This window comes from Streptomyces sp. VNUA24 (assembly GCF_029167005.1).
Classification (GTDB): domain Bacteria; phylum Actinomycetota; class Actinomycetes; order Streptomycetales; family Streptomycetaceae; genus Streptomyces; species Streptomyces scabiei.
In genome coordinates this window covers 3,504,467-3,562,137 of sequence record NZ_CP119143.1, presented here as the reverse complement: position 1 = coordinate 3,562,137, position 57,671 = coordinate 3,504,467, and the positions used below count along the sequence as shown (strand labels likewise).

Genomic DNA, 57,671 nt, shown 5'->3' with positions numbered 1-57,671 from the left:
GCGCGAGATGGACCTGCGCTACGACGATCTGGCCGCGTTCGGCTACCGGCACATCGACGACTTCAACGAGGCCATCCGCAACGGCAAGGTCAAGCTGCCCGAGGGCAGCGAGCGCGAGCTGTCGCCGTACCCGTATCTGCTGGTGATCGTGGACGAGCTGGCCGACCTGATGATGGTCGCGCCGCGCGACGTCGAGGACGCGATCGTGCGGATCACGCAGCTGGCGCGTGCGGCCGGCATCCATCTGGTGCTCGCCACACAGCGGCCGTCGGTGGACGTCGTCACCGGTCTGATCAAGGCGAACGTGCCCTCCCGGCTCGCCTTCGCCACCTCCTCGCTCGCCGACTCCCGCGTCATCCTCGACCAGCCCGGCGCCGAGAAGCTGATCGGCAAGGGCGACGGGCTGTTCCTGCCGATGGGGGCGAACAAGCCGACCCGTATGCAGGGCGCGTTCGTGACCGAGGACGAGGTCGCGGCGATCGTGCAGCACTGCAAGGACCAGATGGCGCCGGTCTTCCGGGACGACGTCACCGTGGGCACCAAGCAGAAGAAGGAGATCGACGAGGAGATCGGCGACGACCTCGACCTGCTGTGCCAGGCGGCCGAACTGGTCGTCTCCACCCAGTTCGGCTCGACCTCGATGCTCCAGCGCAAGCTGCGCGTCGGCTTCGCCAAGGCCGGGCGGCTCATGGACCTGATGGAGTCGCGGGGCATCGTGGGGCCGAGCGAGGGCTCCAAGGCACGTGACGTTCTTGTGAAACCCGACGAGCTGGACGGCGTGCTGGCCGTGATCCGGGGGGAGACTGAGTCGTAAGGGCCGCGGGCGGGATCGCGGAGGGGCGCGAGAAGGGCGCACGGCAGGGAGAATCGGTTGTCCGGCGGGCGGAACGCGGATGCGATTACGGCATCCGGGTATTCGAACGTGACTCACCCGTAAGGAAATGGTGAGCAACCGTTTCCCTTCGGCGTACGTCAAGTTGGACGAGGGGACAGCCCTGTGCCCCACCCTCACCACCAGCAGGATGACCGGCCATTCTGATGGCGTACAAAGTCCCACCGCCCGGTTGCCCCACCCTTTCGTACCCCCCCTAGACTGAACCTCCAGCACAGGTGGCTACACGCTCGAAAGGCGCCCCCGTGTCCATCGGCAACTCCCCTGACGGCAACTTCCCCGAAGACGAGCGTCCGTTCGAAGACGACCGTGACGAACGCTCGGCGGAACGCCCCTCGATCGGTCGTGCCCTCCAGCAGGCACGCATCGCGGCCGGGCTGACCGTCGACGACGTCAGCAACGCCACCCGGGTCCGCATCGCCATCGTGCACGCGATCGAACAGGACGACTTCGCCCCCTGCGGCGGCGACGTCTACGCGCGCGGTCACATCCGCAGTCTCGCGCGTGCGGTGCGCATCGACCCCGCCCCGCTCCTCGAACAGTTCGCGGAGACGCACGGCGGACGGCCCGCGCCGACGCCCGCAGCCCCGTTGTTCGAGGCGGAACGGATCCGGCCCGAGCGTCGCGGCCCCAACTGGACCGCCGCCATGGTCGCCGCGATCGTCGCGGTGATCGGCTTCGTCGGCTTCACCGCCTTCGACCGCGGGGACGACGACGGCTCCTCCGCCCAGGTCGCCGAGGGCTCCACTCCCACGACCAGCAAGCCCGCCCCGTCCAAGCCCAAGACCGACAAGCCCGACGCCGACCCCAAGGCCGACCCGACCGACAGCGCCATCGCGGCCGCGCCCCGCGACAAGGTGACCGTGCGGGTCAGCGCCTCCGACGGGCGCAGCTGGATCTCCGCCAAGGACCACAACGGCCGGCTCCTGTGGGACGGCCTCCTCAAGCAGGGCGAGTCCAAGACCTTCCAGGACGGCTCCAAGATCGACCTCGTTCTCGGCGACGCCGGGGCCGTCCAGCTCTACGTCAACGGCAAGAAGATCCAGGACGACTTCCAGCCCGGCCAGGTCGAACGACTGACGTACACGAAGGGCGACCCCGAGGTCGGCTGAACCCCCGCCGGGTCCGGGCCCACGGGGGTCCGGACGCCGCGAAGAACGTGAGGGACGGGGTTGGCCAAGATCGGCCAACCCCGTCGACGTGGGCTGTCACTGGGACGAAGTAGTCTTGAGCCCATGCCTGAACGCCGTACCGTCGCACTCGTCACTCTTGGCTGCGCCCGTAACGAGGTGGACTCGGAGGAGCTCGCAGGCCGCTTGGAGGCGGACGGCTGGGAGCTCGTCGAGGACGCCGAGGAAGCGGACGTCGCGGTCGTCAACACCTGTGGCTTCGTCGAGGCCGCCAAGAAGGACTCCGTCGACGCGCTCCTGGAGGCCAACGACCTCAAGGGTCACGGCAGAACCCAGGCCGTCGTGGCGGTCGGCTGCATGGCCGAGCGGTACGGCAAGGAGCTGGCCGAGGCACTGCCCGAGGCCGACGGCGTGCTCGGCTTCGACGACTACGCGGACATCTCCGACCGGCTCCAGACCATCCTGAACGGCGGCATCCACGCCTCTCACACCCCGCGCGACCGCCGCAAGCTGCTGCCGATCAGCCCCGCCCAGCGCCAGGAGTCGGCGGCCGAGGTCGCGCTCCCGGGCCACGCCCCGGCCGACCTTCCGGAAGGGCTCGCCCCGGCTTCCGGGCCGCGTTCGCCGCTGCGCCGCCGCCTGGACGGCTCGCCCGTGGCCTCCGTGAAGCTCGCCTCCGGCTGCGACCGCCGCTGCTCCTTCTGCGCCATCCCCTCCTTCCGCGGCTCCTTCATCTCCCGCCGCCCCTCGGACGTCCTGAACGAGACCCGCTGGCTGGCCGAGCAGGGTGTGAAGGAGGTCATGCTGGTCTCCGAGAACAACACCTCGTACGGCAAGGACCTGGGCGACATCCGGCTGCTGGAGTCCCTGCTGCCCGAGCTGGCCGAGGTCGACGGCATCGAGCGGGTGCGCGTCAGCTACCTCCAGCCCGCCGAGATGCGGCCCGGCCTCATCGACGTGCTCACCTCCACACCCAAGGTCGTGCCCTACTTCGACCTCTCCTTCCAGCACTCCGCCCCCGCCGTGCTGCGCTCCATGCGCCGCTTCGGCGACACCGACCGCTTCCTGGAACTGCTCGACACCATCCGCGGCAAGGCACCCGAAGCCGGCGTGCGGTCCAACTTCATCGTCGGCTTCCCCGGCGAGAGCGAGGACGACCTCGCCGAGCTGGAGCGCTTCCTGAACGGTGCGAGACTGGACGCGATCGGTGTCTTCGGCTATTCCGACGAGGACGGCACGGAAGCGGCGACGTACGAGAACAAGCTGCCCGAGGACGTCGTCGCCGAGCGGCTCGCACGGGTCTCGCGGCTGGCCGAGGAACTGGTCTCGCAGCGTGCCGAGGAGCGCGTCGGGCAGACCGTGCGCGTGCTGGTCGAGTCGGTCGACGGCGAGGAGGGCGCGTACGGCCGGGCCGCCCACCAGGCACCCGAGACCGACGGACAGGTGCTCTTCACGAGCGGCGAGGAACTGAGCGTCGGCCTTATGGTCGAGGCGAAGGTGGTCGGCACGGAAGGCGTCGATCTGGTGGCCGAGGTGCTTCCGGGCTCGCACGGCTCCCACGTGTGTACTGAGGAGGCGGCCAGATGACGGGAGTCCCGGCATCCGCGGCGGGCGGCACCTCCGGCGCCAAGGGCGCGACGAGCGCCCCGGGCGTTCCCGGCGCCCCGGGCGCCGCCGCCTCCAGTGATGCCGGGGAGGCGCGGGCCGTGCGGGGCGGGAAGCTGGGAGCCGCCGCCGTCAACCAGGCCAGCCTCTGGAACATCGCCAACATCCTGACCATGGTCCGCCTGGTCCTCGTGCCGGGCTTCGTCGTGCTGATGCTCATGGACGGCGGGTACGACCCCGTCTGGCGGGCCTGGGCCTGGGCCGCCTTCGCCGTCGCCATGATCACCGACGTCTTCGACGGCCATCTGGCCCGGACCTACGACCTCGTCACCGACTTCGGCAAGATCGCCGACCCCATCGCCGACAAGGCGATCATGGGTGCCGCGCTGATCTGCCTGTCCTACCTCGGTGATCTGCCGTGGTGGGTGACCGGTGTCATCCTCGGCCGTGAGCTCGGGATCACACTGCTGCGCTTCGTCGTCATCCGGTACGGAGTCATCCCGGCGAGCCGCGGCGGCAAGCTCAAGACCCTGACCCAGGGCATCGCCGTCGGAATGTACGTCCTGGTCCTGGAGGGTCCGCTGGCCACTCTGCGGTGGTGGGTGATGGCCGCGGCCGTCATTCTGACAGTGGTCACCGGAATCGACTATGTGAGACAGGCCATTGTGCTGCGCCGACGGGGAACCGCCGATCGCCAAGCCTCGGCGGAGGGGGCGGAACATTGACGTCCACGGCCGCCGAAGTGCTGCGACTACTGACGGTGAGGGGTGAGACGCTCGCCGTCGCCGAGTCGCTGACCGGCGGTCTGGTCGCGGCCGCGCTCACCGCGGCCCCCGGCTCCTCCCAGGCGTTCCGCGGCTCCGTCACCGCCTACGCCACGCAGCTCAAGCACCAGTTGCTCGATGTCGACGCCACCCTCCTGGAGCAGCGGGGGGCGGTGGATCCGCAGGTCGCGGCCCAGATGGCCGAGGGTGTCCGCAAGGCGCTCGGCGCCGACTGGGGAATTTCGACCACCGGAGTCGCGGGTCCCGAACCCCAGGACGGCCAAGCCGTCGGCACGGTCTACGTGGCCGTCATCGGGCCGTCCGCCTCCGATTCCGGCGTATCACGTGGCGGGAAAGTGTCGTCGTTGCGGTTGAACGGCGGCCGGGCGGAAATCCGTATGGAGAGTGTACGGAGCGTACTCGCACTGCTTCTTGAGGAGCTTGCGGGCGAACAGACCGGAAATGAGCGGGCACAGGATACGGAACAGAACGGGGGGACCTGATGTTTGCAGCCCTGAGTGAACACAACAGCGCTCCCCGCACGGCCGCAGCGCAAGGCGGTACGGTGGGGCGTGAAGGATGCGGCTACGCGGTCCGAGGAGGGAGCCACCGATGATTCTGCTCCGTCGCCTGCTGGGTGACGTGCTGCGTCGGCAGCGCCAGCGCCAGGGCCGTACTCTGCGCGAAGTCTCCTCGTCCGCCCGAGTCTCACTCGGCTATCTCTCCGAGGTGGAGCGGGGGCAGAAGGAGGCGTCCTCCGAACTGCTCTCCGCCATTTGCGACGCGTTGGACGTACGGATGTCCGAGCTCATGCGGGAAGTGAGTGACGAGCTCGCCCTTGCCGAGCTGGCCCAGTCCGCAGCGGCCACCGAGCCGGTGCCAGCACCAGTGCGTCGACCGATGCTCAACTCCGTCTCGGTGGCCGGTGTGCCGCCGGAGCGGGTCACGATCAAGGCACCCGCCGAAGCGGTGGACGTCGTCGCGGCCTGACCTGCCGCGAGGGTGTGCGTGCGGTGAGGCGCGTGCCGGTGAAGTAGGGAAAAAGCAGCAGCGGAGCCCCGGTCGGGGCCTTCAGGGAGACCTGGGGGCGTCGGCCGGGGCTTTCGTGTCACCCCTGCCGCGGGGCCGGGGTCGAGGTCGGTGCCCGGACCGGGGGCCGGTGCGTCCCGTTTGCCGGGCTGGTGGTGTGCGGTCATGGTGGAGGGGCGGAACGGGGACCTGCGCACGACACGTTCATAGGTGCGGGCGCACGGGGTCGTACGGTCGTCTCAAGAATCCGGAGCTGCGCTGATGTACGTGGTGAAGAGCCCGCTGTCCGAGGCCGACCTCAGGACCGTCTCCGAGGCGCTGCAGGGCGCCCTCGTCGATCTCGTCGACCTCTCCCTGGTGGCCAAGCAGATCCACTGGAACGTGGTCGGGCCGCGCTTCCGCTCGGTCCACCTCCAGCTCGACGAGGTCGTGGACACCGCACGGCTGCACTCCGACACGGTCGCCGAACGGGCCTCCACCCTGGGTGTCCCGCCGGACGGGCGGGCCCGGACGGTGGCCGGGAGCAGCGGGATCGGCGCGGTCCCGGACGGCTGGGTCAAGGACGCGGACGCGGTGGGCACCCTGGTGGAGGCGCTCGGCGCGGTGATCACCCGTATGCGGACGCGGGTGGAGAGCACCGCGGAGGCGGATCCGGTGAGCCAGGACATCTTCATCCAGATCACGGCCGATCTGGAGAAGCACCACTGGATGTTCCAGGCGGAGAACGGTTAGCGCGACGTCGTCCCACGGCGCGGACCGCTGCCGTACTTCCGCGCGCCTCCGGTCCGGCGGGCCGTGCGCCCCGGCGCCGGTGGGCGCGGCGGGGGCGTGCGGACGGCGGTGCATGGCCCCGGGGCGCTCATGTGCGCCGGGTGCGCGGTTCGCGTGAGAGGGGCGTGCGTCCCTGTGCCGGTGGTGCGCCCTCTCCGGCCGCGACGAGGGCCCTCTAGCGTCGTGTCGGGGGCCCGGAGGCCTTGGAGGTGGCGGCCATGCGGATAGTTCGCTGGGGGGCGGCTCTGGGGCTCGGTGCGCTGTGGTGGTGGGGTGTGCTGCGGCTCGCGCTGGTGCCGGACGCCGGCGCGGTGGAGGGGGCCGTCGCGGCCGGGGGGTGGGGGCTGAGCCTCCTGCCTGTGCACTGCGTACCGAAGGGACGGGCACCGGGACGGCCGGGGGGCGCGTCAGGGGGCGCGAGGGGTGGTCCGGTTCTGGAGGGCGCGGTGGGGGCCGCGGTCACCAGGGCATGGCCACCCCGCCGTTCGGGCGGAGGATCTGACCCGTCGTGAACGCCGAGGCGTCGGAGGCGAGATGCAGCACGGCGTGCGCGATGTCCTCGGGCTCGCCGACCCGGCCCAGTGGTGACAGCCGTGCCATGAAGGACTCCGTGCGCGCCTGCGCCTCACCGTCGTGGCGGTCGGTCATGGGCGTACGGACCCAGCCCGGGGCCACCGCGTTGACACGGATGCCGTGGCTGCCGACCTCGGTCGCCAGGGTCTTCGTCAGCTGGACCACCGCCGCCTTGGTCACGCCGTAGCAGAGCAGCCCCGGCCCGCCGGTGTCGACCGCGCCCGAGGCCATGGTGACGATGCTGCCGCGGGTCCCGTCGGCGATCATCCGGGCGGCCGCCGCCTGACAGGCGTGCAGGACACCCTTGAAGTTGACGCTCCACACCCGTTCCAGGTCCTCGTCCCGGGTCTCCAGAACCGGGCTGCTGTGCATGATCCCGGCGATCGCCGCCATCACGTGGAGCCGCTCGCAGGCGGCCACGGCCCGCGTGAGCTGCGCACGGTCGGTGACGTCGAGATGGTGGGTGTGGGCGGTGGCGTTCCTGGCCTTGATGAGGGTCGCCGTCTCGTGCAGGCCGGCCGCGTCGCGGTCCGCGCAGTGCACGGTCGCGCCCGCCTCGGCGAGCAGGACCGCCGACGCGCGGCCGATACCGCTGCCGGCGCCGGTGACGAACGCGGTGCGGCCGCTGAGGTCGTACGCCGGAAGGGACATGACTCGACGGTACGAGCGTTTCTGACGGTCCGTCAATTAGTTGTGCGGCGCTGAACTCGGGTGTGCGCGCGGGGCGTTCGCATGGCGCCCGGGGGCGGTGCCGGGCCCGGCTGGCAGGTGGGGCACCAGTAGGTGGGGCGTTCGCGGGAGCCGTCCCCCTGGTCGGCCGCGCGCACGGGGGTGTGGCAGCGCAGACACGGGCGGGGGGCCCGGCCGTACACGAACAGGTCATGGCGGCGGTGGCCCGTCGTGTTGCGGATCGGGCGGTCGCGGTTGGCTTCGAGCACCTTCTTGGCGAGGTCGGGCAGCCGCGCGGCGACCTCCGCCGGGAGGGCGCCCACGGGGAGCCACGGGGTGACCCGGAGCAGGAAGCACAGCTCGCTCTTGTACACGTTGCCGATACCGGCGAGGTTGCGCTGGTCCAGGAGCGCCTCCCCGAGCGCCCGGCCCGGGTCGCCGAGGAGGTTGGCGAGGGCGAGTTCGGGGTCCCAGTCCGGGCCGAGCAGGTCGGGGCCGAGGTGACCGACGGCACGGTGTTCGTCGGCGGTGCGCATCAGCTCCAGTACGGGCAGGCGGTAACCGACCGCCGTGCGCTCGGTGGTGCCGAGGATGGCGCGGATCTGGTGCGCCGGGCCCCCGCGCCAGCGCTCACCGTCGGCGTACACCTTCCAGGAACCGTCCATCCGCAGATGCGAGTGCAGCGTCAGGCCGCCTTCGACGCGGGTCAGGAGGTGTTTGCCGCGCGGGGTGACGTCCAGGACGGTACGGCCGGTGAGGTCGGCCGTGGCGTACTTCGGCACGCGGAGGTCGGAGCGGGACAGCACCTGGCCGGCGAGGGCGGTGTGCAGTCGCCTCGCCGCTTGCCAGACGGTGTCACCTTCGGGCATGGGTCAAGGGTGGCACGGGTGTGGGGGCGGGGGCGGGTGCGGGCTGGCCGGGGGCGGGGTGCCGAGCGCTGGCGCTGGCGTGGGCGGGGGCCGGCCGCGGGCCTGCTCCTGGGGCTGGGGCTGGGGCTGGGGTTCGGTGGTCATGCTCGGATGCGCAGGCCGCGCGGGGTCGCGATGAAGCCCGCCGCCTCCAAGAGGGGGCCGTGAGGTGAGGTGAGGGCGGAGGCGCCGTTCACGCGCTCCACCGTGACCGTGCCGAGGGAGCCCGCGCGGGCGGCTCCCGCCAGGGCCTCGGCGGCCGGGCGCAGGCGCGGGTCGTCCAGGGGCCTGGCCTCCGGGTCGGCGGGCCAGGCCAGGAGTGTCTTGCCGCCGCGCTCCATGTAGACGGTCAGCTCGCCGTCGACCAGGACGACCAGGGAGCCCGCCTTGCGGCCCGGCTTGTGTCCGGCATCGGTGGGCGGATCGGGCCAGGGGAGGGCGGCACCGTAGGCGTTCGCGGGGTCGGCCGCGGCCAGGACGACGGCTCGGGGGGAGGGTGCGCTGCGGGTGCGGTGCGGGTCCCGGCCGGCGCGGGCGTGGGGGCCGGCGTCGAAGGCTGCCGGTGCGGGGAAGGAGGCAGCTGCGTACGGCTCGTCCGGGCCGGGGGCGCGGAGGCCGGGCACGTCGGGGAAGTCGTCCCAGGGGGCGTGGGCCGGGAGTGCGCCGGGAGCCTCGGCCGAGCCGTTCGGGCCCGAGCCGTTCGGCCCGGGGCTTCCCAGGGGCTCGCCGCGGTCGCGGGCGTTGGACACCGCGCGGAGGCGGTCCACGGCGCCGTCCATCGCGAACTGGGCGGCGCCCAGACCCTCGACGACATAGCCGCGGCGGGCCTGGCCGCTCTCCTCGAAGACGGACAGGACGCGGTACACGGCGGAGAAGCCGCCCTCGACACCCTCGGCGCCCACCGCGCCCCGGGTCACCACACCGTGGCGGTCGAGGAGGGTGCGTGCCCGGGCGTGGGCGCGGACGGTGGCGTCGGGTTCGTGGGTGGGCAGGAGGGACCAGCGGCCGGCGACCGTGGGTGGGCCCGTACGGGACTGGGGCCGGGCGGCGGCGGTCAGGGATCCGTACCGGCCGCGCGGGATCGTGCGCTTGGCGCGGTGGGCGGTGGAACCCGCGGTGCGGCCCGAGCCCAGGAGGGAGCGCATGGGGGTGAGCGTGTCGTTGGTGAGCCGTCCGGACCAGGCGAGATCCCACACGGCATCGGCCAGTTGGGGGTCGGTGACGTCGGGGTGGGTGGTCGCGCGGATCTGGTCGGCGATCTGACGGAAGAAGAGGCCGTAGCCGCCCGAGAGGCTGGTCAGGATCGACTCGTGGAGCGCGGTCTGCTCCAGGGGGTGCGGCGGGGGGAGGAGGAGCGGGGCCGCGTCCGCCAGATACAGCGAGACCCAGCCGTCCTTGCCGGGGAGGGCGCCGGCGCCCGCCCAGACGACCTCGCCGGCCGCGGTGAGTTCGTCGAGCATCGCGGGGGCGTAGCCGGCGACCCGGGAGGGCAGGATCAGCTTCTCCAACGCGGAGGCGGGCACGGAGGCCCCCTGCAACTGCTCGATCGCACGCACCAGTCCGTCGATGCCGCGCAGTCCGTGACCGCCGCCCACGTGCTGCCACTGCGGCAGGAACTGGGCGAGCGCGGCGGGCGGCACCGGCTCCAGTTCGTGCCGCAGGGCCGCCAGCGAGCGGCGGCGCAGGCGGCGCAGCACGGCCGCGTCGCACCACTCCTGACCGATGCCCGCCGGATGGAACTCGCCCTGCACGACGCGGCCGTTCGCCGCCAGGCGATGCAGCGCCCCGTCCGTGACGGCCACGCCGAGGCCGAAGCGGGCGGCGGCCGTGGCCGAGGTGAAGGGGCCGTGGGTGCGGGCGAACCGGGCGAGCAGGTCGCCGAGGGGATCCTTGACGGGCTCGGTGAAGGCTTCCGGGACACCGACCGGCAGGGCCGTACCGAGCGCGTCCCTCAGCCGGCCCGCGTCCTCGACCGCCGCCCAGTGGTCGGTGCCGGCGATGCGGACACGGATGGCGCGGCGGGCCCCGGCCAGCTCCTGCGGCCACCCCGGCTCGGCGCCGCGCTCGGCCAGCTCGGCGTCCGTGAGCGGGCCGAGGAGCCGGAGCAGGTCCGCCACGCCCTCGGCGTCCTTGACCCGCCGGTCGTCGGTGAGCCACTGAAGCTCCTGCTCCAGCTCGGTCAGGACCTCGGCGTCGAGCAGTTCACGCAGCTCCGCCTGCCCCAGCAGCTCGGCCAGCAGTCGGGAGTCCAGCGACAGGGCGGCCGCACGGCGCTCGGCGAGCGGGGAGTCGCCCTCGTACAGGAACTGGGCGACGTATCCGAAGAGGAGGGAGCGGGCGAAGGGGGAGGGCTCGGGGGTGGTCACCTCGACGAGGCGGACCTTGCGGGACTCGATGTCGCCCATCAGCTCGCTGAGACCGGGGACGTCGAACACGTCCTGCAGGCATTCGCGGACCGCCTCCAGCACGATCGGGAACGAGCCGAACTCGCTCGCCACCTGCAGCAGTTGCGCGGCACGCTGACGCTGTTGCCACAGGGGAGTGCGCCTGCCCGGGTTGCGCCGGGGCAGCAGCAGCGCACGGGCGGCGCACTCGCGGAAGCGGGACGCGAACAGCGCCGAACCGCCCACCTGGTCGGTGACGATCTGGTCGACCTCGCCCTTGTCGAAGGCGACGTCCGCCGCGCCGATCGGGGCCTGCTCCGCGTCGTATTCGGTGCCCGCCTTCATGGGCTCCATGTCGAGCAGGTCCAGGCCCATCAGGTCGGCGTCCGGCAGGCGGAGCACGATGCCGTCGTCCGCGTGCATGACCTGGGCGTCCATGCCGTACCGCTCGGAGAGCTTCGCGCCCAGGGCGAGGGCCCAGGGCGCGTGGACCTGCGCACCGAAGGGGGAGTGGACGACGACCCGCCAGTCGCCCAGCTCGTCGCGGAAGCGCTCGACGACGATCGTGCGGTCGTCGGGGACGTGGCCGCAGGCCTCGCGCTGTTCGGCCAGGTACGACAGGACGTTGTCGGCGGCCCAGGCGTCGAGTCCGGCGGCCAGCAGCCGCAGCCGGGCGTCCTCCTCGGAAAGGGAGCCGACCTCGCGCAGGAACGCGCCCACCGCGCGCCCCAGTTCGAGCGGGCGGCCGAGCTGGTCGCCCTTCCAGAACGGCAGGCGGCCCGGGACACCCGGTGCGGGGGAGACCAGCACCCGGTCGCGGGTGATGTCCTCGATCCGCCAGGAACTGGTGCCCAGGGTGAAGACGTCCCCGACCCGGGACTCGTACACCATCTCCTCGTCGAGTTCCCCGACCCGGCCGCCGCCCTTCTTGGGGTCGGAGCCGGCGAGGAAGACCCCGAAGAGGCCGCGGTCCGGGATCGTGCCCCCGGACGTCACCGCGAGCCGCTGGGCGCCGGGCCGTCCCGTGATCGTGCCCGCGACCCGGTCCCAGACCACGCGCGGGCGCAGTTCCGCGAACGCGTCGGACGGATAGCGGCCCGCCAGCATGTCCAGGACGGCCGTGAAAGCGGACTCGGGAAGAGCGGCGAAGGGTGCCGCGCGCCGGACGGTGGCCAGGAGATCGTCGAACTGCCAGGTGTCCATCGAGGTCATGGCGACGATCTGCTGCGCCAGGACGTCCAGGGGATTGCCGGGGATCCTCATGGACTCGATGGCGCCGCTGCGCATCCGTTCGGTGACGACGGCCGACTGGACGAGATCGCCGCGGTACTTGGGGAAGACCACACCCGTGGACACCGCGCCCACCTGGTGGCCCGCGCGGCCCACGCGCTGCAGTCCGGAGGCGACCGAGGGCGGTGACTCCACCTGGACGACGAGGTCCACCGCGCCCATGTCGATGCCCAGTTCGAGGCTGGAGGTGGCGACCACCGCCGGCAGCCGGCCGGCCTTCAGATCCTCCTCGACCAGGGCGCGCTGCTCCTTGGAGACCGAGCCGTGGTGGGCCCTGGCCAGCACCGGGGGCGCCCCCTGAGCCGCGCCGGAGCCGCCCATCAGCTCCGCCGGCCCGTGGTGTTCGTCCAGGGGCTCACCGGTGGCCCGCTCGTACGCGATCTCGTTGAGCCGGTTGCACAGCCGCTCGGCGAGGCGGCGGGAGTTGGCGAACACGATCGTCGAGCGGTGGGCCTGCACGAGGTCGGCGATCCGCTCCTCGACGTGCGGCCAGATCGACGGGCGCTCCGCACCCTCGTTGCCGTCGGCGACCGGGGAGCCGCCCAGCTCTCCCAGGTCCTCCACCGGGACGACCACCGACAGGTCGAACTCCTTGCCGGACGGAGGCTGGACGATCTCCACCCTGCGGCGCGGGGAGAGGTAGCGCGCGACCTCGTCGACGGGACGCACGGTGGCGGACAGGCCGATCCGGCGGGCCGGACGGGGCAGCAACTCGTCCAGGCGCTCCAGAGTGAGGGCCAGGTGGGCGCCGCGTTTGGTGCCCGCCACCGCGTGCACCTCGTCGAGGATGACCGTCTCCACGCCCGTGAGCGCGTCGCGCGTGGCCGACGTGAGCATCAGGAACAGGGACTCGGGCGTGGTGATCAGGATGTCCGGCGGCCGGGTGGCCAGGGCCCGGCGCTCGGCGGGCGGGGTGTCCCCGGACCGGATGCCCACCTTCACCTCGGGCTCGGGCAGTCCCAGCCGCACCGATTCCTGGCGGATACCGGTCAGCGGACTGCGCAGGTTCCGCTCCACGTCCACCGCGAGCGCCTTCAGCGGTGACACGTACAGGACCCGGCAGCGCTTCTTCGGGTCGGCCGGGGGCGGGCTCGACGTCAGCTGGTCCAGCGCGGCGAGGAACGCGGCCAGCGTCTTGCCGGAGCCGGTCGGGGCGACCACCAGCACGTCCGAGCCCTCGCCGATCGCCCGCCACGCCCCGGCCTGGGCCGCGGTGGGCGCGGAGAACGCCCCCGTGAACCAGCCGCGGGTCGCGGGGGAGAAGCCGTCGAGGGCTCGATCTGCGGAGCTGACCATGCCACCATCCTGCACCCGACCACTGACAATGGCCCGGACCTGCGGAAACGCGAGGGCGACGGTCCGGTTCGCCGATCGGGCCCTCACCCCTCCGTCCATGGGCGCGGCACGGCGCCGCCGTCACGCCTGCGCACCGGTGGCCGCGTGCGCGGCACCCCCGCACTTCGCCGCCGGGACCGGCCACCCCGCACACTGGGGACATGGCGGGTTCGGCGGAGCGGGCGAGGCACTGGCGGTACGAGGAGCTGCCCGGTGTCGATCTGCTGCGGGCGAGGTACGTCGAGAAGAAGTTCGTGCGGCACACCCACGAGCACTTCGTGATCGCGGCGATCACCGACGGGGTCGAGGTGTTCCACCACGGGGGCGCCGACCAGTACGCGGGACCGGGTGCCCTGGCCCTGGTCAACCCCGACACCCCGCACACCGGCCGCGCGGGCGTGCCCGAGGGCTGGAGGTACGGCGCCGTCTACCCGTCGCCGGCCGTGGTGGCCGAGATCGCCGCCGAGACCACCGCGATCCGCGGCACCCCCGGCTTCGTGAACCCCGTGCTCCAGGACCCGTACGCCGCGGGCCTCGTCCACCAGGTGCTGCGGGCCGTCGATGAGGGCAACGCGCTGGCGGCGGACACGCTGTTGCGCGTGGCCGTGACCCGGCTGCTGCGTCTGAACGGCGGGCCGCTGCCCCAGCGCACCGTCCGCACGGCGGGAGCGCCCGTCGCGGCACGGGCGCGTGCCGTGCTCGAGGAGCGGATGATCGACCCGCCGACCCTGGAGCGGCTCGCCGCAGACCTCGGCACCAGTCCCTTCGCCCTCCTGCGGGCCTTCCGCACGGCCTACGGCATGCCGCCGCACGCATGGCTGACCGACGCGCGCGTGCGCCGGGCGCGCGGCCTGCTCGACACGGGTACGTCTCCCGCCGAGGCCGCCGTCGCGGTCGGCTTCACGGACCAGCCGCACCTCAACCGCCACTTCAGTCGCATCGTGGGCGTGCCGCCGGGCGCGTACCAGCGGGAACGCGCGGGTGGCGGGATCGACGACACACCGCGGGGCCGAGTACGTCGCGCGTGAGCGTCGTGCACGTGGGGACGGCGCGGGCACGGCGGCCGACGGGCGTGCGCAGGAACGCAGGCGTGCGCAGGAACGCAGGCGTGCGCAAGAACGCGGGCGTGCGCAAGAACGTACAAGACCCGCGGACGCACCCGCGCGTACCGTCCGGCGCGTGGTGACTGAACAGACTGGTCTCGTGGAGACGCAAGAACATGCCGGCGCGAAACCCGACGGAGCCGTGGTCCGGGACGCCCTCGGCGTCGGGGTCGCCGTCGGTCTGTCCGGGTTCGCGTTCGGGGTGACCTCGGCCGGCAGCGGGCTCAGCCTGCTGCAGACCTGCGCGCTGAGCCTCCTGGTGTTCACCGGGGCCTCCCAGTTCGCCCTGGTGGGCGCGCTCGCGGCCGGGGGCAATCCGTTCACGGCGGCGGCCGGGGCCTTCTTCCTGGGCGTGCGCAACGCGTTCTACGGGCTGCGTCTGTCCCAGGTGCTGGCCCTCCCGCGCGCGGTGCGGCCGTTCGCCGCCCAGTGGGTCATCGACGAGACCACGGCCGTCACCCTCGCCCAGCCCACCCGCCGAGCCGCCCGCATCGGTTTCACGGTCACCGGGCTCAGCCTCTACGTCCTGTGGAACCTCACCACGCTGCTCGGCGCGCTCGGCGCCGAGGCCATCGGCGACACCGACACGTGGGGGCTCGACGCGGCCGGGCCCGCCGTCTTCCTGGCCCTCCTCGCGCCCATGCTGCGGACCACCGCGGAACGGGCCGTCGCCGGCATCGCCGTCGTCCTGGGACTCGGCCTGCTGCCCTTCCTGCCCGCCGGGGTCCCGGTCCTCGTCGCCGCGGTGGCCGCCCCGGCCGTCCTCTGGGCGGAGGGGCGCCGCCGGGCCGCCGACCGGGAGCGTGGAGGCCGGGAAGGCCACGACCTGGAAGGCGGCGACCGATGAACGTCTGGGTCGCGATCATCGGCACCGCCGTCGGCTGTTACGCCGTCAAGCTCATCGGTCTGCTCGTGCCCGAAGGCGTGCTCGAACGTCCGCTCGTCCAGCGGCTCGCCGCCCTGCTGCCCGTGGCGCTCCTCGCCGCCCTCACGGCCCAGCAGACCTTCGCCGACGGGCACGCCCTGGTGCTCGACGCGAGGGCCGCCGGGCTCACCGCGGCCGCCGTGGCACTGCTCCTGCGGGCCCCGTTCCTGGTCGTCGTGGCCGCGGCGGTGATCGTGACGGCGGGGGTGCGGGCGCTGGCGGGCTGACACGCCTCGTCGTGTCCCACGCGCGCGTGCCGCTGGACCGCCGACCCGCGCGTGGACCGTCCGTACGCGCGCATGGACCGTCCGCACGCGCGCGTAGGGGCGTCCGGCCTCAGCCGATCGGCCGTCCGTACGCACGCAACGTCCGCAGCGCCTCGATCGTCACGATCGGACGGCTCTCCATCGCGGTGCTCGGAGCCCACTGGCGCCACCGGATCGGCCAGCCGCCGTCCTCCGCCTGTTCGCTCGCCAGGAAGTCGAGGGAACGGGACATCTCCTCGTCGGTGAACCACGCGCGTGCCGGTGATTCCGGGGTGGGCGCGAAGTCGTGCGGGTAGTGGTGCTCCCCCGGCGCGTAACCGGCGGCCACCGGGTAGTCGTCCGGCCGCCCCGGATCCAGCGTGGCGAGCCGGTGTTCGCGCACCAGGCGCCCGAGCCGGTCGGCGGCCGCCCGGGCACGCGCGCGGTCAGGCGCGGACTCCAGGAACGCCACGGCGGCGTGCACCTCGTAGGGGTGTGACTTCTGCAGGGATTCGATCGCCTGCCAGCAGAAGTCGGTGGCCCGGAACAGCCACGCGTGCCACACCTGGTTGCGGTGCAGCAGACCCACCACGGGCCCGGTGGCCAGCAGATCACTGGGCGGGTCGTCGACGATCGGCACGAACGGGGCCACCGGGTATCCGCGCTGGCCGGGATGCACGGCGGGAAGGGCGCCGTCCCGCGTCGACACCGACGTCAGATAGCGGCACACACGCTCCACCCGCTGTCCGCCGCAGCGGCCGATCGAGTCCAGGACCCGCAGCGCGTGCGCGGTGTGCAGCGGCTGGCTCACGGGCCCGCGCAGATCGGGTTCGAGCGCGTGACCGTAGCCGTCGTCGGCATTGCGGTACGCGGACAGCGCGGTCTCCACCGCGTCGGCTCCCCCCTCCAGGAAGTGGTACGCGAAGCGCCGCTGCTCCAGTACGCGCGCGGTCAGCCAGACGAACTGTTCGGCGCGAGCCAGCGGGGTCTGCGCCGGGGACGACAGGGGGAGGGGGGATGCTCCGGTTTCGGACATGGCTCCGACCGTAGGGCGGAAAGCGGTATCGGCAAGCCGTCCCGGCCAGGCCCACCCCCTGGGGCGGGATACTGGACTCATGCGGTTGACGGTCTTCTGGCAGCGGATGGCGGATCACTTCGGTGAGGGGTACGCCGACACCTTCGCGCGCGATCATGTGATGTCCGGCCTGGGCGGGCGCACGGTGAGCGAGGCGCTCGACGCCGGCTGGGAGGCCAAGGACGTGTGGCGTGTGGTGTGCGCGACCATGGGCGTTCCGGCGGAAAACCGCTGAAACGCAACCCACTTCGCAACGCACTTCACCGAACGGACGCCGTCCGTCGGCCCGGAAGGACCGGGGGCGGCGACTGATTGTCGGTGTCGTGGGCGAGACTTGGTCCGTGGCACCCACTGACGAGACCGCGCAGTACCGGCAGCAGGCACCCCCGTCCGGCACGACACCGCCCCCGGGCCCGCCGGCCGGCCCGGGACCCGGTGCCGTGTCCGACGGACGCATGCCCCGCTGGCTGCCGCGCGCGATGGTGCTGGCGCTCTCCCTCATCGCGGTCTTCCAGTTCGGCAGCTGGGCGTTCCACCAGCTCATCGGGTTGCTGGTCAACATCCTCATCGCGTTCTTCCTGGCGCTCGCGATCGAACCCGCGGTGAGCTGGATGGCCTCGAAGGGGCTGCGCCGGGGCTTCGCCACGTTCCTGGTCTTCCTGATCACGCTGATCGGGGCCGCCGGATTCGTCACCCTGCTCGGTTCGATGCTCGCCGGCCAGATCATCAAGATGGTCGAGGACTTCCCGGCCTACCTCGACTCCGTCATCAGCTGGGTCAACACGAGCTTCCACACCGAGCTCAGGCGCGTCGACATCCAGGAGGGACTGCTCCGCTCCGACTGGCTGCAGAAGTACGTGCAGAACAGCGCCACGGGGGTCCTCGACGTCTCCGCGCAGGTGCTGGGCGGCCTCTTCCAGCTGCTGACGATCGCCCTGTTCTCGTTCTACTTCGCCGCCGACGGCCCCCGGCTGCGCCGTGCGCTGTGTTCCGTCCTGCCGCCCTCCAAGCAGGCCGAGGTGCTGCGGGCGTGGGAGATCGCGGTCGACAAGACCGGCGGCTACCTGTACTCCCGCGGCCTGATGGCACTGATCTCGGGAGCGGCGCACTACGTCCTGCTGGAGTACCTCGACGTGCCCTACGCGCCCGCGCTCGCGGTCTGGGTCGGCCTGGTCTCGCAGTTCATCCCCACGATCGGCACCTACCTGGCCGGTGCCCTGCCAATGCTGATCGCCTTCACGGTCAACCCGTGGTACGCGCTGTGGGTCCTCGTCTTCGTGGTCATCTACCAGCAGTTCGAGAACTACGTGCTGCAGCCGAAGCTGACCGCCAAGACCGTGGACATCCATCCGGCCGTCGCGTTCGGCTCGGTCATCGCGGGCACCGCGCTCCTCGGCGCCGTGGGCGCGCTCATCGCCATCCCCGCCGTCGCCACCCTGCAGGCTTTCCTGGGGGCCTACGTGAAGCGGTACGACGTCACGGACGACCCCCGTGTGCACGGGCATCACAGACGTGGCACGGGAAACCTCATCGCCAGGCTGCGCGGACGCCCGCTCCGGACGGAGGAGGGTGGGGACGGGGCCGACGGAGACGTTCTGACCCGTATGCGCAGGCGGCTGGAGGACAGGCTCGGCCACAGGCACGGCACGAGACGGTCGGCGGACGACTCCACCCACGTCCACGGGGACGGCGACGACTCCACGAACGCCCACGGGGACGACGCCCCCACGGACCCCCGCGGGGGCGGGGACGACTCCACGGACACCCGCGAGGGCGAGAGCGACTCCACGGACACCCGCAGGGGCGAGGACGGCACCGCCCCGTAGGGGTGCTGCCGCCATACCTTCGCCCGCTGCCGCCCCGTGTCACCCGCTGTCCCGGAAGTGCTCCGGGTGCCGCGTGGTGCGCTTGACACTAAATTCGAACATCCATTCTTATGGAGGCTCCGGCGAAGGATCTCGGCCGGAGTTCGGCAGGGTTTTCGTGGAGAAGCGCCCAAGTTATCCACAGGCCGGGCGGACGTCGGGGCCCATTGTCAGTGGCAGGCGTTAGCGTCTTTCACGTGAAGCGAACGACTCAAGCAAACCGGGTGGAACCCATGGCAGGAACCGACCGCGAGAAGGCGCTCGACGCCGCGCTCGCACAAATTGAACGGCAGTTCGGTAAGGGTGCGGTGATGCGCCTGGGCGAGCGGCCGAACGAGCCCATCGAGGTCATCCCCACCGGGTCGACCGCGCTCGACGTCGCCCTCGGTGTCGGCGGCCTCCCGCGCGGCCGGGTGATCGAGGTGTACGGCCCGGAGTCCTCCGGTAAGACGACCCTGACCCTGCACGCGGTGGCCAACGCGCAGCGGGCCGGCGGCCAGGTGGCCTTCGTGGACGCCGAGCACGCCCTCGACCCCGAGTACGCCAAGAAGCTCGGCGTCGACATCGACAACCTCATCCTGTCGCAGCCGGACAACGGTGAGCAGGCCCTGGAGATCGTGGACATGCTGGTCCGCTCCGGCGCCCTCGACCTCATCGTCATCGACTCCGTCGCCGCGCTCGTCCCGCGCGCGGAGATCGAGGGCGAGATGGGCGACAGTCACGTGGGTCTGCAGGCCCGTCTGATGAGCCAGGCGCTGCGGAAGATCACCAGCGCGCTCAACCAGTCCAAGACCACCGCCATCTTCATCAACCAGCTCCGCGAGAAGATCGGCGTGATGTTCGGCTCGCCGGAGACCACGACCGGTGGCCGCGCGCTCAAGTTCTACGCCTCGGTGCGCCTCGACATCCGCCGCATCGAGACCCTGAAGGACGGCACCGACGCCGTGGGCAACCGCACCCGCGTCAAGGTCGTCAAGAACAAGGTCGCGCCGCCCTTCAAGCAGGCCGAGTTCGACATCCTGTACGGACAGGGCATCAGCCGCGAGGGCGGTCTGATCGACATGGGTGTGGAGAACGGCTTCGTCCGCAAGGCGGGTGCCTGGTACACCTACGAGGGCGACCAGCTCGGCCAGGGCAAGGAGAACGCCCGCAACTTCCTGAAGGACAACCCCGACCTCGCCAACGAGATCGAGAAGAAGATCAAGGAGAAGCTGGGCGTCGGCGTCCGGCCCGAGGAGCCCACCGGACAGCCGGGCGCGGACGCGGCGGTCTCCGCCACACCCGCGGACGACACCGCGAAGGCGGTTCCGGCGTCGGCTGCCAAGACCGCCAAGACCAAGGCCGCGGCGGCGAAGAGCTAGTCCGTGACACGCAGAACGGACTGGGGCGAGTACGCATACCCCCATGTCCCCGAGGGCCGGGGGCGCGGGGGAAGCGGCGAGGGCACCGGGGCAGTCACCGCGGACGGGCACGGACGTGGACCGTACGGCGACCCACCGTCGTACGGCACGGACGGGCACCGGGACGGTGAGCCCTCCGACGGCCGGCCGTACGACGACAAGCTGTACGGCGACCGGCCTTTCGACGGCGAAGGCCGAGGGGGTGGTGACGTCGGACCGTGGGCGGACGACTCGCGCTCCGGTGCGGGTTCGGCCGCCGGCACCCGTCGGCGCGGCGGCGGTGACGCACGGCGCACGCGGGGCAGACGCGGCGGCCGGGGCGAGCGGCGGCGCGGCTTCGGGGAATCGGGCGACGGCCCGGACGGCGGGGGGCCACAGGACGGGGGTTCGTCTTTCTCGTCGAGGGCCGAGAAGGAGGAGTCCTCAGGGGACCCGGCTGAGCGGGCGCGCGCCATCTGCCTGCGCCTGCTCACCGGGACCCCGCGCACCCGCAAGCAGCTCGCGGACGCCCTGCGCAAACGAGAGATCCCCGAGGACGTGGCGGACGCGGTGCTGTCGCGGTTCGAGGAGGTCGGCCTGATCAACGACGGCGCGTTCGCGGAGGCATGGGTGGAGTCCCGGCACCACGGCCGGGGCCTGGCCGGGCGAGCGCTCGCCCGGGAGCTGCGCACCAAGGGTGTCGACTCGGCCCTGATCGACGAGGCCGTCTCCCGGCTCGACTCCGAGCAGGAGGAGGCCACCGCGCGCGAGCTGGTCGCCCGCAAGCTGCGCTCCACGCGAGGGCTCGACCGCGACAGACGTCTCCGCCGTCTCGCCGGCATGCTCGCCCGCAAGGGCTACTCCGAGGGCTTGGCCCTCCGTGTGGTGCGTCAGGCGCTGGAGGAAGAGGGGGAGGACACGGAAGGGCTGGAGGGCGAGGGGTTCTGAGCTGCGGCCACGGCTGCGGACGCGGCCATGGGACGAGGGACGGCGAGGCGGAGCACCGGGGCGGGCGACGACAGGCGATTCCCGCGTCGGCCCAGGGCGTTCGGGACGCCCGGGCCCTTGCCGGGCGCGGCCGGCCCCGGCCGGGATCACTGCCAGTCGGCCGGACGCTCCACGTGTTCCAGACGCAGCACCTGTCCCGTGCGGCTGTAGCGGCGGATGCGCGGGAGGGGCGGGTAGTAGGCGTGGACCGAGACCGCGTGCTCCTCGGTGGACTCGTTGAGCACTTCGTGGACGTGGTGGCGTCCGAAGGAGCGGCCCTTGCCGGCGGACAGCCGCCGTTCACGGTCGACGCCTTCGGTGAGTTCGAGGGTCTTCCAGCCGTCGGTGGGCAGCCGGGCGGCGAGTGAGTACTCCTTGAGTGCGCCCGCGGCGGTGACGAAGGCGCCGACCGAGTCGGCGTGGTCGTGCCAGCCGGTGCCGGTACCGGGCGGCCAGCCGATGAGCCAGGCCTCGCTGTCACCGGGGCCTTCGAGCCGCACCCACGTGCGGCCCTCGGGGTCGAGCGGGAGCGAGGCGATCAGCTCCGCGTCGGCGGCCGTACGGCGCGCGAAGTCGAGCAGTTCGGCCTGGGTGGGGGCGGAGAGGGGCGGGGCGGGGGAGGGGGGAACAACGGGAGACACAGACACGAGTACCGTCCTGAAGTGCGCTCGCCCCGAAGCGCGCGGCGGCACACGGGTGGCGCGCGCGGAGGGCGAAGGATGCCGAGGGATGCGAGTTCAGCAGGACGGACGACACACGCAGCCCGCGTAGCGGACGAGGTCCATATGGACCCTCCGCCACAGGCGCGTCGAGGTGTCGGTCACGGTCCGGAGTAGACCATGACGGCGCGGACCGGTCAACCGACCGTCACTATGTGGACACACAGTGACGGTCGCCCCGAACGGCCCCGGATGTCTCACCGTGTCCTCGAAGCCGCCCCGGTCGCCTCGGACCGCTGCTCCGCCCCGCCCAGCGTCGCCGCTGCCGCCGTGTACAGATCGGCCGGCCGTACACCGCTCAGGGCCGTGACGAGGTATCCGTCGGGCCGGACGAGGAGGACGGTGTGGGCGCCCGCACCCGGGTAGGACTCGGCGACCAGCAGCTCGGCCGGGCGCGGCAGGGCGGAGACGGCGGCGGCCAGGCGCGGCATGATCCCGGCGCTCATCCAGTGCTTGCGCGCCCACACACCGGTACCCGGCGCGATCAGCACCACCAGCAGCGCCCCGCGCCCCAGCCGGTCCCGCAGCGGTACGAAGGAGCCGTCCTCCGCGGTCACCTCCACGTCCACGACCTGCGTGCCCGGCAGGGTGTCGATCGGGGTCTCCGCGTCGGAGTGCGGAGGCATGAGTGGGGAGTCGGCGTACGCCCCCGGCGCACCCAGAGCCCCGCGCCCCAGGTGCCCGTCGGAGAGCAGCGCGTCATGACCCCGGGAGGAGCCGGGGACGTACGAGCGCAGCCCCTTGGCGCCGCGCAGCAGGGGAAGTACCTGGTCGGCGGCGCGCAGCCGGGTGGCGACGACCGCGCGCCGCTCCGCCTGATAGCTGTCCAGCAGCGCCTCGTGCGGGCCGTGGTGCCAGGCCAGAGCGAGTTTCCAGGCGAGGTTGTCGGCGTCCCGCAGACCCTCGTCGAGACCCTGGGTGCCGAGCGCCCCGAGCAGGTGCGCGGCGTCCCCGGCCAGGAAGACCCGCCCGACCCGCCACCGTCGGGCGAGCCGGTGGTGCACGGTGTGGACGCCGGTGTCGAGCAGGTCGTACGGCGGTGTGGAGCCGCCCGTCCAGCCGGCCAGGGTCTCCCGGACGCGGGCCACGAGCAGCTCGGGCGTCACGAGGTCCTTGCCCGGAGGCAGGAGCCAGTCCAGCCGCCAGACCCCTCCGTCGAGCGGCCGGGCGGTGATCTCGCCGCCGGAGGGGCCCGACGTGCGCCACGGCGGCATGCGGTGCAGCAATGCCTCGCCGGGCCAGGGGAGTTCGGCGCGCAGTGCGGCGACCGCGTGCCGTTCCACCGCGGTGCGGCCGGGGAAGCGGATGTCCTGGAGCTTGCGGACCGTCGAGCGCGGCCCGTCGCAGCCCACCAGGTAACTGCCGCGCCACCAGGTGCTCTTGGGCCCGCGTGTGTGGGCCGTGACGCCGGACTTCTCCTGCTCGATCGCGTCGAGACGGCTCTCGACGGCGACCTTGACGAGGGGTTCGTCGACGATGGCCTCGCGCAGGGCGGCGGTCAGGACGTGCTGGGCGATGTGGAGCGGAGGGAGGCCCGCGGAACCCTCGACGACCTCCTCCGGACCGCCGCGCCCCGCTTTCGATCCCTCCCGGAGCGGGGTGTCCTGCTCGTCGAGGCCGCCGTCCCCGAACCGGACCTGACGCATCACCTGCTTGCGCCGCATCGACCGCCATCCGGCCCAGCGGCAGCCAGCCCGGGAGAGCGGGACGCCGGACAGTCGTTCCAGCAGTGCGGCCGTGTCCTCGTTCAGCACCACCGTCCGGGCGAGCCGCTGCTCGTCCTTCCCCGGTCCCTCGTCGAGGACCACGGACGGCACCTGCTGCCGTGCCAGCGCGAGGGCGAGCGTGAGCCCCACGGGCCCCGCTCCGACGATGATCACCGGGTCCACGGCGCGGCGCCCCCTGTCCGACGTGACGTCCCGGCGGACGTGGGTGAACAGAAAGTTGGAGCAGGGTGCACGATCACAGAACGTATGCAACCCATTGCCGGTGCTTGCGTCAAGTGACGGAGGGCAGTGGCGATCATGCCACTGCCCTCCGAGGAGTGAAACGGGGGACATCCTGGGCGGATGTCACCTGACTGCCTGTCAGGCCGTGCCCGCCCCCGCGCCGGTCGCCGCGGTGCCCTGGACCGTCTCGGGAGCGAGAACGGCGCCGGTCGACTTCTTGCCCCGCCTCAGCCGCTTCTCCAGCCAGCTCGCGAAGCTGGTGATGATGAAGTTCAGGATGATGTAGATGATGGCGACGACAACGAAGCTGGGCACCACGTTGGCGTACACCGCAGCCAGCGTCGCGCGTCCGCTGAGCAGTTCGGTGAACCCGATCATCACACCGCCGAGCGCGGTGTCCTTCACGATGACCACGAGCTGGCTGACGATGGCCGGCAGCATCACCGTGACGGCCTGCGGCAGCAGGATGAAGGACATCGTCTGGCCCTTGCGCAGACCGATCGCCTGGGCGGCCTCCGTCTGGCCCTTGGGCAGGGCGAGGATGCCGGCCCGTACGACCTCGGCGAGGACCGAGGCGTTGTACAGCACCAGACCGGCGACGACCGCCCAGAGCTGCCGTTGCTCGGTGGTGACGTCCATCGAGCGGGCGATGACCTCGTTGGCGAACAGCATCAGCAGCAGGACCGGGATGGCCCGGAAGAACTCGACCACCGCACCGGCCGGGATGCGGACCCACACGTGGTCGGAGAGACGCGCGATGCCGAACAGCGCACCGAGGGGCAGGGCGATCACGACGGAGATCGCCATGGCCTTGAGCGTGTTGGCGAGACCGGGCAGCAGATACGTCGTCCAGGCCTCGGAGGTGAAGAACGGCTTCCAGAGCTTCCACTCCAGCTGGTTCCTGCTGTCCAGCGCTCCCCAGAGCCACCACGTGAGGAGAACCAGCAGGACGACGAAGACCACCGTGAGGATCACGTTGCGCCGTTTGGCCCGGGGGCCGGGGGCGTCGTAGAGAACGGAACTCATCGCTTCACCGCCAGTCGCTTGCTCAGCCAGCCGAGGATCAGGCCGGTGGGCAGGGTCAGAACCACGAATCCGAAGGCGAAGATCGCACCGATGAGCAGGGTCTGCGCCTCTTTCTCGATCATGCCCTTCATGAGATAGGCGGCTTCCCACACGCCGATCGCCGCGGCCACGGTCGTGTTCTTGGTCAACGCGATCAGCACGTTGGCCAGCGGTCCGATGACGGCCCGGAACGCCTGCGGCAACACGATGAGGCCGAGGACCTGGGTGAAGCTCAGTCCGATGGCGCGAGCCGCCTCCGCCTGGCCGACGGGCACGGTGTTGATGCCCGAGCGCAGCGCCTCGCAGACGAATGCCGCGGTGTAGGCCACGAAACCGAGAATGGCGAGCCGGAAGGCCGTGGCCTTGACGTCGTTGCCCGCGCCCATCGTCACCCGGAAGATGTCGGCGAGGCCGAGCGAACTGAAGACGATGATGACCGTCAGAGGGATGTTCCGCACGACGTTCACATAGACGGTGCCGAAGCCGCGCATCAGGGGGACGGGGCTCACACGCATGGCCGCGAGCACGGTCCCCCAGATCAGGGAGCCGATGGCTGAGAAGACGGTGAGCTTGACCGTCATCCAGAACGCACCCAAGAAGGTTGGGTCGTTGTAGTTTGAAAGGAAGTCGAACACTGTCTCCCGCGCTTCCGGGTGTGTGGCGTAACGAGGCAGGCGACGCACCGCGCCGCCGCCTCTACCGCGCGGAGCGGCGGGCGGCGGCGCGACTACGAGAACCGCGCTGGGTGCGGATGTCCGCTTACTTGATGTCGCCGATCTTCGGGGCCGGCTCGTTCTTGTAGTCGGCCGGGCCGAAGTTCTCCTTGACCGCGGTCTCCCAGGCGCCGTCGCTGACCATCTTCTCCAGGGCGGCGTTGATCTTGTCGACGGTCGCCTTGTCGCCCTTCTTGACACCGATGCCGTAGTTCTCGTTGCTGAGCTTCAGGCCCGCGAGCTTGAACTGGCCCTTGTAGTTCTCCTGCGCGGCGAAGCCCGCGAGGATCGAGTCGTCGGTGGTGACCGCGTCCACGGCGCCGCTCTGCAGACCGGCGATGCACTCCGAGTAGCCGCCGTACTCCTTCAGCTGGGCCTTCGGAGCGATGTCCTTCTTGACGTTCTCGGCCGAGGTGGAGCCGGTCACCGAGCAGAGGGTCTTGCCGTTGAGGTCGGTGCCCTTGCTGATGTCGGAGTCGGCCTTCACCAGCAGGTCCTGGTGGGCCAGCAGGTAGGGGCCGGCGAAGTCGACCAGCTTCGCGCGCTCGGGGTTGATCGAGTAGGTGGCCGCGATGAACTTGACGTCGCCACGGGCCAGCGCGTTCTCGCGGTCGGCGCTCTTGGTCTCGACGAATTCGATCTGCTTGGGCTCGTAGCCGAGTTCCTTGGCCACGTACGTCGCCACGTCCACGTCGAAGCCGGAGAAGGAACCGTCGGGGTTCTTCAGGCCCAGACCCGGCTGGTCGTACTTGATACCGACCTTGATCTTGTCACCGCCACCGGAACCGGAGCCCGAGCCGCCCTCCTTGTCGCTGCTGTCGTCACCACCGCAGGCGGTGGCGGTCAGGGCGAGGACGAGGGCGGTGGCGGCTGCGGCGGAGACCTTGCGGAGCTTCATGGTGAACATCCTTTGACTGGTGAACAGATGCGGACCGTCATGGTGCGGGTGCCGGTGGCCGTGAACGGCGTCGGCAGGGCCGTCAGTGGTGCAGGATCTTCGACAGGAAGTCCTTGGCCCGGTCGCTGCGGGGGTTGCTGAAGAACTGGTCCGGCACAGCCTCTTCGACGATGCGGCCGTCGGCCATGAACACCACCCGGTTGGCGGCCGAACGGGCGAAGCCCATCTCGTGGGTGACCACGACCATGGTCATGCCGTCCCGGGCCAGCTGCTGCATGACCTCCAGGACCTCGTTGATCATCTCGGGGTCGAGCGCCGAGGTCGGCTCGTCGAAGAGCATGACCTTGGGGTCCATGGCCAGCGCCCGTGCGATGGCGACGCGCTGCTGCTGACCGCCCGAGAGCTGTGCGGGGTACTTGTCCGCCTGGGTGCCCACGCCGACCCGGTCCAGCAGGTTCCGGGCCTTCTCCTCGGCCTGCTTCTTGTCGGCCTTGCGGACCTTGACCTGCCCCAGCATCACGTTCTCGAGCACGGTCTTGTGCGCGAAGAGATTGAACGACTGGAACACCATGCCGACGTCCGCGCGCAGCCGGGCGAGCGCCTTGCCCTCGGCGGGCAGCGGCTTGCCGTCGATGCGGATGTCGCCGGAGTCGATCGACTCCAGCCGGTTGATGGTGCGGCACAAGGTGGACTTGCCGGACCCGGAGGGTCCGATCACCACGACGACCTCGCCCCTGGTGATCGTCAGATCGATGTCCTGGAGTACGTGCAACGCGCCGAAGTGCTTGTTGACGCTCTTCAGGACGACCAGGTCGTCGGCCGCGGGCACCGCGTCCTTGACCACCGAAACTTCGGTCATCGCTTTAAGGCTCCGTCCTCCTCGGTTTCGGAGGACAGTAGTGACCCGCGACGACCAGCGTCATTACATCTGAGCGAGAATTGAGCATAACGATCTGGTAGCCGGACGATCACTGCACGTGACGGGCTCGCGGGGCGGGTTCCGGCTGAGCGGCGGAACCCGTTCGGAACTTGTACGGCCTTGACGGCGTCCTCACTCATCAGTGTGACCGGCAAGGGAGCGATGCGCCCGTGCCCGGGATGCGGATCCGCGTAATGTGTGGCAGCCGAGGCGTACACATGACCGAACTCGGCAGACTGGCCCGAGCCGGAAAACCGGTGGAGCCTCGGAGCACCGAGCACTGATCGAACCGGAAGGGGCCGAATGAGGCTGCTCCTCGTCGAGGACGACAACCACGTCGCCGCCGCCCTGTCCGCGGTCCTGGCCCGGCACGGCTTCGACGTCACCCATGCCCGCAGCGGCGAGGAGGCCCTCCAGGCGCTCGTCCCGGAGGGGAACGGCTTCGGCGTCGTCCTGCTCGACCTCGGCCTGCCCGACCAGGACGGCTACGAGGTCTGCGGCAAGATCCGCAAGCGCACCAGCACCCCGGTGATCATGGTGACGGCCCGCTCCGACGTCCGCTCCCGGATCCACGGCCTGAACCTCGGCGCCGACGACTACGTGGTCAAGCCGTACGACACCGGCGAGCTCCTTGCCCGTATCCACGCCGTCGCCCGCCGCCGGGCCCCGGACGAGGCCGCGGCGCCCGGTGACAGCGGGCTGCGCCTCGGGCCCGTGCTCATCGAGCTGCCCACCCGCCAGGTCAGTGTGGACGGCACGCCCGTCCAGCTGACCCGCAAGGAGTTCGACCTGCTGGCGCTGCTGGCGCAGCGGCCCGGGGTGGTGTTCCGCCGCGAACAGATCATCAGCGAGGTGTGGCGGACGAGCTGGGAGGGGACCGGCCGCACCCTGGAGGTGCACGTCGCCTCCCTGCGGTCCAAGCTGCGGATGCCCGCCCTGATCGAGACGGTGCGCGGGGTCGGGTACCGGCTGGTCGCCCCGACGTCGTAGCGTGCCCGCGTGCGCACTCGTCTTCTTCCGCTGCTCATCGTCCTGATGGCCGCCGTGCTGCTGGCCCTCGGCATCCCGCTGGCGGTGAGCCTCGCGGCGGCGCGGCAGCAGGAGGTGGTTGTCGACCGCATCGACGACACGGCACGCTTCGCGGCGCTGGCCCAGTTCGTCACCGAGGCGCCGAGCGGATCCCGGACCGGCGGCGCGACCGACGGCCGCCGGGAGACGTTGCAGCACGAACTCGATCAGTACTACCGCGTCTACGGCATCAAGGCCGGTGTCTTCTACCGGGCCGGGGACGGCCGGGCCATGGCCAACGCCCCCTACAACTGGGCGGTCCCCGACGAGGGCGAGGGACTCGCCGCGTTCGAGGAGGCGCTGCTGGGGCGCCGCCCGCACAACCCGGACCAGGTGTGGCCCTGGCAGCGCGGCCGGCTCGTCGTCGCCTCCCCGGTCATCCACGACGGCGACGTGATCGCCGTCGTCGTCACCGACTCGCCCACCGGACAGATGCGGTCCAAGATCCTGCGCGGCTGGCTGGTCATCGGCGCCGGCGAGTTCGCCGCGATGCTCCTCGCCGTCGGAGCCGCGCTGCAGCTGACCGGCTGGGTCCTCAAGCCGGTACGCGTCCTCGACACCACCACCCACGCCATCGCCTCGGGACGGCTGAAGTCCCGGGTCGCCGTGGCCAGCGGGCCACCCGAACTCCGGCGTCTGGCGCGGTCGTTCAACGAGATGGCCGACAACGTCGAGGACGTGCTGGAGCAGCAGCGCGCCTTCGTCGCCGACGCCTCGCACCAACTGCGCAACCCACTGGCGGCGTTGTTGCTGCGCATCGACCTCCTCGCCCTCGAACTGCCCGAGGGCAACGAGGAGATCGCCTCCGTGCGCACCGAGGGCAAGCGTCTCGCCCAGGTCCTCGACGACCTGCTCGACCTGGCCCTCGCCGAACACGTCGAGGCCGATCTGCGGCTCACCGACATCGGCGAGCTGGCGGCCGAGCGGGTCGCCTCCTGGTCGCCCCTCGCCGACGACAAGGGGGTGACGCTGATCGGCGACTGTCCCGCCACCACCGCCTGGGCCGACCCGGTCGCGCTGTCCAGCGCCCTGGACGCGGTGATCGACAACGCGCTGAAGTTCACCCCTGCCGGGGAGAGCGTCGAGGTCAGGGTCGCCTCGAACGGGCAGGTCTCCACGGTCGTCGTCACCGACGCCGGGCCCGGTCTCAGCGACGAGGAGCTGGAACGGGTCGGCGACCGCTTCTGGCGCAGCACCGCGCACCAGAACATCAAGGGGTCGGGGCTCGGCCTCTCGATCTCGCGGGCACTGATCGTGGCGGGCGGCGGCGCCATCGCGTACGCCCACCACGAGCCCCACGGCCTGAAGGTGACCGTGACGGTGCCCCGGACCCGCCCGACGGACTGAGAGCTACGGCTTGACCGACCGGTAGTACTCCTTGGCACCCTTCTGCAGGTACAGCGGGTCCGTGTAGATGGCGGTGCGCAGGTCCACCAGCTGTGCCGCGTGCACTTCCTGGCCGATCCGGTCGCGGCTCTTGATGACCATGCGGGTCAGCCACTCCGTCAGCCGGGGATCCATGTCCTCGCGGGTGATGAGCAGGTTCGCCACCGTGATGGTGGGCACGGTGGAGTTCCGCAGGATGGTCGGGTAGGCGTCGGCGGGCATCACGGCGGCCCGGTAGTGCAGGAAGGAGTCGTCCTCGCCGTGCAGCTTCGCCACCAGTTCGTTCCCGATGGGGATGAACCGGAATTCGTACCCCGTCTCCGCCAGATCGGACAGGCCCTTCGTGGGCAGCCCGCCCGACCAGAAGAAGGCGTCGATCCGGCCGCGGCGGAGCGCGTCGGGGCTGGTGCGGATGGTGTCGGGCCGGGACCGGATGTCCTTGTCGATGTCCAGCCCCTCCGCGGCCAGCACGCGCCCCGCTATGAGCCGTACGCCGGAGCCCTCGGGCCCGACGGCCACGCGTTTGCCCTTCAGGTCCGCGACGGTCTGGATCGGCGAGGTGACCGGGACGACCACCTGCACGTAGTCGTCGTAGAGCCGTGCCAGGCCCCGCAGCTTCCCGGCCCCGGGCCTGTTCTCGCCCAGGTACGTCTGCACGGCGTCGGCCGCGGCGATGGCGAAGTCGGATTCGCCGGTGGCGACCCGTTCGACGTTCTCCTGGGAACCGTCGCTGGACTTCAGGTCGATCGTCAGGCGGGGCATGTCCCGGGCGATCGCGGTCTTCATCTCCTGGCCGTACTGCTGGTAGACACCGCTCTCGGCTCCGGTGCTGAGCGTGATCGTCCCGCCCGGCGGCTCCTCGCGCGGCCACAGCCACCACGCGAGCAGCCCGAGGACCACCAGCGAAGCCACCGAGCCCAGCAGCGCCTGCCGCGTGCCGATGCGTGGGAGTACCTGGACCATGCGCGAAATCCTGCCAGGTCACCGGACAGGCGGCCAGGACCGGACCCATCCGGTGCGAGGCTGTGACCTCGCCCCCCGCCGTCACCCCCCGCGTGCCGCTCGGGCGCGGGTGCCGCCCGGCCGTCCTGCGCCGGACAGGCCGAAGAGATCGAACAGACCGGACGGAGGGGTCCGCCTCGACGGCCGGTCGATAGGGTCGCCGGATGAGTTCCTCTCCCGCACACCTGGTCCGCGAGTTCCACCGGGCCTTCGGCCTCGACACCCGGACCGCGCCCACCGAGGTGTCGCCCGAGCTGGCCGCCCACCGTGGCGAGCTGCTGGCCGAGGAGGCCGCGGAGGTGGCCGAGGTCGCGGTCGACGGCCCGCTCGACCGGCTGGCCCACGAGCTGGCCGACGTCGTGTACGTGGCGTACGGCACGGCCCTCGTCCACGGCATCGACCTCGACTCCGTCATCGCCGAGATCCACCGCTCCAACATGACCAAGCTGGGCCCGGACGGACGGGTCGCCCGCCGGGAGGACGGCAAGGTGCTCAAGGGGGACCACTACCGGGCGCCCGACGTCTCCGCGGTGCTCCGCCGACAGGGGTGGACCGGCGGGACGTCCTGACCGACGAGCGTGCCCCGGCCGCTGCCTTAGGCTTACGGAGTGACCAACAGCAGCGACCGGAGTCAGGCAGTGGGCGTCAAGACATACGAAGTGCGTACTTATGGATGTCAAATGAACGTCCATGACTCCGAACGCCTGTCCGGTCTGCTGGAGGACGCCGGGTACGTCCGCGCACCCGAGGACGCCGGCGAGGGCAACGCCGACGTCGTCGTCTTCAACACCTGCGCCGTACGGGAGAACGCCGACAACCGCCTCTACGGCAACCTCGGCCGCCTCGCCCCGATGAAGACCGCCCGCCCCGGTATGCAGATCGCCGTCGGCGGCTGCCTGGCCCAGAAGGACCGGGACACCATCGTCAAGAAGGCGCCCTGGGTGGACGTCGTCTTCGGCACGCACAACATCGGCAAGCTGCCCGTCCTGCTGGAGCGCGCCCGCGTCCAGGACGAGGCCCAGGTCGAGATCGCCGAGTCCCTGGAGGCCTTCCCCTCCACGCTGCCGACCCGCCGCGAGAGCGCCTACGCCGCCTGGGTCTCCATCTCCGTCGGCTGCAACAACACCTGCACGTTCTGCATCGTCCCGGCCCTGCGCGGCAAGGAGAAGGACCGTCGCACCGGTGACATCCTCGCCGAGATCGAGGCCCTGGTCGCCGAGGGCGTCTCCGAGATCACCCTGCTCGGCCAGAACGTCAACGCGTACGGCTCCGACATCGGCGACCGCGAGGCGTTCAGCAAGCTGCTGCGGGCCTGCGGAAAGATCGAGGGCCTGGAGCGCGTCCGCTTCACCTCGCCCCACCCCCGCGACTTCACCGACGACGTGATCGCCGCGATGGCCGAGACCCCGAACGTGATGCCGCAGCTGCACATGCCGCTCCAGTCCGGTTCCGACACGGTCCTCAAGGCCATGCGCCGCTCGTACCGCCAGGAGCGCTACCTCGGGATCATCGAGAAGGTCCGCGCCTCGATCCCGCACGCGGCCATCACCACCGACATCATCGTGGGCTTCCCCGGCGAGACCGAGGAGGACTTCGAGCAGACCATGCACGTGGTCCGCGAGGCCCGGTTCACGCAGGCGTTCACCTTCCAGTACTCCAAGCGGCCCGGCACGCCCGCCGCCACCATGGAGAACCAGATCCCCAAGCAGGTCGTGCAGGCCCGCTACGAGCGCCTCGTCGCCCTCCAGGAGGAGATCTCCTGGGACGAGAACAAGAAGCAGGTCGGCCGCACCCTGGAGCTGATGGTCGCCGAGGGCGAGGGACGCAAGGACGGTGCCACCCACCGCCTCTCCGGCCGCGCCGCCGACAACCGGCTGGTCCACTTCACCAAGCCGGACCAGGAGGTCCGCCCGGGTGACGTCGTGACCGTCGAGATCACGTACGCCGCCCCGCACCACCTCCTCGCCGAGGGCGCCGTCCTCGACGTGCGCCGCACCCGGGCGGGGGACGCCTGGGAGAAGCGGAACGCCGCGCCCGCGCAGACGCCGGCGGGCGTGATGCTGGGGCTGCCGAAGATCGGTGTCCCGGAGCCGCTGCCGGCGGCCGCCACGGGCGGATGCGGCAGCCACTGACCGGCGCGCCATGACCGTCGGCCGCACCCGCAGGCGGTGAACGGGCGCCACCGGGGGTCGCCACCCGGGCCGGCGCCCGGCCCGGCCGCACCCACCCCGGCAGGCGGCGCGCACCCCGGTCCGTCAGCGGCGCGCGTCCGGACTCGGCGGGCTCCCCGAACAGGCCGCCCGCCCCGGCGCCCGTCGCGGAAGTTACCCTGCGGATCATGCTTGTAGCCGCCGCCGTGTGCCCCTGCCCCCCGCTGCTCGTCCCGGACGTCGCCGCGGGCGCCGCGCCCGAGCTGGACCCGGCGCGGGACGCCTGCGCGGACGCGCTCGGGGTGCTCGCCGCGGCGCGGCCCGACCGGCTGGTCGTCGTGGGGCCCGGCGGGCGGGACGCCTCGTATCCGGAAGGCGCGCGCGGCTCCTTCCGGGGCTTCGGCGTGGACCTCGACGTCCGGCTGGGACGCGGGGCGGAGAACGCGCCCGCCACGCTGCCCGCCTCCCTCGCCGTGGCCGCCTGGCTGCTCGACCGCACCGGCTGGGCCGACGCGCCCGTGGAGGGGCTCGGCGTGGCGGAAGGGCTCCCGGTCGAGAGCTGTGTCCGCGCCGGACGGGACCTCGCGGGGCGGGCCGGCCGGGTGGCCCTGCTGGTGATGGGGGACGGCAGCGCCTGCCGGACCCTCAAGGCCCCGGGGTACCTGGACGCCCGCGCGGCCGGCTTCGACGCGGAGATCGCCAGGGCGCTCGGCGCCGCCGACCTCGCGGCGCTGCGGGCGCTCGATCCCGGCCTCGCGCGCGAGCTGCGGGCCGGCGGCCGGGCCCCCTGGCAGGTCCTCGCCGGCGCCGCGGAGGACGCGGGCCTGGGCGGCAGCCTGCTGTACGACGACGCGCCGTACGGCGTGGGGTATCTGGTGGCCGCTTGGTCGTAGGCCGGACACGGCGGACGGCCGGGAGCGGGGTGCTCCGCGGCCGTCCGGCGATGTGAACCGTTCAGGAAGCCGGCGGCGGTGTGGTGCCGCCACCCGGAGGCGGGGGCGTGGGACCGCTGTCCGTGGGCGGAGGGGCGTGTCCGCCGCCCGCCGGCGGCGAGGTGCGCCCGCCCTCGTCCGTGTGCGCGAGCCGGTCCATGGCGTGCTTCGCCTTGCCCGTGCCCGACTGGATCCGGTCGCTGTACTTGCCCTTGGTCTTCCTGTCGACCGTGTGCGCGGCCTTGTCGAGACCGTGGTGGATCTTGTCCTCGTGCTTCTGCGCGAGGTGCGCGACCTTGTCCTTGGCCGGGGAGAGTTTGGCCTTCAGGTTATGCAGCAGACTCATGGTTCACCTTCCCGCGCGGGGCCGTCATGTGCGGGCGCCCTCGCCGGCCTCGTTGTCGGCCGCCTGGTCGGCGGTCTGCTGCTTGGGGATCTCCACGTCGTCCGCCGCCTCGACGGTCTCCGCCGCGGGCTCGGCCGGTTCGCTCCCGGTCGCGGCCTCCTCCTCGGGCCGGGCGGCCTCGGTGGATCCCTTCGCCTCCGACTCCTCCGCCTCGGTCTCGGCGCCCGGTGCGGCGGCCGTCACGACGGCCTCGTCCGCGTTCTTCGCCTTGCGCCGAAACATCGAAAAAACGCCCATATCAACCTCAATGCTAATCATGCGGGCTAATTCCCGCGCTCTCCCGGAGCGTCCCATTGCGTCATCCGGGCCGCCGGAACTCGCATCCGGCGCTTCGAACTCGCAACACGCAACGACGCCGGCTCCCTCGCGTCACGTAGCTCGTTCGAGAAGAGGCGCCGACATTTGCGAGACTGGGGCGGTGAGTAGCGCAGTTCCCCCTTCGCGGGTCATCGCCGTCGTCGGACCGACCGCGGCCGGAAAGTCCGATCTCGGCGTCTTCCTCGCCCAGCGTCTGGGCGGCGAGGTCGTCAACGCCGATTCCATGCAGCTCTACCGGGGGATGGACATCGGCACCGCCAAGCTGACGCCCCTGGAGCGCGACGGAGTCCCGCACCACCTCCTGGACATCTGGGACGTCACGGCCGCCGCCAGCGTCGCCGAGTACCAGCGGCTGGCCCGCGCGCGCATCGACGCCCTGCTCGCCGAGGGCCGCTGGCCGATCCTCGTGGGCGGTTCCGGGCTGTACGTCAGGGGGGCCGTCGACAACCTGGAGTTCCCCGGCACCGACCCCGAGGTCCGGGCCCGCCTGGAGGAGGAGCTGACCCTGCGCGGGTCCGGCGCGCTGCACGCCCGGCTCGCCGCCGCCGACCCCGAGGCCGCCCAGGCGATCCTGCCGAGCAACGGCCGCCGGATCGTGCGCGCCCTCGAAGTGATCGAGATCACCGGAAAGCCGTTCACGGCGAATCTGCCGGGCCACGACTCCGTCTACGACACCGTCCAGATCGGTGTCGACGTGGCGCGTCCCGAACTCGACGAGCGCATCACCCGCCGGGTCGACCGCATGTGGGACGCCGGACTGGTCGAAGAAGTGCGCGCACTGGAGGCGCAGGGGTTGCGCGAGGGGCGTACGGCATCGCGTGCGCTCGGCTACCAGCAGGTCCTCGCGGCGCTGGCGGGGCAGTGCACCATGGACGAGGCGCGAGCAGAGACCGTACGTGCCACCAAACGCTTCGCGCGCCGCCAGGATTCATGGTTCAGGCGCGACCCGCGGGTGCATTGGCTCAAGGGGGGCCTCGCCGACTTGGCGGAACTCCCGCAGCTCGCACTGGCGTTGATCGAACGACCGGTCACAGCCTGATCACGTCATGGCATCGGGTCGCCCCGGCGGTCATCCCGGCCTGCGGGGGCGTGCCATCATCGAGCTTCGATCGACCAAGTGGAGTCCGAGTGGGGAGGGCGCGTGGCGATGGAGGCCGGCCCTCGTGACACCGCACAAGGCGCGGAGCGCGGCGCCGCGGAGGACGTGGAACAGCTGGTTACCGAGGGGTACGCACTGGATCCCGACGACGACCCGCTGAGCCCCGACGGTCCCGACGACCAGACTCCCGGTGGTGTGAGCGACGACGGACCGGAACCGGACGAGATGACCGGTCCGGAGGTCGAGGTCGAGCTGCGCCCCCAGCGCAGGCTGCGGCTCTGGCAGCTCGCGCCCATCGTGGGCCTCGCCGCGGTCGGCTCGCTGATGTTCGCCTTCCCGCTCGCCTTCGAGTTCGGTGACGGCGGTGCCGTGGTCGCCATGCTCGGCCTGCTGATCTGCGCCACCGCCGCGGGCTGGGGCATGATGGCCGCCCGTCGCGTGGGTTACACGTGGCCCGGCCTGCCCGCCCGGGGCTCCGGCCGCCGCCCGGACTGGCGGATGGCCCTGCTCTACCTCCTGATCGTCGCCGCCGTGGTGGCCCTGGCCGTGTGGCGGGTGGCGCGGCTCCGCTAGGGCCTGTCTGACGATTCCCGTCTGCCTCGCGACGCAAGGCCGCCCTCCGGGCGACGACGGGAATTGTCAGACAGGCCCTGGGGCCCGGGGCCGCTGGAGACCGCTCCGCCCCGCGCCGGGCGCTCCCGTACGATCGAGGAATGAGCACGCGGATCGCCTTCCTCAAGGGACACGGGACCGAGAACGACTTCGTGATCGTCCCGGATCCCGAGAACACCATCGACCTCTCCCCGGCCGCCGTCGCGGCGCTCTGCGACCGCCGCGCGGGCATCGGGGGCGACGGCGTGCTCCATGTCGTCCGGTCCGCCGCGCACCCCGAGGCGCGGGAACTGGCGGCCGAAGCGGAATGGTTCATGGACTACCGCAACGGCGACGGCTCCGTCGCCGAGATGTGCGGCAACGGCGTCCGTGTCTTCGCCCGGTACCTCCTGCACGCCGGTCACGTCGCCGAGGGCGACCTCACCGTCGCCACGCGCGGGGGCGTGAAGCGGGTCCACATCGACAAGGACGGTGACGTCACGGTCGGGATGGGCGGGGCCCGCCTCCCCGAGGGCGAGGTCACGGTGAGCGTCGGCGAGCACAGCTGGCCCGCGCGCAACGTGAACATGGGCAACCCGCACGCGGTCGCCTTCGTGGACGACCTCGCGCAGGCGGGCGACCTGCTCTCCCCGCCCCCCTTCAGCCCCGCCTCGGCCTACCCGGACGGCGTCAACGTCGAGTTCGTCGTGGACCGCGGCCCCCGGCACGTCGCGATGCGCGTCCACGAGCGCGGCTCCGGCGAGACCCGCTCGTGCGGCACCGGCGCGTGCGCCGTCGCCGTGGCCGCCGCCCGCAGGGACGGCGTCGATCCGGCGGTCACCGGCACCCCGGCGACCTACACCGTCGACGTGCCCGGCGGCACCCTGGTGATCACCGAACGGGCCGATGGCGAGATCGAGATGACCGGTCCGGCGGTGATCGTCGCCGAAGGTGAGATCGACGCCAAGTGGCTTGAAACTGCGGCCCGTTGATGTGTGGTAGGGCTTGACTTGATGGCGTCCGGACCATGGACGCCGTATATATCCAAGCCTGTCGCGCGGTCAGGGGTGCGAATCCATGGCGCACCCCAGGAAGGGTGACCCGAAACCGCAAACCCCGGGACCATCCCTCGAATGGGTGATCCGTTTCACGCTCGGCGAGAGGCGGTCGGACGGGCGTGATGGGCTCGGTAGCATCAAGCACCGGCACGGACGGGGGAACGACACGATCCCCTGAGCCGCCGCACGCCATGGGGCACCCGTCCGCCGGTCCACGCAGCCGGAGGTGCCCATGAGCGCGGAGGCCACGAACCCCGCCGTATCGCCCGCCCCTGCGCCGCCGCCAGCGCACCGCAGGAAGGGCCGACCTCGTATCGACCTGCGCCGTCTGGGCCGCGCCGCACTCCTGGGTCCCACCACACGCGACCGGTTGCCCGACGCGATCAGCCACGTCGCCGAGGCCCACCGCGCCCACCACCCCGACGCCGACCTGGAGCCGCTGCGCCGGGCGTACGTCCTCGCCGAGTCCTCGCACCGCGGCCAGATGCGCAAGAGCGGCGAGCCGTACATCACGCACCCGCTCGCCGTGACCCTCATCCTCGCCGAACTGGGCGCGGAGACCACGACCTTGACGGCGTCTCTGCTCCACGACACCGTCGAGGACACGGATGTGACCCTCGATCAGGTGCGCGAGGAGTTCGGCGAGGAGGTGCGGTACATCGTCGACGGCGTCACCAAGCTGGAGAAGGTCGACTACGGGGCCGCCGCCGAGCCCGAGACCTTCCGCAAGATGCTCGTCGCCACCGGCAACGACGTCCGCGTGATGTCGATCAAACTCGCCGACCGGCTGCACAACATGCGCACCCTCGGCGTGATGCGCCCCGAGAAGCAGGAACGCATCGCCAAGGTCACCAAGGACGTTCTCATCCCGCTCGCCGAACGGCTCGGTGTCCAGGCCCTCAAGACCGAACTGGAGGACCTCGTCTTCGCGATCCTCCACCCCGAGGAGTACGCCCACACCCGCGAGCTCATCGCCGAGAACGCGGCCCGCCCGAGCGACCCGCTCGCGGAGATCGCCGACGAGGTGCGTGGAGTCCTGCGCGAGGCGGGCATCCAGGCCGAAGTCCTCATAAGGCCGCGCCACTTCGTCTCCCTGCACCGGGTCTCGCGAAAACGCGGCCGGCTGCGCGGCTCCGACTTCGGCAGGCTCCTGGTCCTCGTGGGCGAGGACGCCGACTGCTACGCGGTCCTGGGCGAACTGCACACCTGTCTCACGCCCGTGGTCTCGGAGTTCAAGGACTTCATCGCCGTACCGAAGTTCAACCTCTACCAGTCGCTGCACACCGCCGTCGCCCGCGGTGACGGCCAGGTGGCCGAAGTCCTGGTGCGCACCCACCAGATGCACAAGGTCGCCGAGGCCGGCGTCATCGCGCTCGGCAACCCCTACGCCGCCCCGGCGGAGGAGCACCCCGACGGCGAGGGCGAGCGCGTCGACCCCACCCGCCCCGGCTGGCTCTCCCGGCTCCTGGACTGGCAGGAGGCGGCGCCGGACGCGGACATGTTCTGGTCCACCCTGCGCGAGGACCTCGCCCAGGACCGCGAGATCACCGTGTTCCGGCCCGACGGGGGCACGTTGGGGCTGCCCGAGGGCGCCAGTTGCGTCGACGCGGCGTACGCGCAGTACGGCGAGGACGCGCACGCCTGCATCGGCGCCCGGGTCAACGGCCGTCTGGTGCGGCTGAGCACCGTCCTGAAGGACGGCGACACCGTGCAGCTCCTCATGGGCCAGGACCCGGCCTCCGAGCCCTCCAGGGAGTGGCTGGAGCACGCCCACACGCCCGGCGCGCGTATCGCCATCCAGCGCTGGATCGCCACCCATCCCTCTCCCGCCGCCGACGAGCGGCCCGAGGAGGGCGACGGCGCCCGCAAGGACGGGACACCGTCCCTGCGCCCGGCCATCGACGAGCCCGCCGCCACCTCCGACTCCGTCGGCGCCGCGGTCGTCGTCGACCGGCCCGGGGCGACGGTACGTCTCGCCGGCTGCTGTACGCCCGTACCGCCCGACGAGGTCACCGGCTTCGCCGTCCGCGGGGGAGTGGTGACCGTGCACCGCGTCGCCTGTGCCGCCGTCACCCGCATGAAGAACCTCGGACGCCCCGAGATCGAGGTGCGCTGGGGGGACACCACCGAGTTCCGGGTCACCCTCGTCGCCGAGTCCTTTCAGCGGCCCCACCTGCTCGCCGACCTCACCGAGGCCATCGCCCTGGAGGGCGTCGCCATCGTCTCCGCCACCGTGGAGCCGCCGACCCAGCAGCGCGTCCGCCACACCTACACGCTCCAACTCCCGGACGCCGCCCACCTCCCCGAGCTGATGCGGGCCATGCGCAACGTGCCCGGTGTGTACGACGTGGGCCGCGCCCAGCACCAGGCGGCGACCGCCGAGTGACCCCGGGCCGGCCGTCCGCCGACGTCAGCGGGCGGCCTGTGTGTGACCCCCGAGGATGAAGGCGGCCGGGCGGACCGTCGGCCGCTCGTTCGGGTGGAGTCGCTGCGCGTCGGCCACGCGCGGCGCGGACGCGCTGGTAGCGGTGGTCCATGCCGCTCACCCCACGCTCCGGGAGCCGCCGCGTCCAGGCCGCGCTGCTCGCCTCCGCCGTCTCCGTCTGCCTGATCGCCGCGAGCGCCCCCTCACCCGCCGTGCCCCTCGGCGTCGGCGACCGCCTCTTTCCGCACCTCGGCAACCCCGGGTACGACGTGCGGTCGTACGACCTCGCCTTCAGCTACCCCGGCGGCAACCGGGAGCCGCTCACGGCCGTCACCACGATCGACGCCCGGACGACCTCCCGACTGGAACGGATCAATCTCGACTTCTCGCACGGAAAGGTCGGCTCCGTCGAGGTCGACGGGGAACCCGCCACCTTCACGAGCGCGGGCGAGGACCTGGTGATCACGCCCCGGGAGCCGCTGCCCGAGGACAGCCGGACCCGTATCACCGTGCGGCACACCAGCGACCCCGTGTACCCGCAGGGCGTGGAGGGCGGCTGGCTGCAGACCGCCGACGGGCTCGCGATGGCCAACCAGGCCGACGCGGCGCACGTGGTCTTCCCCTGCAACGACCACCCCTCCGACAAGGCCATGTTCACCGTCCGCGTCACCGTGCCGGACGGCTACACGGCCGTCTCCAACGGCCTCGCCACCCGTACGGACCGCGCCGCCGGCACCACCACCTGGACCTACCGCACCCAGCACCCCATGGCCACCGAACTGGCCCAGGTCTCCATCGGCCGCTCCGCGGTCGTGCGCCGGACGGGACCGCACGGTCTGCCGGTGCGTGACGTGGTGCCCGCCAAGGACCGCGAGAAGCTCGAATCGTGGCTCCAGAAGACCCCGGCACAGATCGAGTGGATGGAGGACAAGGTCGGCCCGTACCCCTTCGAGACGTACGGCGTGCTGATCGCCGAGGCGCAGACCGGGTTCGAGCTGGAGACGCAGACCCTCTCCCTCTTCGAGCGGGAGCTGTTCGTGCGCCCCGAGTACCCCCGGTGGTACGTGGAGTCGATCATGGTGCACGAGCTGGCCCACCAGTGGTTCGGCAACAGCGTCAGCCCCCGCACCTGGTCCGACCTGTGGCTCAACGAGGGACACGCCACCTGGTACGAGGCCCTGTACGCCGAGGAGGTCGCGGGCAGGACCCTTGAGGCGCGGATGAAGGCCGCGTACGGCGCCTCCGACCGCTGGCGCGCCGCCGGAGGGCCTCCCGCCGCACCCAAGGAGCCCAAGGACGGCCAGAAGATCGGTATCTTCCGCGCCAATGTCTACGACGGCGCCGCGCTCTTCCTCTACGCCCTGCGCCAGGAGATCGGAGCCCCCGCCTTCGACCGGCTGCAGCGGGCCTGGGTCACCGTCCACCGCGACGGTGTCGCCTCGACCGCCGACTTCCGGGACCTCGCGTCCGTGATCGCAGGCCGTGACCTGGGCGCCTTCTTCCACGCCTGGCTGTACGAGGTGCGGACGCCGCCCATGCCGGGGCACCCCGACTGGAAGCCGGTCCCGGCGCAGGCGCCGGCCAAGCGGTAGCGGGCTGCGGAGGGGGCTGCCGGCGGCGGGAGCGCGGAGTGGGCGCCGGCCGGGGCCGTCGGGGTGTGGCCCCGGTGCGGACGGGAATAACCCGGGTGACGAGACGGGGCGTACCGTGCGACCATCGTCGGGTCGGCGACGGGAATCTCCCGGAAGCTCCGGGCGTTGTCGCCATTGACGGATCGTGGTTCGTGCCGTGATGCGTCGCCTTCGGTATCCCTATCGACGTAAGGACCCAATGACCTCCTCTTCTTCCCCTTCCCAGGCCGCACAGAGCGCCTTCGCGCAGAACAACCCCGAGAACCTTCGGGCCGATGCCCTGATGGAAGAGGACGTCGCCTGGAGCTTCGAGATCGACGGAGAGCGGGACGGCGACCAGTTCGACCGCTCCGACCGCGCGGCTCTGCGCCGCGTCGCGGGCCTCTCCACCGAACTCGAGGACGTCACCGAGGTCGAGTACCGACAGCTCCGCCTGGAGCGCGTCGTACTCGTCGGTGTCTGGACCACGGGAACCGTGCGGGACGCGGAGAACTCGCTGGCCGAGCTGGCCGCCCTCGCGGAGACCGCGGGCGCGCTCGTGCTCGACGGCGTGATCCAGCGTCGCGACAAGCCGGACGCGGCCACCTACATCGGCTCCGGCAAGGCCAACGAGCTGCGGGACGTCGTCCTCGAATCGGGCGCTGACACCGTCATCTGCGACGGTGAGCTGAGCCCCGGCCAGCTCATCCATCTCGAAGACGTCGTCAAGGTCAAGGTCATCGACCGTACGGCCCTGATCCTCGACATCTTCGCCCAGCACGCCAAGTCCCGCGAGGGCAAGGCACAGGTCGCGCTCGCGCAGATGCAGTACATGCTGCCGAGGCTCCGCGGCTGGGGTCAGTCGCTGTCCCGTCAGATGGGCGGCGGCAAGGGCGGCGGCCTCGCCACCCGTGGTCCCGGTGAGACCAAGATCGAGACGGACCGGCGGCGGATCCGCGAGAAGATGGCGAAGATGCGCCGGGAGATCGCGGAGATGAAGACCGGCCGCGAGATCAAGCGCCAGGAGCGCCGTCGGAACAAGGTGCCCTCGGTCGCCATCGCCGGATACACCAACGCCGGCAAGTCCTCCCTGCTCAACCGCCTCACGGGCGCGGGCGTCCTGGTGGAGAACGCGCTGTTCGCGACCCTCGACCCGACCGTGCGTCGGGCCGAGACGCCGAGCGGGCGGCTGTACACGCTGGCGGACACCGTCGGCTTCGTACGTCACCTGCCGCACCACCTCGTCGAGGCGTTCCGCTCCACGATGGAGGAGGTCGGCGACGCCGACCTGATCCTGCACGTGGTCGACGGCTCGCACCCCGCGCCGGAGGAGCAGCTGGCCGCCGTGCGCGAGGTCATCCGCGACGTGGGCGCGACCAAGGTGCCCGAGATCGTGGTGATCAACAAGGCGGACGCGGCCGACCCGCTGACGCTGCAGCGGCTGCTGCGGGTCGAGAAGCGCTCCATCGCGGTCTCCGCCCGCTCCGGTCAGGGCATCCAGGAACTGCTCGCCCTGATCGACAACGAGCTGCCGCGCCCCTCGGTCGAGATCGAGGCACTCGTGCCGTACACCCACGGCAAGCTCGTCGCCCGCACCCACACCGAGGGCGAGGTGATCTCCGAGGAGCACACCCCGGAGGGCACCCTGCTCAAGGCCCGGGTCCACGAGGAACTGGCGGCCGACCTGGCGCCGTACGTTCCGGCGGCGACGGTCTGACGGCCCCACGGCCCGGGACCTGACGGCAGCGCGGGAACCCCCGGGTCACCCGCACCCGTGAACGCCCCAGAGGCCCGCCCCCTCCACCGAGGGAGCGGGCCTCCGGCATGTGCGCTGTGCGCGTCGTGGTCGTACGAGGGCCTCGCGCCGCGCGTCACGCCGCCCGGGGTACGGCGGAGGGCGCGTGGCCTGTCGATCCCACGCGCCCTCCGCTGTCGTCAACGCCCGTCGGGCGTCACTGCGCGAACTTGTCGCTCACCGCCTGGTACACGCCCTCGGCCTCCTTGCCCAACCGCGGGCCCGCGAGCCAGCCGGCGGTCGCCGGGCCGATGGAGGTGTTGGACACCAGCGCGGGCCGACCGTCCGAACCGGTCGCCACCCAGCCACCGCCGGACGAACCGCCGGTCATGGAGCAGCCGATGCGGTACATCGTCGGGTCGGACGCGACGAGCGAGAACCGTCCGGGCTTGTCCTGGCACTGGTACATCGTCTCGCCGTCGTACGGAGCACCGGCCGGGTAACCCGTCGCCGTGATGCTCTTCACCTGCGGCACGGCGGGCGCGTCGAAGTCCACCGGCAGCGCCGAACCGACCGTCTCCTCCAGCGACTTGCCCCCGCTGCCCTCCTCCGGCGTCACATGGATCACCGCGAAGTCGTACGGCGCTCCGTCACCGCCGGTCTTGCCGCCCTGCTCGATCCACTGGTCCGAGGTCTGCGCCCAGTCGCCCCACCAGACGCCGTACGGAGCGACCTCCTCCTTGGTGGCGGTCTTCACCTCCGACGCCGACCTGCCATCGTCGTTGTACGAGGGCACGAAGGCGATGTTGCGGTACCAGCCGCCCGCCTTGCCGGCGTGCACGCAGTGGCCGGCCGTCCACACCATGTTGGACTTCCCCGGGTTGGCCGGGTCCTGCACCACGGTCGCCGAGCAGACCATGGTGCCCTCGGGCGCGTCGAAGAACACCTTGCCCGCCGCGGGCACGTTCGCGTGGTACTTCGCCGACACCGCCGTGGCGTCGACGGACCGCGGCGTCGGGTCGGTCACGCCCTGGTCACCGGTGAGGTCGCTCTCGTCGACCTCCTTCTCCGGCTCCTCGGCGTCCCGCATCCGGTCCGGGTCCCACAGGTCCTTGATGATCGGGTTGACGTAGTCCTCGGCCTCGCGCAGCCAGTCGTCCCTGTCCCAGTTCTTCCAGGCACCGCCCCGCCACTTGTCGAGGTCGATCCCGTGTTCCTTCAGCTTGTCCTTGATGTCGTCCGGAATGCGGATCTTGCCGTCGCCCGCGCTGCCGCTGTCCTGAGCGGACGCCGACGCGTCGGCGTTCGCCGTGGTGTCACCCGAGCCGCAGGCGGTGGCGGTCAACGACAGAACCGCGGCGAGGCCGACCGCGGCCACCACGGGGGAGGTTCTGCGGTGCGTGCTCCTCCCACGACGGGCGGCGAAGAGCGGTCGTATGGGTCGCATGGTCTGAACTCCCCTGGGGCGTGTGAGAACTCTGTGCTGCCGAGGCGGATCACGCACGGTCCTCCGCGCGCCCACCGCCTCCTTGTACGTAACCGACACGGCATCGCGCGGCTCCGTACCTCAGTTTCTTCGTACGCGGTCGTCTGCTTCGATCGTGGCCGTCCGGCACGGTCGCCGTACTCGGGAGACGTACTCGGCGCCGTCTGCGCGGCCTGCCACGGATTCACCGATCCGCGTCCTTCGGAACGGCACCACACCCTATGCGGTCGTTGTGAGGGACATCCGAGGGAAGGGCAACGGTTCCGTCACGGCAAGGATCTTCGTCCCACCCGCTTCCCCGTGCGAGTCCCGTCGTTGGAAGGTGCGGGGACCCGCCGGTGCTCGGTGACCCCTGCCAACTCGCCTTCGGACAGCGGGAGGAAGTGCAGCCGTGGCGGTGACCGAGTCTGCCGTGGCGCCGACGGGGCGCGAGCCCGGGCGAACACGTGCGGGACACGAGGACGAACGGGCCCGCACACGACGGGAAGACGACGGACCGGGCCGGGCGCACGAGAGGATCCTGCGGCGGCAGGCCGCCCGCGAACCGGCGGCGCGCACCTATGCACACGCCCTGCCCCTCGTGCCCGTCCGCGCACGAGGGCTGACCATCGAAGGCGCCGACGGCCGCCGCTATCTCGACTGTCTGTCCGGCGCCGGCACCCTCGCCCTCGGCCACAACCATCCGGTCGTCCTCGAAGCCATCCGGAAGGTGCTCGACTCGGGCGCTCCCCTTCAGGTCCTCGACCTGGCCACTCCGGTGAAGGACGCCTTCGTCACCGAACTGTTCCGCACCCTTCCCCCAGGGCTCGCGGATCGCGCACGCGTCCAGTTCTGCGGACCCGCCGCCACGGACGCGGTGGAGGCGGCCTTCGCACTGGTCCGTGCCGCGACCGGACGCACAGGAATGCTCGCCTTCACCGGCGCCTGCCACGGCACGACCACCGGAGCACTGGACGTGGCCGGAGGCTCCGAGGAGATGCGGCTGACACGGCTGCCCTACCCCCAGGACTACCGCTGTCCCTTCGGCAAGGGCGGCGAACGCGGCGCCGAACTCGCCGCCCGCGCGACCGAGTCGGTCCTCGACGACGCCAGCCACGGTGTGCCCCGGCCGGCGGGCATGATCCTCGAACCGGTCCAGGGCGAGGGAGGAGTCGTTCCCGCCCCGGACGTCTGGCTCCGCCGCATGCGCGAGATCACCGCGGCCCGCTCGATCCCGCTGATCGCCGACGAGGTCCAGACGGGAGTGGGCCGCACCGGCCGGTTCTGGGCCGTCGAGCACAGCGGCATCGTCCCCGATGTGATGGTCCTCTCCAAAGCCATCGGCGGCAGCCTCCCGCTCGCCGTCGTGGTCCACCGCGACGACCTCGACGTCTGGCGACCGGGTGCCCCCGCGGACTCCTTCCGTGGCAATCAGCTGGCCATGGCCGCCGGCACCGCCACCCTCGCGCACGTCCGCGAGAACGGCCTCGCCGCACGTGCCGCGCTGCTGGGCACCCGTATGCTCACCCAACTCCGCGTCCTCGCAGATCATTTCGCCTGCGTCGGCGATGTACGCGGCCGTGGGCTGATGCTCGGCATCGAGATGGTCATCCCGGGAGCGTCCTCTTCTCAAGAGGGCACAGGTCCGCCCCCGCCCGCCCCCAGCCTCGCCACCGCCGTCCAGCGTGCATGCCTCCGTCGTGGCCTGATCGTCGATCTGAGTGGCGGCCAGGCCGGCGTCGTCCGCCTCCTCCCACCCCTCACGATCACCGACGAGCAGGCGGAGGCCGTACTCGACCGCCTGACGGACGCCATCGCCTCGGTAGCCGCCACCGCCGACGAGCGCCATGCGGCGAGGCCGATGCCCGAGCGTGGCGGAGGCCCGGGAGACCCGCCCGGCGGCTGAGCGGCGAGCCGCCCCGCCATACCGCCCGATGCGGCCCCGCCCCGCCCCCGCACCAGCCGCGCATCCCGGGCACCGACCCACCCGGCCCCGGCACCGACCCACCCGGCCACCAGCCCACCACCGAGCCGGACATGCCCTCGCAGCACCGATACCCCGCCCCCTTCCGCAGTTCCACAGCCCACAGCCCTCGCACATGGCCCGGCCCCGCCGGACCGCGCACCCCGCGACTGCCCTCCCGCACGAGCAACCCCAGGAACCGCCTTGAAGCCGCAGCCCGACCCCGAGGCCCGCACCCACGATCACGACACGAAGGCATGCGCCTCCCTGTCCCCGAGCCGACTCGACGCCGAGCCATCGCCTGCTGCCCAGCAGGACATGAGGGTCGGCCAACTCGGGCCGCAGTTCGATTGGGTTGCGCCGCGTTCCGGCGCGCCCGCCGCCCCAGTCCCGGAGCGCGCGCCTTTGGCCTCCGGCTCGACCAGCCTGGCCTCCGGCTCGACCAACCTGGCCTCGGGCTCGACCAGCCTGGCCGCGGGTTCTCCCGCCCTTGCCTCCGGTTCGTCCCTCTTGGCCTCCGACTCTCCCGCCCTCGCCTCCGACCAGGCGGCCCCGGGGCCCGGCCCGGCCACCCCGACGCCCGGCCGGTCCGAGAGAGGGGCCGTCTCGGTCGTACAGATGCCCACGCGGCCTGCGGCGGAGTCCCGTGACACCGAGCCATCGCCCGGTCAGGCCGCGCCGGTCCCTCGCCAAGCCGCACCCGCTCAGACAGCTGTCGAGCCAGGCCAAGAGCACCATCAGCCAGCCCTTGGCCAAGCCGACCGGACCCCGATCGTCGAGCGGCCGCATGCCTCGTCCACCGACCCCCTGCACCACCCCGACCCGAACACCGCGGCCCAGGCGGCGGCGATCGAGAACCTGTTGCGCTGCTGGGTTCGCGAACACGACCTCACCTGTCCCCACGACGGCACCCTCCACATCCCCCTCCCCACCCCGGGTACGGCGCTCCATGCCCCGGTGCACTACTGGTCCCTCACCGGCTGGCACCGCTTCGGCCAGCCGTACCTTGCCGGCACCCCCGAGAACACACCGCCTCTCGACGCGGCCGCGGTGGCGGCCCTGCTGGTGGATGGGACGACCACGCGAGGCTCACGCGGGACGGACACACAGGTGCCGGACCGCTTCGACCCGTGCGATCAGGTCGACCCCCGCGATCAGGTCGACCTCCGCGATCTGATCGCACGGGTCGCCGACTCCGTCCGCCGCGTGGCCATGTTCATTGCCGAGCGTCGGGCCGCGCCCGCCGACGGTCCGGACCGGTTCCGCGCCGCCGAGCAGGGGCTCGTCCTCGGTCATCCCCTGCACCCCACCCCCAAGAGCCGCGACGGGCTCTCGGAGATCGAGGCCCGGCTCTACTCACCGGAGTCGCGTGGCTCCTTTCCGCTGAACTGGCTGGCGGTCGCTCCCTCCGTCCTGTCCGCCGACTCGGCTTGGACCGAGCGCGGTCGTGTCGTTCCCGCCGAACAGCTGACCGCCCGGCTGGCCGGTCCGGGACTGCCGCTGCCGGAGGGCCACGGCGCCCTGCCCGTGCACCCCTGGCAACTCCGTGAAGTCCGACGCCGTCCGGCCGTCGCCGCGCTGTTCGACGCCGGTCTGATCAGGGACCTGGGTCCGCACGGTGACCCGTGGCACCCCACCTCCTCCCTGCGTACCGTTCACCGGACCGACACCCCCGCGATGCTGAAGCTCTCGCTGGGCCTGCGCATCACCAACTCCCGTCGTGAGAACCTCCGCAAGGAACTCCACCGCGGTGTCGAGGTCCACCGCCTGCTCCGCTCCGGCCTGACCGCCCAGTGGCAGGCGGCCCACCCCCGCTTCGACATCGTCCGCGACCCGGCGTGGCTGGGGGTCACCACACCCGAGGGCTCCCCCCTGCCGGGTCTGGACGTGATCGTCCGGCACAACCCCTTCGGCGCGGCGGACGACGTGTCCTGCGTCGCGGGACTCGTCTCACCGAGGCCGTACGCCTCGGCTCATCCGACGCGGCACGTCGACGGCGCCGTCCACCACGGAGTCGACACCCCCGCTGATGTACACCTCCTCATGCGGTCACGACTCGCCGACGTCCTCACCCGTCTCACCGCGCGCACCGGCCGTCCCCGAGGAGCCGTCGCCGTCGAGTGGTTCCTGCGCTATCTGGAGCAGGTCGTGCGGCCCGTGCTGTGGCTGGACGGCGAGGCCGGGATCGCCCTCGAAGCGCACCAGCAGAACATGCTCGTCCTCCTGGACCGCGACGGCTGGCCCATCGGGGGCCGCTACCGGGACAACCAGGGTTACTACTTCCGTGAGTCCCGCCGCGCGGATCTCGCAGCCCGACTGCCCGGCATCGGCGAGCGCAGTGACACGTTCGTCTCCGACGAGGTGGCCGACGAACGGTTCGCCTACTACCTCGGTATCAACAACGTGCTCGGCCTGATCGGTGCGTTCGGCTCGCAGGGCCTCGGCGACGAGCGACTTCTGCTGGCTGCCTTCCGCCGCTTCCTCACGCACATCGCCACCGGCCCTGTCCGGCTGCACACCACCCTGCCGGCCCGGTTGCTCGACTCACCTGTCCTGCGCTGCAAGGCAAACCTCCTGACCCGTCTCCACGGCCTGGACGAACTCGTAGGTCCCGTCGACACCCAGTCCGTCTACGTCACGATCACCAACCCCCTCCACCGCTGACCGGCCCGGCCGCCGCACGGCCCGCGCGTCCGCGTCGATCCGCCTCCCTTCAGCCCCGAGGAACATGACCCATCCGATCTCCTGAGAGGAACGTCGCCGTGGCTCCCACAGACGCGAGCACCGAAGCGAGCACTGACGCCGGCACCGACGCCGGCACCGGAGCGAGCATGCACACCGGCCCCGCCTCGACCCCGACGTGCAATGAGGACACGCTGGAACTGCGCCTGACCGACGACTTCCTGGCACTGCTGTCCGAGGACGGCAATGCACGCGTAGGGGAGACCGAGGCGGTCCAGGAGAGCTCCCCGGCCAAGGGCGAACTGCTCGACCACCTCGCCGACTGGGGGCCGGTCGTCACCCCGGCAGGCACCCTGCACCTCGTCCCCGTTCGCCTCGAACGGGAGCTACCGCTGATCGCCCACTGGATGAACGACTCGACCGTGGCCTCCTACTGGAAGCTGGCCGGACCCGAGGACGTGACCGCGAACCACCTGCGGACCCAGCTCGACGGGGACGGCCGCAGTGTGCCCTGCCTCGGCGTGCTGGACGGCACCCCGATGAGCTACTGGGAGATCTACCGGGCGGACCTCGATCCCCTGGCCCGCCACTACCCCGCCCGTCCGCACGACACGGGAGTCCATCTCCTCATCGGCCCCGTGGCCGAGCGAGGGCGCGGTCTGGGCGCCATCCTGCTCCGCTTCGTCGCCGATCTCATCCTCGACAGAAGACCTTCCTGTGCCCGCGTCGTGGCGGAACCCGACCTTCGCAACTTTCCCTCCGTCTCCGCGTTCCTGAGCGCGGGATTCCGGTTCTCCGCAGAGGCCGACCTGCCCGACAAGCGGGCCGCCCTCATGATCAGAGACCGACTCCTGCGTGACCTGATGTAGATCAGACGGTCCGCCGTGGATCCGACCCGGGTCCGACGTGGATCCGCTGCGATGCCGTCATTTTTGGTACACCGCCCGCGCCGGATCGGTTCCCGATCCGCGCCGACGCGATTTCCGGCCCCTCGGGAATCCGCCCGCTCCGACGAAGACGAAGACCAAGAGAAGCGAAGAGAAGACGACGAGAACGCGAAGAGAAACGACCTTGAATCCACCCCTCACGCCCCGTGACTCCGCCTTGATAACCCGTTTGTCAGTGGTGACCCGTAGGGTGGTCGCGCTATGACGAAGCCCTCACTCCACGAACTCCTGCACGCCGCCGTCGCCGCCGTCGGCGGTACGGAGCGCCCCGGCCAGGTGACCATGGCCGAAGCCGTCGCGGAGGCGATCGACGACGGCTCCCATCTGCTGGTGCAGGCGGGCACCGGCACCGGAAAGTCGCTCGGTTACCTGGTGCCCGCGCTCGCCCAGGGGGAACGCGTCGTCGTCGCGACGGCGACCCTGGCCCTGCAGCGCCAGCTCGTGGAGCGGGACCTGCCGAGAACGGTGGACGCGCTGCATCCGCTGCTGCGCCGTCGCCCCGAGTTCGCCATGCTCAAGGGCCGGTCGAACTACCTCTGCCTGCACCGCCTGCACGAAGGCGTGCCCCAGGACGAGGAGGAGGGCCTCTTCGACCAGTTCGAGGCGGCCGCGCCCTCCAGCAAGCTGGGCCAGGACCTGCTGCGGCTGCGGGACTGGTCGCAGGAGACCGAGACGGGCGATCGGGACGACCTCACCCCGGGTGTCTCCGACCGGGCATGGTCACAGATCTCCGTGTCGTCCCGGGAGTGCCTGGGCGCATCGAAGTGCGCGTACGGTGCCGAGTGCTTCGCCGAGATGGCCCGGGAGCGGGCCAAGCTCGCCGAAGTGGTCGTCACCAACCACGCGCTGCTCGCGATCGATGCCATCGAGGGCGCGCCGGTGCTTCCGCAGCACGAGGTGCTGATCGTGGACGAGGCGCATGAACTCGTGTCGCGCGTGACGGGTGTGGCGACCGGCGAACTCACCCCGGGCCAGGTCAACCGGGCGGTGAAACGGGCGGCGAAGCTGGTGAACGAGAAGGCCGCCGACCAGCTCCTGACCGCTGCCGAGGGGTTCGAGCGGGTCATGGAGCTGGCTCTGCCGGGCCGTCTGGAGGAGGTCCCCGAGGATCTGGCCTACGTGCTGATGGCGCTGCGGGACGCCGCGCGTACGGTGATCTCGGCGATCGGCAGCACGCGCGACAAGTCCGTCCAGGACGAGGACGCCGTGCGCAAGCAGGCGCTGGCGGCCGTGGAGAGCGTGCACGACGTGGCGGAGCGGATCAGCAACGGCTCCGAGTGGGACGTCGTCTGGTACGAACGCCATGACCGGTTCGGCGCGTCCTTGCGGGTCGCCCCGATGTCCGTGTCGGGACTCCTGCGGGAGAAGCTCTTCGCGGACCGGTCGGTCACCCTCACCTCGGCCACGCTCAAGCTGGGCGGCGACTTCAACGGCGTGGGCGCGTCCCTGGGCCTGGCGCCGGAGGGCACCGAAGGGGACGACCTCCCGCAGTGGAAGGGCGTGGACGTCGGATCGCCGTTCGACTACCCGCGGCAGGGCATCCTCTACGTCGCCAAGCATCTGTCGCGGCCCGCGCGGGACGGCGACCGGGCGGACATGCTGGACGAGCTGACGGAGCTGATCCAGGCGGCGGGCGGCCGGACCCTCGGTCTGTTCTCGTCGATGCGGGCCGCCCAGCTGGCCGCGGAGGAGCTGCGGGTCCGGATCCCGGAGTACCCGATCCTGCTCCAGGGCGAGGAGACGCTCGGCGAGCTGATCAAGGGCTTCGCGGCCGACCCGAGGACCTGCCTCTTCGGCACGCTGTCGCTCTGGCAGGGCGTGGACGTGCCCGGCCCCAGCTGTCAGCTGGTCGTCATGGACAAGATCCCGTTCCCGCGCCCCGACGATCCTCTGATGAGCGCCCGGCAGAAGGCCGTCGAGGAGGCGGGCGGCAACGGCTTCATGGCCGTCGCCGCCACCCACGCGGCCCTGCTGATGGCCCAGGGCGCCGGCCGCCTCGTACGGGCGCAGGGAGATCGTGGTGTGGTCGCCGTCCTGGATCAGCGGCTGGCGACCGCGCGGTACGGCAGCTATCTGAAGGCGTCCCTGCCCGACTTCTGGTACACGACGGACCGCAACCAGGTCCGCAGGTCGCTCGCCGCGATCGACAGCGCCGCGATCGACAGCGCCGCGATCGACAGCGCGGCGAAGGACAAGGCAGAAGTCGGGAGAGAAGTCAGGGCAGAAGAGGCGGAAGCCGAGACGGCGGAAGCGTGATCAACGGCCGGCGGCCTGTCCCGAACCATCGGGACAGGCCGCCGACCATTCCGCGCACGGCGTCGGGCCCGCAGCACCACGCATGCTCTCGGCGGGTCCCGGACAGCCCAGGACCCCGGAACCGGCGCAGTGGATTCCGGGGCCCGGATCAGGGGCGGGGACGGGCACGGGCCGTCCGCCGCGGTGGGTCAGACGCGGCGCAGAACGGCCACCACCTTGCCGAGGATGGTCGCGTCGTCACCCGGGATGGGCTCGTAGGCGGCGTTGTGCGGGAGCAGCCAGACGTGGCCGTCCTCGCGCTTGAAGCGCTTGACCGTCGCCTCGCCGTCCAGCATGGCGGCCACGATGTCGCCGTTCTCGGCGACGGGCTGGCGGCGGACCGTCACCCAGTCCCCGTCACAGATGGCGGCCTCGATCATGGAGTCGCCCACGACCTTGAGGACGAAGAGCTCGCCGTCACCCACCAACTGGCGGGGGAGCGGGAACACGTCCTCGACGGACTCCTCGGCGAGGATCGGGCCACCGGCGGCGATCCGGCCCACGAGCGGCACGTACGATGCGGCCGGCTTGCCCGCGGTGTCCGTCGGCTGGGCCGAGGACTGGTCGGAGCCGCGGACCTCGTACGCACGCGGGCGGTGCGGGTCGCGCCGCAGGAAGCCCTTGCGCTCCAGCGCCATCAGCTGGTGCGCCACGGAGGACGTGCTGGACAGGCCGACCGCCTGGCCGATCTCGCGCATCGACGGCGGGTATCCACGCCGCTGCACCGAGTCCCTGATCACCTCGATGACCCGGCGCTGCCGATCGGTGAGTCCGGAGCTGTCCGCCCTGATGCCTGGAGGTCGGCCGGGCAGGGCTCGCTTGGGCCCTTCATGGTTCGTGGATTCGTTCATCGCATGCACCGGCTCGAGTCGGCTCTGGGAGCGGTCCTGGGCAGTGATGGTGGCACTGTCAGCGGTGGTGGTCACGTCGGCCCCTCTCGATGGTCTCCCGTGCAGCACAACGGTAGTTGCTTTCGAAAGGTTGCGCCAAACACACGTTCGAGTGAAAAAGCGTGGATTACCTGACGTGGCCATCTGTGGGGGTGTAGGGCCTGCGCTCTGGCGGACAAAAGCACTGATTGCTGTACTCTTCACCGCCGGGGTGACGGGCCTTGTGGGCCGCTGTCGCCGCGTGGCCCAGTCTGCCACCCGGTGCTCCACCGGCCGAGTACCGACCCCTTCTTCCCCGGCCGACCGCCGCCGCCCCGTCCGCTCCGCGACCGTGCGGCTGCGCTGCGCGACGGAGCCTCCGTGCGGCGTCCCGTCCCGGTGCGGGCGACACGCGCGTCGTAGGTGGATTTACGTGCCTGGCCCTACATGTAGTGCTTGGATTGCCGCAACAGCCCAGAAGTTGTGGTCCCCCGGGTCCTGGGGGTCTTGGTCATCCCCTATGCTGGGGGCTGCTTCCGCGGGGCCCAAGGGGCCTGTGGGGGCTATCGAGTCGTGCTGTGAGGAGGGTTGGAGTTATGCACTGTCCCTTCTGCAGGCACCCCGACAGCCGTGTCGTCGACAGTCGTACGACGGATGACGGCACGTCGATCCGCAGGCGCCGCCAGTGTCCCGACTGCTCCCGTCGTTTCACGACGGTGGAGACGTGTTCGCTGATGGTGGTCAAGCGGTCCGGCGTGACCGAGCCCTTCAGTCGCACGAAGGTCATCAACGGCGTCCGCAAGGCGTGCCAGGGGAGGCCCGTCACCGAGGACGCGCTCGCCCAGCTGGGCCAGCGGGTCGAGGAGGCGGTGCGGGCGACCGGAAGCGCCGAACTGACCACCCACGACGTGGGGCTGGCCATACTCGGCCCGTTGCAGGAGCTGGACCTCGTCGCCTACTTGCGGTTCGCCTCGGTCTACCGGGCGTTCGACTCGCTGGAGGACTTCGAGGCCGCCATCGGGGAACTCAGGAACCAGCAGCACAGGCACCCCGGCGCGGACGACGAGGACGTCGAGAACGCGGCCGAGGAGTGCCAGAGGAGCGACCGCGGGTCCGGCGGGACTGCGCAGGTCCCCGTGCCCGCCCACGCCGCCGACTGACGGCGGGCCGCACCGCCGGACCGAGGGTCCGGACGATCGGCGGCGATCCAGGCCTGTCGTGAACGGCTGTCCAGCCGGGTCGCGACACAAGACAGAACACCGTGTCACGGGAACAACGCGACACTTCAGGGCGTTTACGCCCGTACAGGGAGGCGGCATGACAGAGACGGCGAGCGGTCCGGCACGGAGTTCCCGCGCCAAGGGCACCAAGGCGAGCAAGGGCCTGCGTATCGAGCGCATCCACACCACTCCCGGCGTGCACCCGTACGACGAGGTGGTCTGGGAGCGGCGTGACGTCGTCATGACCAACTGGCGCGACGGCTCGGTCAACTTCGAGCAGCGTGGCGTCGAGTTCCCCGACTTCTGGTCGGTGAACGCGGTCAACATCGTCACCAGCAAGTACTTCCGGGGTGCCGTGGGCACCCCGCAGCGCGAGACCGGCCTGAAGCAGTTGATCGACCGCATCGTGAAGACCTACACGAAGGCCGGTGAGGACAACAGGTACTTCGCCTCGCCCGCCGACGCCGAGATCTTCGAGCACGAACTGGCGTACGCCCTCCTGCACCAGGTCTTCAGCTTCAACAGCCCCGTCTGGTTCAACGTGGGCACCCCGCAGCCCCAGCAGGTCTCCGCCTGCTTCATCCTGTCCGTCGACGACTCCATGGAGTCGATCCTCGACTGGTACAAGGAAGAGGGCATGATCTTCAAGGGCGGCTCCGGCGCCGGCCTGAACCTCTCCCGCATCCGCTCCTCCAAGGAACTGCTCTCCTCCGGCGGCAACGCCTCCGGTCCGGTCTCCTTCATGCGGGGTGCCGACGCCTCCGCGGGAACGATCAAGTCCGGCGGTGCCACCCGCCGCGCCGCCAAGATGGTCGTGCTGGACGTGGACCACCCGGACGTCGAGGACTTCATCGCCACCAAGGTGAAGGAGGAGGAGAAGATCCGCGCCCTGCGCGACGCGGGCTTCGACATGGACCTGGGCGGCGACGACATCACGTCCGTCCAGTACCAGAACGCCAACAACTCGGTCCGTGTGAACGACGAGTTCATGACGGCCGTGGAGAACGGCACCGAGTTCGGCCTGCGCGCCCGTATGACCGGCGAGGTCATCGAGAAGGTCGACGCCAAGGCGCTGTTCCGCAAGCTGGCCGAGGCCGCGTGGGCCTGTGCCGACCCGGGCATCCAGTACGACGGTGTGATCAACAACTGGCACACCTGCCCCGAGTCCGGCCGCATCACCGCGTCCAACCCGTGCAGCGAGTACATGCACCTGGACAACACGTCCTGCAACCTCGCCTCGCTGAACCTGATGAAGTTCCTCAAGGACGACGGCCTCGGCCGCCAGTCCTTCGAGGTCGAGCGCTTCGCCAAGGTCGTCGAGCTCGTCATCACCGCGATGGACATCTCCATCTGCTTCGCCGACTTCCCGACCCAGAAGATCGGCGAGAACACCCGCGCCTTCCGTCAGCTCGGCATCGGTTACGCCAACCTCGGCGCCCTGCTGATGGCGACGGGCCACGCGTACGACTCCGACGGCGGCCGCGCCCTCGCCGGCGCCATCACCTCCCTGATGACCGGCACGGCGTACAAGCGTTCGGCCGAACTCGCCGCGGTCGTCGGCCCGTACGACGGCTACGCCCGGAACGCCGACGCCCACAACCGCGTCATGAAGCAGCACTCCGACGCCAACGGCACGGCCGTGCGCATGGACGACCTCGACACCCCGGTCTGGGCCGCCGCCACCGAGGCATGGCAGGACGTCCTGCGGCTCGGCGAGAAGAACGGCTTCCGCAACTCGCAGGCCTCCGTGCTCGCGCCCACCGGCACGATCGGGCTGGCCATGTCCTGCGACACCACCGGTGTCGAGCCGGACCTGGCGCTGGTCAAGTTCAAGAAGCTGGTCGGCGGCGGCTCGATGCAGATCGTCAACGGCACGGTCCCGCAGGCCCTGCGCCGCCTGGGCTACCAGGAGGAGCAGATCGAGGCGATCGTCGCCCACATCGCCGACCACGGCAATGTGATCGACGCGCCGGGCCTCAAGCAGGAGCACTACGAGGTCTTCGACTGCGCCATGGGCGAGCGCGCCATCTCCCCGATGGGCCACGTCCGCATGATGGCCGCGATCCAGCCGTGGATCTCCGGCGCCATCTCCAAGACGGTCAACATGCCGGAGACGGCGACCGTCGAGGAGGTCGAGGAGATCTACTTCGAGGCCTGGAAGCTGGGCGTCAAGGCGCTCGCGATCTACCGCGACAACTGCAAGGTCGGCCAGCCGCTCTCCGCGAAGACCAAGGAGACGGAGAAGGCGGAGATCACCGAGAAGGCCGAGGAGACGATCCGGGCCACGGTCGAGAAGGTCGTCGAGTACCGCCCCGTCCGCAAGCGCCTTCCGAAGGGCCGCCCCGGCATCACCACGTCCTTCACCGTCGGCGGCGCCGAGGGCTACATGATCGCCAACTCCTACCCGGACGACGGCCTGGGCGAGGTTTTCCTGAAGATGTCCAAGCAGGGCTCGACCCTCGCGGGCATGATGGACGCCTTCTCGATCGCCGTCTCGGTCGGTCTGCAGTACGGCGTGCCGCTGGAGACGTACGTCTCGAAGTTCACGAACATGCGCTTCGAGCCGGCCGGTATGACGGACGACCCGGACGTGCGGATGGCTGCGTCGATCGTCGACTACATCTTCCGCCGCCTGGCGCTGGACTTCCTGCCCTTCGAGACGCGCTCCGCGCTCGGTATCCACTCCGCCGAGGAGCGTCAGCGTCACCTGGAGACCGGTTCGTACGAGCCGATCCTGGACGACGTGGAGGTGGACGTCGAGGGTCTGTCCCAGTCGGCGCCGCGGCAGTCCCTGAAGGCCGTCGCCGCTCCGAAGGCCGACGAGGAGGGCGCCAAGCCCGCCCCGAAGCAGGCCCACACCAGCGCCGAACTGGTGGAGATGCAGTTGGGCATCCAGGCCGACGCCCCGCTGTGCTTCTCCTGCGGTACGAAGATGCAGCGGGCCGGCTCCTGCTACATCTGCGAGGGCTGCGGCTCGACGAGCGGCTGCAGCTGATCTGAGCGCCTCCGGGCGCGAACCGGCACGTCAGGGCGGTGGAGTCGAAGTCCGGCTCCACCGCCCTCGGTGTGCTCGCAGCCCTACGGAAAGGGGCGTGGGTCAGGCCCGGGGCGGACGGCCCATGACGCGGGCGAAGGCCGCCGGGTCCTCGTCGTATCCGGTGATGCCCGGGTGGAAGGTCCACTCACCGGACGGGTCGCGGACGAACACGGCGACGGTCGCCGCGGTGGAGCCGAGGACGGTGCCGAAGTCGTCCTCCG

At 71.3% G+C, this 57,671-nt stretch carries 49 protein-coding genes (2 of these 49 running past the window's edge); 32 read left to right on the top strand and 17 right to left on the bottom strand.

Annotation, left to right across the window (positions count from 1 at the left end; all coding sequences use genetic code 11):
- From PYR72_RS14810 to PYR72_RS14775, 8 genes are all read left to right on the top strand, one after another.
- Window positions 1-814, top strand: the final stretch of a protein-coding gene (locus PYR72_RS14810) for a DNA translocase FtsK (protein ID WP_275455795.1). It extends 1,925 nt beyond the left edge of the window; only the last 814 of its 2,739 coding nucleotides appear in the window; its start codon lies beyond the left edge, outside the window; the stop codon is at window positions 812-814.
- Between the two features lie 323 nt (window positions 815-1,137).
- Window positions 1,138-2,004, top strand: a complete 867-nt coding sequence (locus PYR72_RS14805) for a helix-turn-helix domain-containing protein (protein WP_275455794.1) — start codon at window positions 1,138-1,140, stop codon at window positions 2,002-2,004.
- A gap of 123 nt (window positions 2,005-2,127) precedes the next feature.
- On the top strand, window positions 2,128-3,609 hold the full coding sequence (gene rimO / locus PYR72_RS14800) for a 30S ribosomal protein S12 methylthiotransferase RimO (RefSeq protein ID WP_275455793.1): 1,482 nt from the start codon (window positions 2,128-2,130) through the stop codon (window positions 3,607-3,609).
- Window positions 3,606-4,352 (top strand): CDP-diacylglycerol--glycerol-3-phosphate 3-phosphatidyltransferase, encoded by a 747-nt coding sequence (gene pgsA, locus PYR72_RS14795; RefSeq protein ID WP_275455792.1) that lies wholly within the window; start codon window positions 3,606-3,608, stop codon window positions 4,350-4,352. Before rimO ends, pgsA begins: the two co-directional genes overlap by 4 nt.
- Window positions 4,349-4,894, top strand: coding sequence for a CinA family protein (locus PYR72_RS14790; RefSeq protein WP_275455791.1), 546 nt, complete (start codon window positions 4,349-4,351; stop codon window positions 4,892-4,894). Before pgsA ends, PYR72_RS14790 begins: the two co-directional genes overlap by 4 nt.
- Before the next feature lie 109 nt (window positions 4,895-5,003).
- Window positions 5,004-5,381 carry a helix-turn-helix transcriptional regulator gene (locus PYR72_RS14785; RefSeq protein ID WP_005481441.1) on the top strand — a complete coding sequence of 126 codons (378 nt, stop codon included), beginning with the start codon at window positions 5,004-5,006 and terminating at the stop codon, window positions 5,379-5,381.
- A gap of 300 nt (window positions 5,382-5,681) precedes the next feature.
- The gene (locus PYR72_RS14780) at window positions 5,682-6,152 is read left to right on the top strand and encodes a DNA starvation/stationary phase protection protein (protein ID WP_275455790.1); all 471 of its coding nucleotides are present in this window, start codon (window positions 5,682-5,684) and stop codon (window positions 6,150-6,152) included.
- 257 nt (window positions 6,153-6,409) lie between these two features.
- Window positions 6,410-6,703, top strand: coding sequence for a hypothetical protein (locus PYR72_RS14775; RefSeq protein ID WP_275455789.1), 294 nt, complete (start codon window positions 6,410-6,412; stop codon window positions 6,701-6,703).
- Here the strand turns inward: PYR72_RS14775 and PYR72_RS14770 are convergent.
- From PYR72_RS14770 to PYR72_RS14760, 3 genes are all read right to left on the bottom strand, one after another.
- Window positions 6,651-7,415 carry an SDR family oxidoreductase gene (locus PYR72_RS14770; RefSeq protein ID WP_275455788.1) on the bottom strand — a complete coding sequence of 255 codons (765 nt, stop codon included), beginning with the start codon at window positions 7,413-7,415 and terminating at the stop codon, window positions 6,651-6,653. The genes PYR72_RS14775 and PYR72_RS14770 overlap by 53 nt on opposite strands.
- Before the next feature lie 32 nt (window positions 7,416-7,447).
- Complete coding sequence (locus PYR72_RS14765) at window positions 7,448-8,302, bottom strand: DNA-formamidopyrimidine glycosylase family protein (protein WP_275455787.1); 855 nt, start codon at window positions 8,300-8,302, stop codon at window positions 7,448-7,450.
- Between the two features lie 140 nt (window positions 8,303-8,442).
- On the bottom strand, window positions 8,443-13,311 hold the full coding sequence (locus PYR72_RS14760; protein ID WP_275455786.1) for an ATP-dependent helicase: 4,869 nt from the start codon (window positions 13,309-13,311) through the stop codon (window positions 8,443-8,445).
- A 200-nt stretch (window positions 13,312-13,511) separates the two neighbouring features.
- On the opposite strand from PYR72_RS14760, the gene PYR72_RS14755 reads away from it, so the two are divergent.
- The 3 genes from PYR72_RS14755 to PYR72_RS14745 all read left to right on the top strand — a co-directional run bounded on the left by PYR72_RS14755 (window position 13,512) and on the right by PYR72_RS14745 (window position 15,605).
- On the top strand, window positions 13,512-14,378 hold the full coding sequence (locus PYR72_RS14755) for an AraC family transcriptional regulator (RefSeq protein WP_275455785.1): 867 nt from the start codon (window positions 13,512-13,514) through the stop codon (window positions 14,376-14,378).
- Window positions 14,379-14,532: 154 nt separating this feature from the next.
- The gene (locus PYR72_RS14750) at window positions 14,533-15,300 is read left to right on the top strand and encodes an AzlC family ABC transporter permease (protein WP_275460416.1); all 768 of its coding nucleotides are present in this window, start codon (window positions 14,533-14,535) and stop codon (window positions 15,298-15,300) included.
- Window positions 15,297-15,605: an AzlD domain-containing protein gene (locus tag PYR72_RS14745; protein ID WP_275455784.1), complete on the top strand. Its 309-nt coding sequence runs from the start codon at window positions 15,297-15,299 to the stop codon at window positions 15,603-15,605. The genes PYR72_RS14750 and PYR72_RS14745 overlap by 4 nt, the downstream gene beginning before the upstream one ends.
- 109 nt (window positions 15,606-15,714) lie before the next feature.
- Here the strand turns inward: PYR72_RS14745 and PYR72_RS14740 are convergent, their stop codons facing one another.
- Complete coding sequence (locus tag PYR72_RS14740) at window positions 15,715-16,659, bottom strand: hypothetical protein (protein WP_275455783.1); 945 nt, start codon at window positions 16,657-16,659, stop codon at window positions 15,715-15,717.
- 79 nt (window positions 16,660-16,738) lie between these two features.
- Between PYR72_RS14740 and PYR72_RS14735 the strand changes: the two genes are divergently transcribed.
- From PYR72_RS14735 to recX, 4 genes are all read left to right on the top strand, one after another.
- Window positions 16,739-16,933, top strand: coding sequence for a DUF3046 domain-containing protein (locus PYR72_RS14735; RefSeq protein WP_005481459.1), 195 nt, complete (start codon window positions 16,739-16,741; stop codon window positions 16,931-16,933).
- A gap of 220 nt (window positions 16,934-17,153) precedes the next feature.
- Window positions 17,154-18,524: an AI-2E family transporter gene (locus PYR72_RS14730; protein WP_275460415.1), complete on the top strand. Its 1,371-nt coding sequence runs from the start codon at window positions 17,154-17,156 to the stop codon at window positions 18,522-18,524.
- A gap of 272 nt (window positions 18,525-18,796) precedes the next feature.
- On the top strand, window positions 18,797-19,924 hold the full coding sequence (gene recA, locus PYR72_RS14725; RefSeq protein ID WP_275455782.1) for a recombinase RecA: 1,128 nt from the start codon (window positions 18,797-18,799) through the stop codon (window positions 19,922-19,924).
- A gap of 3 nt (window positions 19,925-19,927) precedes the next feature.
- Window positions 19,928-20,890: a recombination regulator RecX gene (gene recX, locus PYR72_RS14720; protein WP_275455781.1), complete on the top strand. Its 963-nt coding sequence runs from the start codon at window positions 19,928-19,930 to the stop codon at window positions 20,888-20,890.
- A 146-nt stretch (window positions 20,891-21,036) separates the two neighbouring features.
- On the opposite strand, the gene PYR72_RS14715 is transcribed toward recX, so the two are convergent.
- The 7 genes from PYR72_RS14715 to PYR72_RS14690 form a co-directional block, all read right to left on the bottom strand.
- Entirely contained in the window at window positions 21,037-21,576 is a 540-nt protein-coding gene (locus PYR72_RS14715) for a cysteine dioxygenase (protein ID WP_275455780.1), read from the bottom strand.
- A gap of 90 nt (window positions 21,577-21,666) precedes the next feature.
- On the bottom strand, window positions 21,667-21,753 hold the full coding sequence (locus PYR72_RS42955; protein ID WP_316731559.1) for a putative leader peptide: 87 nt from the start codon (window positions 21,751-21,753) through the stop codon (window positions 21,667-21,669).
- A 92-nt stretch (window positions 21,754-21,845) separates the two neighbouring features.
- Window positions 21,846-23,537, bottom strand: a complete 1,692-nt coding sequence (locus PYR72_RS14710) for an FAD-dependent monooxygenase (RefSeq protein ID WP_275455779.1) — start codon at window positions 23,535-23,537, stop codon at window positions 21,846-21,848.
- Between the two features lie 198 nt (window positions 23,538-23,735).
- Window positions 23,736-24,623 carry an amino acid ABC transporter permease gene (locus PYR72_RS14705; RefSeq protein WP_275455778.1) on the bottom strand — a complete coding sequence of 296 codons (888 nt, stop codon included), beginning with the start codon at window positions 24,621-24,623 and terminating at the stop codon, window positions 23,736-23,738.
- Window positions 24,620-25,297, bottom strand: coding sequence for an amino acid ABC transporter permease (locus tag PYR72_RS14700; protein WP_275455777.1), 678 nt, complete (start codon window positions 25,295-25,297; stop codon window positions 24,620-24,622). The genes PYR72_RS14705 and PYR72_RS14700 overlap by 4 nt, the downstream gene beginning before the upstream one ends.
- 124 nt (window positions 25,298-25,421) lie before the next feature.
- Window positions 25,422-26,273: a glutamate ABC transporter substrate-binding protein gene (locus PYR72_RS14695; protein WP_275455776.1), complete on the bottom strand. Its 852-nt coding sequence runs from the start codon at window positions 26,271-26,273 to the stop codon at window positions 25,422-25,424.
- An 82-nt stretch (window positions 26,274-26,355) separates the two neighbouring features.
- On the bottom strand, window positions 26,356-27,132 hold the full coding sequence (locus PYR72_RS14690; RefSeq protein ID WP_059081467.1) for an amino acid ABC transporter ATP-binding protein: 777 nt from the start codon (window positions 27,130-27,132) through the stop codon (window positions 26,356-26,358).
- A 363-nt stretch (window positions 27,133-27,495) separates the two neighbouring features.
- Here PYR72_RS14690 and PYR72_RS14685 point away from each other — a divergent pair, with 363 nt between their 5' ends.
- Both PYR72_RS14685 and PYR72_RS14680 read left to right on the top strand, forming a co-directional pair.
- The gene (locus tag PYR72_RS14685; protein WP_275455775.1) at window positions 27,496-28,182 is read left to right on the top strand and encodes a response regulator transcription factor; all 687 of its coding nucleotides are present in this window, start codon (window positions 27,496-27,498) and stop codon (window positions 28,180-28,182) included.
- Window positions 28,183-28,191: 9 nt separating this feature from the next.
- On the top strand, window positions 28,192-29,607 hold the full coding sequence (locus PYR72_RS14680) for a HAMP domain-containing sensor histidine kinase (RefSeq protein WP_275455774.1): 1,416 nt from the start codon (window positions 28,192-28,194) through the stop codon (window positions 29,605-29,607).
- Window positions 29,608-29,610: 3 nt separating this feature from the next.
- Here the strand turns inward: PYR72_RS14680 and PYR72_RS14675 are convergent, their stop codons facing one another.
- Entirely contained in the window at window positions 29,611-30,609 is a 999-nt protein-coding gene (locus tag PYR72_RS14675) for a TAXI family TRAP transporter solute-binding subunit (RefSeq protein ID WP_275455773.1), read from the bottom strand.
- Between the two features lie 203 nt (window positions 30,610-30,812).
- Here PYR72_RS14675 and PYR72_RS14670 point away from each other — a divergent pair, with 203 nt between their 5' ends.
- From PYR72_RS14670 to PYR72_RS14660, 3 genes are all read left to right on the top strand, one after another.
- Entirely contained in the window at window positions 30,813-31,217 is a 405-nt protein-coding gene (locus PYR72_RS14670; RefSeq protein ID WP_275455772.1) for a MazG nucleotide pyrophosphohydrolase domain-containing protein, read from the top strand.
- 39 nt (window positions 31,218-31,256) lie between these two features.
- The gene (gene miaB / locus PYR72_RS14665) at window positions 31,257-32,780 is read left to right on the top strand and encodes a tRNA (N6-isopentenyl adenosine(37)-C2)-methylthiotransferase MiaB (protein ID WP_078580100.1); all 1,524 of its coding nucleotides are present in this window, start codon (window positions 31,257-31,259) and stop codon (window positions 32,778-32,780) included.
- A 206-nt stretch (window positions 32,781-32,986) separates the two neighbouring features.
- Window positions 32,987-33,691 (top strand): class III extradiol dioxygenase subunit B-like domain-containing protein, encoded by a 705-nt coding sequence (locus PYR72_RS14660; RefSeq protein WP_275455771.1) that lies wholly within the window; start codon window positions 32,987-32,989, stop codon window positions 33,689-33,691.
- 61 nt (window positions 33,692-33,752) lie between these two features.
- Here PYR72_RS14660 and PYR72_RS14655 read toward each other — a convergent pair whose 3' ends face one another.
- Both PYR72_RS14655 and PYR72_RS14650 read right to left on the bottom strand, forming a co-directional pair.
- The gene (locus PYR72_RS14655; protein WP_275455770.1) at window positions 33,753-34,076 is read right to left on the bottom strand and encodes an antitoxin; all 324 of its coding nucleotides are present in this window, start codon (window positions 34,074-34,076) and stop codon (window positions 33,753-33,755) included.
- A gap of 24 nt (window positions 34,077-34,100) precedes the next feature.
- Complete coding sequence (locus PYR72_RS14650) at window positions 34,101-34,358, bottom strand: hypothetical protein (protein WP_343245526.1); 258 nt, start codon at window positions 34,356-34,358, stop codon at window positions 34,101-34,103.
- A gap of 196 nt (window positions 34,359-34,554) precedes the next feature.
- On the opposite strand from PYR72_RS14650, the gene miaA reads away from it, so the two are divergent.
- The 6 genes from miaA to hflX all read left to right on the top strand — a co-directional run bounded on the left by miaA (window position 34,555) and on the right by hflX (window position 42,954).
- Window positions 34,555-35,493 (top strand): tRNA (adenosine(37)-N6)-dimethylallyltransferase MiaA, encoded by a 939-nt coding sequence (gene miaA, locus PYR72_RS14645; protein WP_059081476.1) that lies wholly within the window; start codon window positions 34,555-34,557, stop codon window positions 35,491-35,493.
- A 102-nt stretch (window positions 35,494-35,595) separates the two neighbouring features.
- Window positions 35,596-36,126: a hypothetical protein gene (locus PYR72_RS14640; protein ID WP_013000276.1), complete on the top strand. Its 531-nt coding sequence runs from the start codon at window positions 35,596-35,598 to the stop codon at window positions 36,124-36,126.
- A 140-nt stretch (window positions 36,127-36,266) separates the two neighbouring features.
- Entirely contained in the window at window positions 36,267-37,136 is an 870-nt protein-coding gene (dapF, locus tag PYR72_RS14635) for a diaminopimelate epimerase (protein WP_275455768.1), read from the top strand.
- A 298-nt stretch (window positions 37,137-37,434) separates the two neighbouring features.
- Window positions 37,435-39,588 (top strand): HD domain-containing protein, encoded by a 2,154-nt coding sequence (locus PYR72_RS14630; RefSeq protein ID WP_275455767.1) that lies wholly within the window; start codon window positions 37,435-37,437, stop codon window positions 39,586-39,588.
- 149 nt (window positions 39,589-39,737) lie between these two features.
- Window positions 39,738-41,219 (top strand): M1 family metallopeptidase, encoded by a 1,482-nt coding sequence (locus PYR72_RS14625; protein WP_275455766.1) that lies wholly within the window; start codon window positions 39,738-39,740, stop codon window positions 41,217-41,219.
- A gap of 238 nt (window positions 41,220-41,457) precedes the next feature.
- On the top strand, window positions 41,458-42,954 hold the full coding sequence (gene hflX, locus PYR72_RS14620; RefSeq protein ID WP_013000272.1) for a GTPase HflX: 1,497 nt from the start codon (window positions 41,458-41,460) through the stop codon (window positions 42,952-42,954).
- Window positions 42,955-43,189: 235 nt separating this feature from the next.
- On the opposite strand, the gene PYR72_RS14615 is transcribed toward hflX, so the two are convergent.
- Complete coding sequence (locus PYR72_RS14615) at window positions 43,190-44,419, bottom strand: hypothetical protein (protein ID WP_275455765.1); 1,230 nt, start codon at window positions 44,417-44,419, stop codon at window positions 43,190-43,192.
- A 430-nt stretch (window positions 44,420-44,849) separates the two neighbouring features.
- Between PYR72_RS14615 and PYR72_RS14610 the strand changes: the two genes are divergently transcribed.
- The 4 genes from PYR72_RS14610 to PYR72_RS14595 all read left to right on the top strand — a co-directional run bounded on the left by PYR72_RS14610 (window position 44,850) and on the right by PYR72_RS14595 (window position 52,285).
- Window positions 44,850-46,343, top strand: a complete 1,494-nt coding sequence (locus PYR72_RS14610; RefSeq protein WP_275455764.1) for a diaminobutyrate--2-oxoglutarate transaminase family protein — start codon at window positions 44,850-44,852, stop codon at window positions 46,341-46,343.
- A 675-nt stretch (window positions 46,344-47,018) separates the two neighbouring features.
- A complete protein-coding gene (locus PYR72_RS14605; protein ID WP_275455763.1) occupies window positions 47,019-49,064 on the top strand; it encodes an IucA/IucC family protein in 2,046 nt (681 codons plus the stop codon).
- A 167-nt stretch (window positions 49,065-49,231) separates the two neighbouring features.
- Window positions 49,232-49,951: a GNAT family N-acetyltransferase gene (locus tag PYR72_RS14600; protein WP_275460414.1), complete on the top strand. Its 720-nt coding sequence runs from the start codon at window positions 49,232-49,234 to the stop codon at window positions 49,949-49,951.
- A 279-nt stretch (window positions 49,952-50,230) separates the two neighbouring features.
- On the top strand, window positions 50,231-52,285 hold the full coding sequence (locus PYR72_RS14595; protein ID WP_275455762.1) for an ATP-dependent DNA helicase: 2,055 nt from the start codon (window positions 50,231-50,233) through the stop codon (window positions 52,283-52,285).
- Window positions 52,286-52,473: 188 nt separating this feature from the next.
- On the opposite strand, the gene lexA is transcribed toward PYR72_RS14595, so the two are convergent.
- Window positions 52,474-53,250 (bottom strand): transcriptional repressor LexA, encoded by a 777-nt coding sequence (gene lexA / locus PYR72_RS14590; RefSeq protein ID WP_059081483.1) that lies wholly within the window; start codon window positions 53,248-53,250, stop codon window positions 52,474-52,476.
- 539 nt (window positions 53,251-53,789) lie between these two features.
- Here lexA and nrdR point away from each other — a divergent pair.
- Window positions 53,790-54,353 (top strand): transcriptional regulator NrdR, encoded by a 564-nt coding sequence (gene nrdR / locus PYR72_RS14585; RefSeq protein ID WP_275455761.1) that lies wholly within the window; start codon window positions 53,790-53,792, stop codon window positions 54,351-54,353.
- Between the two features lie 157 nt (window positions 54,354-54,510).
- The gene (locus PYR72_RS14580) at window positions 54,511-57,408 is read left to right on the top strand and encodes a vitamin B12-dependent ribonucleotide reductase (RefSeq protein WP_275455760.1); all 2,898 of its coding nucleotides are present in this window, start codon (window positions 54,511-54,513) and stop codon (window positions 57,406-57,408) included.
- Between the two features lie 102 nt (window positions 57,409-57,510).
- Here the strand turns inward: PYR72_RS14580 and PYR72_RS14575 are convergent, their stop codons facing one another.
- Window positions 57,511-57,671, bottom strand: the 3' end of a protein-coding gene (locus PYR72_RS14575; RefSeq protein ID WP_275455759.1) for a TerD family protein. Its footprint extends 442 nt past the window's final position; only the last 161 of its 603 coding nucleotides appear in the window; its start codon lies beyond the right edge, outside the window — the gene reads right to left on this strand; it ends in the stop codon at window positions 57,511-57,513.

Coding starts and splice junctions, on each gene's coding strand:
- rimO (WP_275455793.1), top strand. CDS start 2,128: ATGCCTGAACGCCGTACCGTCGCACTCGTCACTCTTGGCTGCGCCCGT.
- pgsA (WP_275455792.1), top strand. CDS start 3,606: ATGACGGGAGTCCCGGCATCCGCGGCGGGCGGCACCTCCGGCGCCAAG.
- PYR72_RS14785 (WP_005481441.1), top strand. CDS start 5,004: ATGATTCTGCTCCGTCGCCTGCTGGGTGACGTGCTGCGTCGGCAGCGC.
- PYR72_RS14780 (WP_275455790.1), top strand. CDS start 5,682: ATGTACGTGGTGAAGAGCCCGCTGTCCGAGGCCGACCTCAGGACCGTC.
- PYR72_RS14775 (WP_275455789.1), top strand. CDS start 6,410: ATGCGGATAGTTCGCTGGGGGGCGGCTCTGGGGCTCGGTGCGCTGTGG.
- PYR72_RS14770 (WP_275455788.1), bottom strand. CDS start 7,415: ATGTCCCTTCCGGCGTACGACCTCAGCGGCCGCACCGCGTTCGTCACC.
- PYR72_RS14765 (WP_275455787.1), bottom strand. CDS start 8,302: ATGCCCGAAGGTGACACCGTCTGGCAAGCGGCGAGGCGACTGCACACC.
- PYR72_RS14760 (WP_275455786.1), bottom strand. CDS start 13,311: ATGGTCAGCTCCGCAGATCGAGCCCTCGACGGCTTCTCCCCCGCGACC.
- PYR72_RS14755 (WP_275455785.1), top strand. CDS start 13,512: ATGGCGGGTTCGGCGGAGCGGGCGAGGCACTGGCGGTACGAGGAGCTG.
- PYR72_RS14745 (WP_275455784.1), top strand. CDS start 15,297: ATGAACGTCTGGGTCGCGATCATCGGCACCGCCGTCGGCTGTTACGCC.
- PYR72_RS14740 (WP_275455783.1), bottom strand. CDS start 16,659: ATGTCCGAAACCGGAGCATCCCCCCTCCCCCTGTCGTCCCCGGCGCAG.
- PYR72_RS14735 (WP_005481459.1), top strand. CDS start 16,739: ATGCGGTTGACGGTCTTCTGGCAGCGGATGGCGGATCACTTCGGTGAG.
- PYR72_RS14730 (WP_275460415.1), top strand. CDS start 17,154: ATGCCCCGCTGGCTGCCGCGCGCGATGGTGCTGGCGCTCTCCCTCATC.
- recA (WP_275455782.1), top strand. CDS start 18,797: ATGGCAGGAACCGACCGCGAGAAGGCGCTCGACGCCGCGCTCGCACAA.
- PYR72_RS14705 (WP_275455778.1), bottom strand. CDS start 24,623: ATGAGTTCCGTTCTCTACGACGCCCCCGGCCCCCGGGCCAAACGGCGC.
- PYR72_RS14695 (WP_275455776.1), bottom strand. CDS start 26,273: ATGAAGCTCCGCAAGGTCTCCGCCGCAGCCGCCACCGCCCTCGTCCTC.
- PYR72_RS14690 (WP_059081467.1), bottom strand. CDS start 27,132: ATGACCGAAGTTTCGGTGGTCAAGGACGCGGTGCCCGCGGCCGACGAC.
- PYR72_RS14685 (WP_275455775.1), top strand. CDS start 27,496: ATGAGGCTGCTCCTCGTCGAGGACGACAACCACGTCGCCGCCGCCCTG.
- PYR72_RS14675 (WP_275455773.1), bottom strand. CDS start 30,609: ATGGTCCAGGTACTCCCACGCATCGGCACGCGGCAGGCGCTGCTGGGC.
- PYR72_RS14670 (WP_275455772.1), top strand. CDS start 30,813: ATGAGTTCCTCTCCCGCACACCTGGTCCGCGAGTTCCACCGGGCCTTC.
- PYR72_RS14660 (WP_275455771.1), top strand. CDS start 32,987: ATGCTTGTAGCCGCCGCCGTGTGCCCCTGCCCCCCGCTGCTCGTCCCG.
- PYR72_RS14655 (WP_275455770.1), bottom strand. CDS start 34,076: ATGAGTCTGCTGCATAACCTGAAGGCCAAACTCTCCCCGGCCAAGGAC.
- PYR72_RS14650 (WP_343245526.1), bottom strand. CDS start 34,358: ATGTTTCGGCGCAAGGCGAAGAACGCGGACGAGGCCGTCGTGACGGCC.
- dapF (WP_275455768.1), top strand. CDS start 36,267: ATGAGCACGCGGATCGCCTTCCTCAAGGGACACGGGACCGAGAACGAC.
- PYR72_RS14630 (WP_275455767.1), top strand. CDS start 37,435: ATGAGCGCGGAGGCCACGAACCCCGCCGTATCGCCCGCCCCTGCGCCG.
- PYR72_RS14625 (WP_275455766.1), top strand. CDS start 39,738: ATGCCGCTCACCCCACGCTCCGGGAGCCGCCGCGTCCAGGCCGCGCTG.
- hflX (WP_013000272.1), top strand. CDS start 41,458: ATGACCTCCTCTTCTTCCCCTTCCCAGGCCGCACAGAGCGCCTTCGCG.
- PYR72_RS14615 (WP_275455765.1), bottom strand. CDS start 44,419: ATGCGACCCATACGACCGCTCTTCGCCGCCCGTCGTGGGAGGAGCACG.
- PYR72_RS14605 (WP_275455763.1), top strand. CDS start 47,019: ATGCCCACGCGGCCTGCGGCGGAGTCCCGTGACACCGAGCCATCGCCC.
- PYR72_RS14600 (WP_275460414.1), top strand. CDS start 49,232: ATGCACACCGGCCCCGCCTCGACCCCGACGTGCAATGAGGACACGCTG.
- PYR72_RS14595 (WP_275455762.1), top strand. CDS start 50,231: ATGACGAAGCCCTCACTCCACGAACTCCTGCACGCCGCCGTCGCCGCC.
- nrdR (WP_275455761.1), top strand. CDS start 53,790: ATGCACTGTCCCTTCTGCAGGCACCCCGACAGCCGTGTCGTCGACAGT.
- PYR72_RS14580 (WP_275455760.1), top strand. CDS start 54,511: ATGACAGAGACGGCGAGCGGTCCGGCACGGAGTTCCCGCGCCAAGGGC.